Annotated in this window: 59 protein-coding genes and 1 pseudogene (1 of these 60 running past the window's edge); 44 read left to right on the top strand and 16 right to left on the bottom strand. The window is 35.0% G+C overall.

The window, feature by feature from the left end; genetic code table 11:
- A protein-coding gene (locus BAU27_RS09685) for a phosphotransferase (protein ID WP_071770765.1) crosses the window boundary here: on the top strand, positions 1-574 show its 3' portion. The gene continues 218 nt to the left of window position 1, outside the view; only the last 574 of its 792 coding nucleotides appear in the window; its start codon lies beyond the left edge, outside the window; the stop codon is at positions 572-574.
- Positions 575-710: 136 nt separating this feature from the next.
- Here BAU27_RS09685 and BAU27_RS09680 read toward each other — a convergent pair whose 3' ends face one another.
- Positions 711-2,243 carry a BA3702 family sensor histidine kinase gene (locus tag BAU27_RS09680; protein WP_071770764.1) on the bottom strand — a complete coding sequence of 511 codons (1,533 nt, stop codon included), beginning with the start codon at positions 2,241-2,243 and terminating at the stop codon, positions 711-713.
- A 235-nt stretch (positions 2,244-2,478) separates the two neighbouring features.
- Here BAU27_RS09680 and BAU27_RS09670 point away from each other — a divergent pair, with 235 nt between their 5' ends.
- On the top strand, positions 2,479-2,850 hold the full coding sequence (locus BAU27_RS09670; RefSeq protein WP_071747691.1) for a VOC family protein: 372 nt from the start codon (positions 2,479-2,481) through the stop codon (positions 2,848-2,850).
- A gap of 20 nt (positions 2,851-2,870) precedes the next feature.
- On the opposite strand, the gene BAU27_RS09665 is transcribed toward BAU27_RS09670, so the two are convergent.
- Positions 2,871-3,680 carry a YitT family protein gene (locus BAU27_RS09665; protein ID WP_071770763.1) on the bottom strand — a complete coding sequence of 270 codons (810 nt, stop codon included), beginning with the start codon at positions 3,678-3,680 and terminating at the stop codon, positions 2,871-2,873.
- A gap of 141 nt (positions 3,681-3,821) precedes the next feature.
- Between BAU27_RS09665 and BAU27_RS09660 the strand changes: the two genes are divergently transcribed.
- From BAU27_RS09660 to BAU27_RS09650, 3 genes are read left to right on the top strand one after another with little or no spacing between them, the layout of a single operon-like run.
- Positions 3,822-4,625, top strand: a complete 804-nt coding sequence (locus tag BAU27_RS09660; RefSeq protein WP_071770762.1) for a protein phosphatase 2C domain-containing protein — start codon at positions 3,822-3,824, stop codon at positions 4,623-4,625.
- 15 nt (positions 4,626-4,640) lie between these two features.
- Positions 4,641-5,093, top strand: coding sequence for a peptidoglycan recognition protein family protein (locus BAU27_RS09655; protein WP_071770761.1), 453 nt, complete (start codon positions 4,641-4,643; stop codon positions 5,091-5,093).
- Positions 5,094-5,110: 17 nt separating this feature from the next.
- Positions 5,111-5,362, top strand: a complete 252-nt coding sequence (locus BAU27_RS09650) for a DUF2164 domain-containing protein (RefSeq protein ID WP_002066602.1) — start codon at positions 5,111-5,113, stop codon at positions 5,360-5,362.
- A gap of 22 nt (positions 5,363-5,384) precedes the next feature.
- Here the strand turns inward: BAU27_RS09650 and BAU27_RS09645 are convergent, their stop codons facing one another.
- Positions 5,385-5,597, bottom strand: coding sequence for a CsbD family protein (locus BAU27_RS09645; RefSeq protein ID WP_071770760.1), 213 nt, complete (start codon positions 5,595-5,597; stop codon positions 5,385-5,387).
- A gap of 263 nt (positions 5,598-5,860) precedes the next feature.
- Positions 5,861-6,673, bottom strand: a complete 813-nt coding sequence (locus BAU27_RS09640) for a GNAT family N-acetyltransferase (RefSeq protein ID WP_071747686.1) — start codon at positions 6,671-6,673, stop codon at positions 5,861-5,863.
- Between the two features lie 152 nt (positions 6,674-6,825).
- Between BAU27_RS09640 and BAU27_RS09635 the strand changes: the two genes are divergently transcribed.
- The 6 genes from BAU27_RS09635 to BAU27_RS09610 all read left to right on the top strand — a co-directional run bounded on the left by BAU27_RS09635 (position 6,826) and on the right by BAU27_RS09610 (position 13,375).
- Entirely contained in the window at positions 6,826-7,029 is a 204-nt protein-coding gene (locus BAU27_RS09635; RefSeq protein ID WP_012261408.1) for a hypothetical protein, read from the top strand.
- Positions 7,030-7,487: 458 nt separating this feature from the next.
- Complete coding sequence (locus BAU27_RS09630) at positions 7,488-8,276, top strand: helix-turn-helix domain-containing protein (RefSeq protein WP_071747685.1); 789 nt, start codon at positions 7,488-7,490, stop codon at positions 8,274-8,276.
- Positions 8,277-8,445: 169 nt separating this feature from the next.
- Positions 8,446-10,059, top strand: coding sequence for a long-chain fatty acid--CoA ligase (locus BAU27_RS09625; protein WP_071770759.1), 1,614 nt, complete (start codon positions 8,446-8,448; stop codon positions 10,057-10,059).
- A 123-nt stretch (positions 10,060-10,182) separates the two neighbouring features.
- Positions 10,183-10,758 (top strand): biotin transporter BioY, encoded by a 576-nt coding sequence (locus tag BAU27_RS09620; RefSeq protein ID WP_071747683.1) that lies wholly within the window; start codon positions 10,183-10,185, stop codon positions 10,756-10,758.
- Positions 10,759-10,821: 63 nt separating this feature from the next.
- Positions 10,822-12,285 (top strand): acyl-CoA synthetase, encoded by a 1,464-nt coding sequence (locus BAU27_RS09615; protein WP_071770758.1) that lies wholly within the window; start codon positions 10,822-10,824, stop codon positions 12,283-12,285.
- The gene (locus BAU27_RS09610; RefSeq protein ID WP_071770757.1) at positions 12,278-13,375 is read left to right on the top strand and encodes an acetyl-CoA C-acyltransferase; all 1,098 of its coding nucleotides are present in this window, start codon (positions 12,278-12,280) and stop codon (positions 13,373-13,375) included. The genes BAU27_RS09615 and BAU27_RS09610 overlap by 8 nt, the downstream gene beginning before the upstream one ends.
- 8 nt (positions 13,376-13,383) lie before the next feature.
- On the opposite strand, the gene BAU27_RS09605 is transcribed toward BAU27_RS09610, so the two are convergent.
- Positions 13,384-13,965 carry a DUF6434 domain-containing protein gene (locus tag BAU27_RS09605; protein ID WP_071770756.1) on the bottom strand — a complete coding sequence of 194 codons (582 nt, stop codon included), beginning with the start codon at positions 13,963-13,965 and terminating at the stop codon, positions 13,384-13,386.
- 104 nt (positions 13,966-14,069) lie between these two features.
- On the opposite strand from BAU27_RS09605, the gene BAU27_RS09600 reads away from it, so the two are divergent.
- The gene (locus tag BAU27_RS09600; protein WP_071770755.1) at positions 14,070-14,513 is read left to right on the top strand and encodes an NUDIX hydrolase; all 444 of its coding nucleotides are present in this window, start codon (positions 14,070-14,072) and stop codon (positions 14,511-14,513) included.
- 234 nt (positions 14,514-14,747) lie between these two features.
- Here BAU27_RS09600 and BAU27_RS09595 read toward each other — a convergent pair whose 3' ends face one another.
- Positions 14,748-15,950 (bottom strand): alanyl-tRNA editing protein, encoded by a 1,203-nt coding sequence (locus BAU27_RS09595; protein WP_175546531.1) that lies wholly within the window; start codon positions 15,948-15,950, stop codon positions 14,748-14,750.
- A gap of 134 nt (positions 15,951-16,084) precedes the next feature.
- On the opposite strand from BAU27_RS09595, the gene BAU27_RS09590 reads away from it, so the two are divergent.
- Positions 16,085-16,492 (top strand): hypothetical protein, encoded by a 408-nt coding sequence (locus BAU27_RS09590; protein WP_071770753.1) that lies wholly within the window; start codon positions 16,085-16,087, stop codon positions 16,490-16,492.
- Between the two features lie 67 nt (positions 16,493-16,559).
- Positions 16,560-17,798, top strand: coding sequence for an MDR family MFS transporter (locus BAU27_RS09585; RefSeq protein WP_071770791.1), 1,239 nt, complete (start codon positions 16,560-16,562; stop codon positions 17,796-17,798).
- Positions 17,799-17,848: 50 nt separating this feature from the next.
- On the opposite strand, the gene BAU27_RS09580 is transcribed toward BAU27_RS09585, so the two are convergent.
- On the bottom strand, positions 17,849-18,229 hold the full coding sequence (locus BAU27_RS09580) for an Hsp20 family protein (protein WP_071770752.1): 381 nt from the start codon (positions 18,227-18,229) through the stop codon (positions 17,849-17,851).
- A gap of 124 nt (positions 18,230-18,353) precedes the next feature.
- Entirely contained in the window at positions 18,354-18,476 is a 123-nt protein-coding gene (locus BAU27_RS09575; RefSeq protein ID WP_000517651.1) for a small acid-soluble spore protein P, read from the bottom strand.
- A gap of 121 nt (positions 18,477-18,597) precedes the next feature.
- Here BAU27_RS09575 and BAU27_RS09570 point away from each other — a divergent pair, with 121 nt between their 5' ends.
- On the top strand, positions 18,598-18,861 hold the full coding sequence (locus tag BAU27_RS09570) for a hypothetical protein (protein ID WP_001146298.1): 264 nt from the start codon (positions 18,598-18,600) through the stop codon (positions 18,859-18,861).
- 46 nt (positions 18,862-18,907) lie between these two features.
- Positions 18,908-19,633: a polysaccharide deacetylase family sporulation protein PdaB gene (gene pdaB / locus BAU27_RS09565; RefSeq protein WP_139254632.1), complete on the top strand. Its 726-nt coding sequence runs from the start codon at positions 18,908-18,910 to the stop codon at positions 19,631-19,633.
- A gap of 39 nt (positions 19,634-19,672) precedes the next feature.
- Here pdaB and sspO read toward each other — a convergent pair whose 3' ends face one another.
- Entirely contained in the window at positions 19,673-19,822 is a 150-nt protein-coding gene (sspO, locus tag BAU27_RS09560; RefSeq protein WP_071770750.1) for an acid-soluble spore protein SspO, read from the bottom strand.
- A 289-nt stretch (positions 19,823-20,111) separates the two neighbouring features.
- Between sspO and acnA the strand changes: the two genes are divergently transcribed.
- The gene (gene acnA / locus BAU27_RS09555) at positions 20,112-22,835 is read left to right on the top strand and encodes an aconitate hydratase AcnA (RefSeq protein WP_071770749.1); all 2,724 of its coding nucleotides are present in this window, start codon (positions 20,112-20,114) and stop codon (positions 22,833-22,835) included.
- Between the two features lie 116 nt (positions 22,836-22,951).
- On the top strand, positions 22,952-24,610 hold the full coding sequence (locus BAU27_RS09550; protein WP_071770748.1) for an ABC transporter ATP-binding protein: 1,659 nt from the start codon (positions 22,952-22,954) through the stop codon (positions 24,608-24,610).
- A gap of 22 nt (positions 24,611-24,632) precedes the next feature.
- Here the strand turns inward: BAU27_RS09550 and BAU27_RS09545 are convergent, their stop codons facing one another.
- The gene (locus tag BAU27_RS09545) at positions 24,633-24,965 is read right to left on the bottom strand and encodes a YmzC family protein (protein WP_083595927.1); all 333 of its coding nucleotides are present in this window, start codon (positions 24,963-24,965) and stop codon (positions 24,633-24,635) included.
- Positions 24,966-24,976: 11 nt separating this feature from the next.
- Positions 24,977-25,192, bottom strand: coding sequence for a hypothetical protein (locus tag BAU27_RS09540; RefSeq protein WP_002121369.1), 216 nt, complete (start codon positions 25,190-25,192; stop codon positions 24,977-24,979).
- 479 nt (positions 25,193-25,671) lie between these two features.
- On the opposite strand from BAU27_RS09540, the gene BAU27_RS09530 reads away from it, so the two are divergent.
- Together BAU27_RS09530 and BAU27_RS09525 are read left to right on the top strand one after the other, a co-directional pair.
- Positions 25,672-26,247 (top strand): TlpA family protein disulfide reductase, encoded by a 576-nt coding sequence (locus BAU27_RS09530; RefSeq protein ID WP_071747669.1) that lies wholly within the window; start codon positions 25,672-25,674, stop codon positions 26,245-26,247.
- Between the two features lie 115 nt (positions 26,248-26,362).
- On the top strand, positions 26,363-27,310 hold the full coding sequence (locus BAU27_RS09525) for a 3'-5' exonuclease (protein ID WP_071770746.1): 948 nt from the start codon (positions 26,363-26,365) through the stop codon (positions 27,308-27,310).
- 251 nt (positions 27,311-27,561) lie between these two features.
- Here the strand turns inward: BAU27_RS09525 and BAU27_RS09520 are convergent, their stop codons facing one another.
- Positions 27,562-28,059, bottom strand: a complete 498-nt coding sequence (locus BAU27_RS09520) for a DAPG hydrolase family protein (RefSeq protein ID WP_071747667.1) — start codon at positions 28,057-28,059, stop codon at positions 27,562-27,564.
- A gap of 157 nt (positions 28,060-28,216) precedes the next feature.
- On the opposite strand from BAU27_RS09520, the pseudogene BAU27_RS32285 reads away from it, so the two are divergent.
- The 4 genes and pseudogenes from BAU27_RS32285 to tlp form a co-directional block, all read left to right on the top strand.
- Positions 28,217-28,350, top strand: a pseudogene (locus tag BAU27_RS32285) (TetR/AcrR family transcriptional regulator); the annotation flags it as partial.
- A 307-nt stretch (positions 28,351-28,657) separates the two neighbouring features.
- A complete protein-coding gene (locus tag BAU27_RS09510; protein WP_001254699.1) occupies positions 28,658-28,801 on the top strand; it encodes an FbpB family small basic protein in 144 nt (47 codons plus the stop codon).
- Positions 28,802-28,844: 43 nt separating this feature from the next.
- Positions 28,845-28,979: an acid-soluble spore protein SspN gene (gene sspN / locus BAU27_RS09505; protein ID WP_000527988.1), complete on the top strand. Its 135-nt coding sequence runs from the start codon at positions 28,845-28,847 to the stop codon at positions 28,977-28,979.
- A 96-nt stretch (positions 28,980-29,075) separates the two neighbouring features.
- On the top strand, positions 29,076-29,273 hold the full coding sequence (gene tlp / locus BAU27_RS09500) for a small acid-soluble spore protein Tlp (protein WP_001133508.1): 198 nt from the start codon (positions 29,076-29,078) through the stop codon (positions 29,271-29,273).
- A gap of 28 nt (positions 29,274-29,301) precedes the next feature.
- On the opposite strand, the gene BAU27_RS09495 is transcribed toward tlp, so the two are convergent.
- Positions 29,302-30,594, bottom strand: coding sequence for a glycoside hydrolase family 18 protein (locus tag BAU27_RS09495; RefSeq protein WP_071770744.1), 1,293 nt, complete (start codon positions 30,592-30,594; stop codon positions 29,302-29,304).
- A gap of 109 nt (positions 30,595-30,703) precedes the next feature.
- Between BAU27_RS09495 and BAU27_RS09490 the strand changes: the two genes are divergently transcribed.
- Positions 30,704-31,123 (top strand): acyl-CoA thioesterase, encoded by a 420-nt coding sequence (locus BAU27_RS09490; protein WP_071770743.1) that lies wholly within the window; start codon positions 30,704-30,706, stop codon positions 31,121-31,123.
- A 28-nt stretch (positions 31,124-31,151) separates the two neighbouring features.
- Here BAU27_RS09490 and BAU27_RS09485 read toward each other — a convergent pair whose 3' ends face one another.
- Complete coding sequence (locus BAU27_RS09485) at positions 31,152-31,442, bottom strand: HesB/YadR/YfhF family protein (RefSeq protein ID WP_001054451.1); 291 nt, start codon at positions 31,440-31,442, stop codon at positions 31,152-31,154.
- A 108-nt stretch (positions 31,443-31,550) separates the two neighbouring features.
- Positions 31,551-32,147 carry a glycerol-3-phosphate 1-O-acyltransferase PlsY gene (plsY, locus tag BAU27_RS09480; protein ID WP_071770742.1) on the bottom strand — a complete coding sequence of 199 codons (597 nt, stop codon included), beginning with the start codon at positions 32,145-32,147 and terminating at the stop codon, positions 31,551-31,553.
- A gap of 225 nt (positions 32,148-32,372) precedes the next feature.
- On the opposite strand from plsY, the gene BAU27_RS09475 reads away from it, so the two are divergent.
- From BAU27_RS09475 to BAU27_RS09440, 8 genes are all read left to right on the top strand, one after another.
- Positions 32,373-34,229 (top strand): anaerobic ribonucleoside triphosphate reductase, encoded by a 1,857-nt coding sequence (locus tag BAU27_RS09475; RefSeq protein ID WP_071770741.1) that lies wholly within the window; start codon positions 32,373-32,375, stop codon positions 34,227-34,229.
- Complete coding sequence (gene nrdG / locus BAU27_RS09470; RefSeq protein WP_071770740.1) at positions 34,226-34,678, top strand: anaerobic ribonucleoside-triphosphate reductase activating protein; 453 nt, start codon at positions 34,226-34,228, stop codon at positions 34,676-34,678. The genes BAU27_RS09475 and nrdG overlap by 4 nt, the downstream gene beginning before the upstream one ends.
- 18 nt (positions 34,679-34,696) lie before the next feature.
- The gene (locus BAU27_RS09465; RefSeq protein WP_071770739.1) at positions 34,697-35,374 is read left to right on the top strand and encodes a response regulator transcription factor; all 678 of its coding nucleotides are present in this window, start codon (positions 34,697-34,699) and stop codon (positions 35,372-35,374) included.
- 203 nt (positions 35,375-35,577) lie between these two features.
- Positions 35,578-36,819 (top strand): S1C family serine protease, encoded by a 1,242-nt coding sequence (locus BAU27_RS09460; protein WP_071770738.1) that lies wholly within the window; start codon positions 35,578-35,580, stop codon positions 36,817-36,819.
- A 113-nt stretch (positions 36,820-36,932) separates the two neighbouring features.
- Positions 36,933-37,346: a CoA-binding protein gene (locus tag BAU27_RS09455; protein WP_071770737.1), complete on the top strand. Its 414-nt coding sequence runs from the start codon at positions 36,933-36,935 to the stop codon at positions 37,344-37,346.
- 371 nt (positions 37,347-37,717) lie between these two features.
- The gene (gene parE / locus BAU27_RS09450) at positions 37,718-39,682 is read left to right on the top strand and encodes a DNA topoisomerase IV subunit B (RefSeq protein ID WP_001062211.1); all 1,965 of its coding nucleotides are present in this window, start codon (positions 37,718-37,720) and stop codon (positions 39,680-39,682) included.
- A 1-nt stretch (position 39,683) separates the two neighbouring features.
- Positions 39,684-42,107, top strand: coding sequence for a DNA topoisomerase IV subunit A (gene parC / locus BAU27_RS09445; protein ID WP_071770736.1), 2,424 nt, complete (start codon positions 39,684-39,686; stop codon positions 42,105-42,107).
- 273 nt (positions 42,108-42,380) lie between these two features.
- On the top strand, positions 42,381-43,412 hold the full coding sequence (locus BAU27_RS09440) for an oxidoreductase (protein WP_071770735.1): 1,032 nt from the start codon (positions 42,381-42,383) through the stop codon (positions 43,410-43,412).
- Between the two features lie 25 nt (positions 43,413-43,437).
- On the opposite strand, the gene BAU27_RS09435 is transcribed toward BAU27_RS09440, so the two are convergent.
- A complete protein-coding gene (locus BAU27_RS09435) occupies positions 43,438-44,031 on the bottom strand; it encodes a TetR/AcrR family transcriptional regulator (protein ID WP_071770734.1) in 594 nt (197 codons plus the stop codon).
- A 164-nt stretch (positions 44,032-44,195) separates the two neighbouring features.
- Here BAU27_RS09435 and BAU27_RS09430 point away from each other — a divergent pair, with 164 nt between their 5' ends.
- The 11 genes from BAU27_RS09430 (at position 44,196) to BAU27_RS09380 (ending at position 57,548) form a co-directional block, all read left to right on the top strand.
- Complete coding sequence (locus tag BAU27_RS09430; RefSeq protein WP_071770733.1) at positions 44,196-45,089, top strand: ABC transporter ATP-binding protein; 894 nt, start codon at positions 44,196-44,198, stop codon at positions 45,087-45,089.
- Positions 45,082-45,888 (top strand): ABC transporter permease subunit, encoded by an 807-nt coding sequence (locus BAU27_RS09425; protein WP_071747655.1) that lies wholly within the window; start codon positions 45,082-45,084, stop codon positions 45,886-45,888. The genes BAU27_RS09430 and BAU27_RS09425 overlap by 8 nt, the downstream gene beginning before the upstream one ends.
- A 49-nt stretch (positions 45,889-45,937) precedes the next feature.
- Entirely contained in the window at positions 45,938-46,309 is a 372-nt protein-coding gene (locus BAU27_RS09420) for a VOC family protein (RefSeq protein ID WP_071770732.1), read from the top strand.
- Positions 46,310-46,437: 128 nt separating this feature from the next.
- Positions 46,438-46,971, top strand: a complete 534-nt coding sequence (locus BAU27_RS09415; protein WP_071747653.1) for a sigma-70 family RNA polymerase sigma factor — start codon at positions 46,438-46,440, stop codon at positions 46,969-46,971.
- 12 nt (positions 46,972-46,983) lie between these two features.
- Positions 46,984-47,982: an acetate and sugar kinases/Hsc70/actin family protein gene (locus tag BAU27_RS09410; protein ID WP_071770731.1), complete on the top strand. Its 999-nt coding sequence runs from the start codon at positions 46,984-46,986 to the stop codon at positions 47,980-47,982.
- Positions 47,983-47,997: 15 nt separating this feature from the next.
- Complete coding sequence (locus BAU27_RS09405; RefSeq protein ID WP_071770730.1) at positions 47,998-49,035, top strand: LCP family protein; 1,038 nt, start codon at positions 47,998-48,000, stop codon at positions 49,033-49,035.
- Between the two features lie 202 nt (positions 49,036-49,237).
- On the top strand, positions 49,238-50,500 hold the full coding sequence (locus BAU27_RS09400) for a dicarboxylate/amino acid:cation symporter (RefSeq protein WP_071770729.1): 1,263 nt from the start codon (positions 49,238-49,240) through the stop codon (positions 50,498-50,500).
- A gap of 350 nt (positions 50,501-50,850) precedes the next feature.
- Complete coding sequence (locus tag BAU27_RS09395) at positions 50,851-52,563, top strand: peptide ABC transporter substrate-binding protein (RefSeq protein ID WP_071770728.1); 1,713 nt, start codon at positions 50,851-50,853, stop codon at positions 52,561-52,563.
- 283 nt (positions 52,564-52,846) lie between these two features.
- Positions 52,847-54,562 (top strand): peptide ABC transporter substrate-binding protein, encoded by a 1,716-nt coding sequence (locus BAU27_RS09390; RefSeq protein ID WP_002146346.1) that lies wholly within the window; start codon positions 52,847-52,849, stop codon positions 54,560-54,562.
- Positions 54,563-55,003: 441 nt separating this feature from the next.
- Positions 55,004-56,710 carry a peptide ABC transporter substrate-binding protein gene (locus BAU27_RS09385; protein ID WP_002146347.1) on the top strand — a complete coding sequence of 569 codons (1,707 nt, stop codon included), beginning with the start codon at positions 55,004-55,006 and terminating at the stop codon, positions 56,708-56,710.
- A gap of 118 nt (positions 56,711-56,828) precedes the next feature.
- Entirely contained in the window at positions 56,829-57,548 is a 720-nt protein-coding gene (locus BAU27_RS09380; RefSeq protein WP_071770727.1) for a class I SAM-dependent methyltransferase, read from the top strand.
- The last annotated feature ends 123 nt before the right edge of the window (positions 57,549-57,671 follow it).

The following is a 57,671-nucleotide window of genomic DNA, read 5'->3' as shown; positions in this document are numbered from 1 at the left end:
TAATTATCCTTTAAAAGAGTACATGTGGTCTAATGATGTTTTAAAAGAAATAGCGAAGATGCTCCGTCTTTATCATGATGCTGTGAGTGATTTCCCGTTATCAGATGATTGGAAACCGATGGATAATACTCCAAATAAAATAGAGGTTGTATGCCATAATGATTTTGCAATATACAACATTATTTTTAATAACGAAAAACCAGTAGGTATTATTGATTTTGATGTTGCTGGTCCTGGACCAAGACTTTGGGACATAGCCTATACTCTTTACACCTGTGTCCCATTAAGTAGAGTTTATTATAAAGAAACAGGTGAGGTAGTTTATTATAGTTCATTACAGCATGCGGATCGTATAAAGCAAAGGGTTAAATTATTTTTTGAATCTTACGGTGGGGGTATGGAAGAAGATTATCTGGAGATGGTATTGCTACGATTAGAGGGATTATGTAAATACATGAAAAGAAAAGCACTAGAAGGCGATATGAACTTCCAAAAGATGATAGATGAAGGGCATCTTGAACATTATGAAAATGATATTCAGTTTATTCGTAAACATGGAAAAGAGTGGATTTAATAAAATAAATCGTATACAAAAATAAAGCTCAGAGTCATATAGGGACTTTGAGCTTTTTAACGTATTAGTGTAGATGTTTTCCACAATAACCCAACTACTTATAACAGATGTCTTTTACTATATTAATGTAGCATAGTTAAGAGTTTGTTACAGGCTGGGCTGTAGCAATCGGTAATTGGATATCGACAGTTGTTCCTATGTTTAATTCACTGGAAATGAATAATTTACCGTGATGCTCTTGAATGATTTTATAGCACATCATTAAGCCGAGGCCAGTTCCTTTTTCTTTCAAGCTATAAAAAGGTTCGCCAAGACGAGCCATGCGCTCTTCAGGAATCCCACAACCTTCATCAATAATGCGTATTGAAACAAAATCATTTTCTAACGAAGCTGTTTGAATGAATATGTTACCACCATCAGGCATCGCCTCGATTGCGTTTTTTAATATGTTAATAAAAACTTGTTTTAATTGATTACTGTCACATTGAATGTCAGAAATATAATCGAAATGATCCATGATGATATGAACGCTATGCATAATTGCTGTTGGTAAAATAAAAGTTACAACTTCTTCAATTAATGCCTGTACGTTGCATGTATGAATAGATAACACTTGTGGTTTAGACATCGCCATAAATTGGCTTGTTATAGATTCCATTTGTGAAATTTCACTCAACATAACGTCCACATACCATTTATTTTCCTCATTTATTTCTGGATGCAATAATGTTAAAAATCCTTTTAATGAAGTGAGTGGGTTTCTAATTTCATGGGCAATTCCAGCTGTCAGTTGTCCTACTACTGCAAGCTTTTCGGATTTTCGTAATAACTTTTCAGTTTCTTTTAGTTCGGTAACGTCCCTTCCCATCACTATAAGACCTTTGCGTGAGCCATCAGGGTGGAAGAGTGGGACCTTTGAAATACTTAAAATTAGGTCGAAATCATCTCTATGTATAATAAATTCCTCTCCGTGAAGAATTTGTCCTTTTTGCCATGTTAGTTCATCAACTTCTTCACAATGCAAAAAAGCTTCCCGATACGCTTCGTTATATTGAATGAGTTCATTATCTCTTTTTCCATGATAAGGAACGTTATGGAAATTGAAACAAGAAAGTGCATAGTCATTCGCTTCAAGCCAGCGCCCTTCATGATCCTTAAAAATAACAAACGCAGGCATTGAATTCATTAATGTGCGTAATCGTTTCTCACTCTCTTGTAATGTTTTCTCAATTCTTTCTGATTTTTCAAGGGGTTTCATAATGGCGTATACACCTGTTAAACGGTTTTCAACAAAAATAGGAACTAATTTTGTTACGACATCTAGTGAATATCCGTCTTTATGATAAATAGAGACGATATACTCTTTTTGATTGTCAGCTGCAGTATTTTTTATGTATTGTAGTACTTGATCAAAAATATGTGCTTCTAAAATAGAAGTGATTATTTTTCGCTCTAATTCGCTAGAAGTATAACCCAATATTCTTTCAGCAGCGGGGTTAATATGTAAAATAACTCCTTCTAAATTCAATGAAATAATACTATCAGGATTATGTTCAAAAAGAGATGCATACATTTCTGCTAAAGAACGATTTTGTATATGGTTTCGCAAGCGTCCAGATACGTTCGGATGACGCTTTTTTTGAGTAGATGAATATTTTTTACGACTCATAATATTTCCTCCGTACAACTAGCATCTAAAAAGATTAATCTAGTACTAACTATAATATAGGTGCAATGTGTATTTCTATAAAAAATGGAAATTATATAATAAATTTTCTTTTTTATTTTTAGTGTAAGGTAAAAAAAGGTGATAATAAGAGAATCTTATATTGCTTTATTAATTTTTTCTAAGTTACATGAATGTATTTTCGTTATAACATTAGAATAGAAGAGGGGGAAGGAATATGAAAAATTATATTCAAGGAATTGATCATGTACAAGTAGCCGCGCCCGTAGGATGTGAAGAAGAAGCACGAGAATTTTATGGTAATAAAATTGGTATGGAGGAAATCCCCAAACCAGAGGAATTAAAGAAGCGTGGTGGGTGTTGGTTTAAGTGTGGAAATCAAGAGATTCATATCGGAGTTGAGCAAAACTTTAATCCAGCTAAAAAAGCGCATCCAGCTTTTTATGTTTTGAAAATTAATGAATTTAAACAAGAGTTAATAAAGCAAGGTGTTGAAATAATAGATGATAATGCACGACCAGATGTGATTAGATTTTACGTGTCAGATCCGTTTGGAAATCGAATTGAATTTATGGAAAATAAAAACTAGGTGGAGGTCCACCTAGTTTTTTACGCTTTTCTAAACAATCCTAATACTTCAACAGTCTCCGTAATATTAACGAATGCATGAGGATCAATTTCGGAAATCGTTAGTTTCATACTTGCTAACTCTTCACGAGAAACGACTGTCATAAGTACACGTTTTTTCTCGTTTGAATAAGCACCTTCACCATCCAGTAATGTAATTCCGCGTACTACAGTTGAAAGAAGCTTTTTTTTCATTTCTTCTGCTTGATTTGTTACAATCATAAGTGTAACTTTACGATGCTTCGTATGAACGGCATCAATTACTTTACCAGTTACATAAATTGAAAGTAAGCTTGTAAGGGCAACATCCCAAGTGAAGAAAAATCCTGCAATGACAACAACAACAGTATTTAATACAATAAGGAATCCACCAAGTTTAATATCTCGCTTACGAGATAACAACATACCGATAATATCAAATCCACCAGTTGAACCATGGCAGTTAAAGACAAGACCAATACCAGCTCCGGCGATGACACCGCCAAATACAGATGATAAAAGTGGGTCTGTTGCCACGACTTTTACAGGAATATAATATAGTGCAACAGATAATACAATTACAGAGACAACTGTGTTAAAAATTACTTTTTTTCCAAGACCTATGTATCCTAAAATAAGGATAGGTAAGTTCAATACAAAGTTAATAATACCTGTGTTCACAGGGGTTGCAATTCCTAAAATAATAGCAATTCCACCAATTCCACTACTCAAAATTTTATGGGGGATAAGGAAAAGATTAAAGGCAATTGCAATAATAATAGAACCAAAAATAACACCAAGAAATCTGACCATCTCTTTCCCGTCCTTCACTAAATAATCATATTATTTCAAGATTATATATGAAATTGAAAGTTTTGGGTAAAAACAGTTTATTTCGGGAAGTCGGAGTAGTCTAAAAAGTTTGATTTTTTAAAAGTGGAAGGGGATACAAAAATGGAGATAATGACGTATCAACAGAAAAGCCCTTTAAAACAAGAATGTGAGGATTCATTTTTTTGTAATGAGCATAACATGATGTACGGTGTATGTGATGGCGCAACACCGCTTGTCCCGTTTCGTGATGAAAAGGGACATAATGGAGCATACATCGCTTCGCATTTATTTGTAAGTCATTTTACTTCATTACGGGAGATTAATAGTTTAAAAGTTGAAGTGGCAAAAGCGAATGCGTTATTACAGAACAAGATGCTAGACTATAAGGTTGATACGAGAAAAAAAGATCATTTGTGGTGTACATGTGTTGCGGCAGTTCGAATAGTTGACGAAAAACTGGAATATGCACAGCTAGGTGATTGTATGATTGTCGCAATCCTTCAAAATGGAACGATGCAAGTATTAACGAAAGATACAGTTCAAGGAATTAGTAAACGTGCAAAAAAGAAGAGAGAAGAGGATCGAAAAAAAGGTTTACCAGTCCCGGAAGAACAAATTTTTCAGGATGTTCGGGAACAGTTGAAATACAATCGTTATCTTGCAAATATGCCAAATGGCTATTCAGTCGCAAATGGTATGAAGGAAGCGATGACCTATTTACAACATGGAGAATTACATGTAGCTGACGTAAGTGGGATCTTTATTTGTTCAGATGGATTGTTCCACCCAGAGTGGTCGTTAGAACAAACTGTAGCATATATAAGAAAGAATAGTATAAAAGAATATGTAGCAATCATTGAAGAGTTAGAAGGGGAAAATAGAATAAGACCAGATGATAAAACAGTTATTATGATTGATTTTTAAGGGGAGGAAGTTCAAATGGAAATTAAATGTGTAAATTTAACATTTCAAGATGAATTAGTTCCTTTAGAGAAAGTAAATAAACTGATTATCCACCATACGTCAGAAGATGGATGGGATGTGTATAAAACTCACGAATTTCATCAAAAGGTAAGAGGATGGAGCGGGATTGGTTACAATTATTTTATTGAAGAAGATGGAGCTGTGGTCGAAGGGCGAGGTTTACATATTGGAGCACATGCGAAAGATAATAATAGTGACACAATTGGAATATGTATGACGGGAAATTTTGATAAATATGATCCAACTACCCCGCAAATGAATTCATTATATTCTTTATGTAAAATGTTTATGAAGCAGTTTGCCATAGAGAAAGGAAATATACTCGGCCATAGGGAGTTAGAAGGGGTTACAAAAACTTGTCCAGGAAATCGCTTTTCTATGGTAGAGTTAAGAAAAGTATTATCTTAAATATAGAGGAGTAACGAATGATGATGAACATAAAAATACCAAATGATAAAAAAGAAGAGCTTGTAGCACAAATTCAGCAATTTTTCGTTGAAGAAGATTTAGATGAGATTGGACGTTTCCAAGCAGAACGTTTAATAGAAGAAATGATAAAGTTAGTAGGACCATTTGCATACAATCAAGCAATTGGAGATGCAAGAAAACTTGTAAGTGAGAAATTAACGAATATTGAAGAAGATTTATATGTGTTAGAGAAGAATGAGGGTAAATAAAAAAGAGCCAGATGGCTCTTTTTTATTTGTTTTCTTTATGTTCTTTATATTCATGTATTTTCTCTTTTATATTACCGACAGTATCTTTTGCATTACCTTTTACTTTATCCCATTTTCCTTCGGCTTGTAATTTTTTATTGTCAGTTACTTTCCCAACAACTTCTTTTACTTCGCCTTTTACCCTATCAATGGCACCTTCTACTTTTTCTTTTAAACCATAATCATGTTTAGTCATACATTTCTCCTCCTTGTAGTTTGATTAGAATTCTCTTTTCATATTGCAAGTTGAATGATGTATCTAGTAATAGCGTAACAAATCCAGTTTGAATATTCAAATGATTAATAGAATAGAAAAGTAATTGTCATAAAGTGAAACTTTAATCAGTGGGGGTTTTGTTCATCCCCCACTGATTATCAGCCCTCACCAATCGGGCTTTTACGGGCAGCCCGACGAATAGTGGGATAAAATGTATAAGGTTGTAATAGAAAGAATGTTAATTACATGTCTTTTGCAGTCCATATCGATTTCGTATAAGCGATTTTCATATGGGCACGTTCCATATTATTTTGACTGCCGCTACCAAAGCGAGCTTGTCCAACTATTAAATTGCAATTGGATTCAACAGCGGTCTCAATCCGTTTTTGAATTAATGCAGTATGACAACCTTTACGTTGAAATTCTGGTAAAGTAGCAGAAGCAGCTAGTGAGGCGACACCTTTATTTATGTAGAGTACCCCTATACTAGCTGGAGTGTTTTGAACTTCGGCTATGAAAAAATGCCACCCAGGCTGATTGTAAAGAATTTCATTATTTCGACGAACGCCATCTTTTGTAAATGAAGGCATGTTAAAGCCCTGAACATAAATGTCTGCAAAAGTATGAAACTCATTTTCTTTCAGTTTGCGTACTGAAATGTTAGAAGGGGGGAGCGAAAAATCTTGTCCCGGTATACTATATAAAGCGGTATGGAAGCTAGATTGGTAAAAGTCTTTTTGAGATAAGTATTGAAATAGTTCAGTTGTGCCTTGAGCCGGTGTAATTTCAAAACGGCAAGGGATTTGTAGTGATTGATAATAAGAGATGATTTCATCTATCTCGTCTGTATTTGTAAATGCAATGCCCTTTACTGTGTTAAAAGTAGGACCAGCGATTATTTTTGATGAAAAGGCAGTAGCACTCCCAAACTTTTTCAATTGTACTTGCATTGGATTTTCTGACATCGCTTGTAATGCCTTTAATCTAGAAGATAGCATATCTATTTCTGCGTTTTCAATTTCTTGTGCTGCATTGAATGTCATAATAGTACTCATAAGATTCCTCCGTCAATTAATATAGTTCATAGTACATATACGATTTTCGTTCTGAGATTCCTGTTGAAATGTAAGAGAATAAGAGGTTTTTTGGAAGGGAAATGGAAGTTAACTGTCGAAGGGAGTGGAAACAGATTAAAGGTGGTGCTCTCATGAAACAGAAAGACGTGCAGACATGCTCTCATTGCGGTTCTCAAAACATAGGAGAAGGTGAGTTTATCGGTTATGCACAAATACGGAAAAAGGAGACGATGTTCACATCTTCACCAGTAGATGCTTATATTTGTACAGATTGCGGGAATATCCTTTCATTAAAGGTGCGGAATTATGAAAAGTTTAAGCAGAAGCCGTTATGATTGTTGAGAAGTGGTAATATAAAATGTCGTATACGAAACATATTACATTAAGTTAATTTAATAAAAGTGAAATTTTACATATATATGAGTACGCCTTAAAAAAAGAGATAAAAACATATACTGTATGAGATGCTCATCATTCATTACATGACACAGAAAAATATATAGAAGAAAAAGTAGTCATCTTAGAATGGTTCATAACGAAAACTCCTTTAAATGAATAAAGGAGTTTTTTGGGTTTTTTTATAACAATAATTACCTTTAATTGTTATAATTGGTTATTGGGAGGGGTTGTTTTATTAACGCCATAATCATAGAAGAAAAACAGCTAAAACGTATACAAAACCGCCATATAACATAATCGCAACCGTAAGTTGACAAAGTGCAACCGCAGGAAGATAGAGATAGGGGCAATGTTTACATACAATTTAGTTAAGAAAACAAGGGGGGACACACATATGGGATTTGGTGAGAAACTTTTTAAATTAAGAAAGGAAAAAGGCCTTTCTCAAGAAGCATTAGCTGAGAAATTAAACACGACAAGGCAAGCGGTTAGTAAATGGGAAAACGGTCAAGGTTTTCCAGAAACTGAAAAGCTAATAATGATTGGAAATGTATTTGAAGTATCGCTTGATTACTTATTAAAAGAAACTGCTGAGCAAAGTAATGAAAAGGAACATGGTTATTATGTAAGTAAGGAAATGGCAGAAGGGTATATAGTATATGGGCAAAAAATTTCTAAATATATCGCATTAGGGTTTAGTTTGCTTATTTTATCTACAATACCGTATTTATTATTTAAAGAAGATCCAACAATGTCTACATTCCTTATCATTATTATTGCTGTCCTTGGAATTGGAGCGATTATGGTACCTGTAACGATAGAAGAGAGTCGATACAATGTATTGAAAAAGGAAGAACTACTATTTGATCCAAACTTTTTAAAAGAATTGACAAAAAGATATGCGACTATTAAAAAGAAATATGCTGTAGTAGTAATTGTTGGACTTTGTTTCATAGCAGCGGGTGCAATACCATTTTTGTTTGAGAAAAAGCATATCACTTCAGGAGAGTTAGTACAATATTATCCCTACTGTGTTGTTCTTATTGCTATAGGTTTCTATCTTTTCGTTCGCGTTTTAGGAGTGTTAGAAACGTATAAAATTTTAGTTGAAAATGAAGAGTACAGTAATCGTTTCATTTTCAAATTAAAAAAGAAAGTAAGGAAAAAGGTAGATAGTTTTTAAATAGGAGAGAACCATGTTTTGTATCGTATGTATTCAAAACATGGTTCTTATTTATTAGAATTATTTCCAAAGAAATAATTCAGAAAATACAGAAAAATGTCGTAATTATTTGTAGAAGTCTGTTATAATGAACGAAATGAAAACGCTTTAAAGGGAGGATGTAAACAATATGATGATGAATGTACCTCTAACAATTAGTTCTATGATGGAAAGGGCAGAAAAACTATTCCCAAAGAAAGAAATCATTTCACGGACACATGATACAGTTACGACATTAACGTATAAGCAGCTAGGGGAAAGGACAAGAAGACTTTCAAGTGCGTTAAAAAAGCTCGGAATTAAAGAAGGCGAGCGCATAGGAACGTTAGCGTGGAATCATCATCGACATGTGGAGGCATATTTTGCTATTCCAGGTATTGCTTCTGTTTTACACACAATTAATATTCGTTTATCTCCTCAACATATTTCATACATTATTCAACATGCAGAAGATCGTATTTTACTTATTGATGAAGATCTTGTACCACTCATTGAGAATATTCAGTCTGAATTATCGACTGTACAAGCATATATTATTATGACTGATAAAGAGGAACTCCCAAAAACTACACTTCAACCTGTATATCATTATGAGAAACTTTTAGAAGAAGGCGACCCGGATTTCCAGTTTGCTAAAGATATTGATGAAAACACACCTGCTGGTATGTGTTATACGTCAGCGACTACAGGGAATCCAAAAGGTGTTGTTTATACACATCGCAGTACAGTGTTGCACTGTATGGCACTCGGATTAGCGGATACGACGGCTTTATCGGAAAGTGATGCAGCAATGGCTATTGTGCCAATGTTTCATGTGAACGCTTGGGGACTTCCTTTTGCGGCTACTTGGTTTGGGGCAAAACAAGTTCTTCCGGGACCGATGTTTACGCCGAAAATTTTATTAGAAATGATTCAAACTGAAAAAGTAACGATAGCTGCAGGTGTGCCGACAATTTGGCTTGGTGTTTTACAAGAGTTAGAAAATAATAGTTTCGATTTATCTAGTATAACGAGATTACTATGCGGAGGCGCAGCTGCACCGAAAAGTGTTATTAAAGCGTTTGAGCAAAAATATAATGTTCCTTTCGTACATGCATATGGAATGACTGAAACAAGTCCACTCGTAACGCTTGCACGTCTAAAAAGCTATGAAACAGATTTGGCGTATGAAGAACAACTTGAGATAAGATCGAAACAAGGATATCTTGTCCCTGGTGTAGAGATGAAAGTAGTCGGTACAAATGGGGAAGTGAAGTGGGACGGTACGGAGATGGGAGAACTATGTTTACGAGCGCCATGGATCGCTGCAAGCTATTATAACGATGATCGTACTGTCGAAGGTTTTCGAAATGGGTGGTTATATACAGGAGATGTCGTTACGGTTGACGAGGAAGGGTGCGTAAAGATTGTTGATCGTACGAAGGATGTTATTAAAAGCGGGGGAGAATGGATTTCCTCAGTTGACCTTGAAAATGCTCTAATGGCACATGACGCTATATTTGAAGCGGCTGTCGTTGCAATCCCACACCCGCAGTGGCAAGAGCGTCCAGTTGCCTGTGTTGTACAAAAGAAAAATAGTACTGTTACAAAAGAAGAACTATATGAATTTTTAAAACCACAGTTTGCGAAGTGGTGGTTACCAGACGATATTGTATTTATGGAGGAAATTCCGAAAACATCTGTTGGGAAGTTTTTAAAACAGGCGCTTCGGAAAGAACTTGAGCATTTGCATAAAGAGAAATAATTGAACTTATATTTGTTAACTTAAAATAAAATAAAGTTGACAAAAGGTGAATAGAAAGATAATATAACCCCTATAATATGTTACCTGAAATGGATTTTAAGTTTACAAATAGGAGAAGCAAATATGAATACAAAAAACTTAGTTTTCGTCGCTTTATTTAGTTCTATTATGGGAGTGTTAGGGTTAATACCTCCGATTGCTCTTTCTATTACACCTGTTCCTATTACATTGCAATCGCTTGGAGTCATGCTTGCAGGTGGATTGCTAGGATCACGTCTAGGTGCACTAAGTCAGCTTATTTTCTTACTTATTGTAGGAGTTGGAGCACCACTACTTGCAGGTGGACGCGGGGGGCCTGGCGTATTTGTTGGGCCAAGTGCAGGATATTTACTTGGTTATATTGCAGGAGCATTTGTAATTGGTTATTTAATTGAACGTTTACGTGAAGTTTCTATTATAAAAGTATTATGCATTAATATAATTGGTGGTATTTTCGTAGTTTATGTATTTGGTATCATTGTACAAGCTTTCGTAATGGATATTTCCGTATGGGAAACGATGAAAGTGAGTGTTGTATTTTTACCAGGTGATTGCATAAAAGCGATTATAGCAGCAATTCTTGTGACAAGGTTACATCGTTCATTGAAACATATTATTACGCCCGCTTTGAAGAATAGAAAATATACAAATGCGGGATAAGAGAGAAGAAACACGCTAATTGCGTGTTTCTTTTTATTATTTTGTAAAGAAAGGACGTCTCATATGGGGATTACAAAAGAATATAAACAGCATGCCTCTTTACAACCGAATAAAATAGCGATAAAGGAAAATGATAGAGTATTAACATATAAAGAGTGGTTTAATTCAGTTTGTAAAGTAACAAACTGGTTGCGCGCAACAGAATCGAAGAATAAAACTATAGCAATTGTACTAGAAAATCGTATAGAATTTTTACAACTATTTGCTGGTGCTGCTATGGCTGGATGGATTTGTGTACCATTAGATATAAAATGGAAGCAGGGTGAGCTAAAGGAAAGGCTAGCCATCAGTAATCCAGATATGATTGTGACAGAACGGTACAAGTTAAATGATATATCGGATGAAGAAGGAAGAGTAATTGAAATTGATGAATGGAAAAGAATGATAGAGAATTATCCAACTACCAATCCACCTTTAGAAAATGTAGAAAATGCTCCTTTTTATATGGGATTTACATCAGGATCGACAGGGAAGGCGAAGGCATTTTTACGTGGACAACAATCGTGGGTTCATAGTTTTGAGTGTAATGTACATGACTTTCATATGAAAAAGAAAGATTCTATTTTAATAGCTGGGACGTTTGTTCATTCTTTGTTCTTATATGGAGCAATAAGTGCATTGTATTTAGGGCAAATCGTACATATTATGAGAAAATTCATTCCAAATCAAGTGTTGGCTAAGTTAGAAACTGAAAATATTTCGGTCATGTATACAGTACCGACGATGCTTGAGTCTTTATATAAAGAAAATAGAGTAATAGAAAATGAAATGAAAATTATTTCGTCAGGAGCGAAATGGGAAGCTGAAGCGAAAGAAAAGGTGAAGAATATGTTACCTTATGCAAAAAGATATGAGTTTTATGGTGCGTCTGAGCTAAGCTTTGTAACAGCATTGGTCGATGAAGAGAGTGAAAGAAAACCGAATTCAGTAGGGAAACCTTGTCATAATGTACAAGTTCGAATATGTAATGAAGCAGGAGAAGAAGTACAGACAGGCGAGATAGGAACTGTGTATGTGAAAAGTGATCAGTTTTTTATAGGATACATAATAGATGGTGTTTTAGCTCAAAAGTTGACTGCAGATGGCTGGATGACAGTGCAAGATGTAGGTTATCAAGATGAAGAAGGCTTTATATATATTGTTGGAAGAGAGAAGAATATGATTTTATTTGGAGGAATCAATATTTATCCAGAAGAAATAGAGAGTGTGCTACAGACACATCCAGCTGTTGATGAAATAGTTGTAGTTGGTGTAGAAGATAGTTATTGGGGTGAAAAGCTTGTCGCTATCGTAAAAGGAAGTGCTACAAAGCAACAATTGAAGAGTTTTTGCTTACAACGATTATCATCTTTTAAAATACCGAAAGAATGGCACTTTGTTGATGAAATACCTTATACAAATAGCGGGAAGATTGCTCGTATCGAAGCAAAAAGTATGATTGAAAACCGGGAAAAGATATATGAATAGGGCGGTTATTGTAGAAGCGAAAAGAACACCTATTGGTAAAAAAAACGGGATGTTGAAAGATTATGAAGTTCAGCAATTAGCAGCACCACTTCTTACGTTTCTAAGCAAAGGAATTGAGAGAGAAATAGATGATGTCATATTAGGAAATGTCGTTGGACCAGGAGGTAACGTTGCAAGATTATCTGCTTTAGAAACAGGGCTCGGTTATCATATACCTGGTGTAACGATTGATCGGCAATGTGGTGCAGGATTAGAAGCCATTCGTACTGCGTGTCATTATATCGGGGGCGGGGCAGGTAATTGTTATATCGCTGGGGGAGTAGAGAGTACAAGTACGTCACCTTTTCAAAATAGAGCACGGTTTTCGCCTGAAATAATTGGGGATCCAGATATGGGATTAGCCGCTGAGTATGTTGCAGAGCAGTATAATATAACGAAAGAAATACAAGATGAATATGCTTGTCTTAGCTATAAAAGAACGCTGCAAGCATTAGAAAAAGGATATATACAAGAAGAGATATTACCTCATTATTTTAATGGATTATTAGATGAATCTATAAAGCGAGAAATGAATTATGAAAGAATGATTAAGAGAACGAAACCTGTATTTTTACAAAATGGAACGGTAACAGCAGGAAATTCGTGTGGTGTAAATGACGGGGCATGTGCTGTTCTTGTAATGGAAGAGGGGCAAGCCCGGAAATTAGGATACAAGCCTGTTCTTCGTTTCGTTCGCAGTGCTGTAGTTGGAGTGGATCCAAACCTTCCAGGAACTGGTCCGATATTTGCAGTGAATAAATTATTAAATGAAATGAATTTAAAAGTAGAGGATATAGATTATTTTGAAATAAATGAAGCATTTGCTTCAAAAATTGTGGCATGTGCAAAGGAGTTACAAATTCCGTACGAAAAATTAAATGTAAATGGTGGTGCAATTGCGCTCGGGCATCCGTACGGTGCGTCTGGAGCTATGCTTGTAACGCGCTTGTTTTATCAGGCTAAAAGAGAGCATATGAAATATGGAGTTGCGACATTAGGAATTGGGGGCGGGATAGGGCTTGCTCTATTATTTGAAAAAATAGAAGACTAGCTCCTACACTAGTTTTCTATTTTTTGAGGAGTATAAACATTGCTACCAGGTTTTGCTTTTATTTCATTCCAAGCAGCGATAGCATCAGCTTTTGATTTTCCTTTGTTATTTGGATCTTCGAAAAAATCACGAGTAAAGCGATTGTATTCAAACTGCGCGCTGATAGTAGTTTTGTATGTAGGATCTTTTTTTCGTTCGTTTTCTTCATACCAAAACGTTATCGCGTCTTCATATGTTTTTCCGATATTCTCTTTGAAAAACTTTTGAAGTGCTACTGTAAAACGAAAGTTCCCCCCAATTTTTTCTTTGAAAAAAACACGGACGTCTTCGCTACAGCGGTGATTTTTAGTAATAATCGTTTGAAGGGAAAGGTCTTTATAAGAGAGAGAAGTTTTACTTGTCTTTTGACCAGAGCTGTTTTTTAATATTTTACCAGTAGTTAAATAATGGGAGATACGCTCGGTTATCTCGATCTTAGAGCCACTAGCTGGCAAATCATGTTCACGACAAAATGTTTGCAGTTCTGCTTTTAACCAATAATAGTTTTGGAAATCTTCAAGTGATATAGACTTTGTTAAAGGTGGACGCATGAATGTAACAACTTCTTTCTTCCATAATTTTCTTTAATTATAAAACGTACGTTCTTTTTGTGGAAGGATTAATTTGTAAATATAATGGGAAGAGGAGATTACATATGGAAAATGTAATGCAAGTTCGTGTTACCGGAATTTTAACTGAAGATGAAAAGGTGTTACTAGTAAAGCAAAAAGTTGCTAATCGGAATTGGTCTTTACCTGGAGGAAGGGTAGAGAACGGTGAAATGTTAGAAGCAGCGATGATTCGAGAAATGAGAGAAGAAACAGGGTTAGAAGTTAAAATTAAGAAGCTACTCTATGTTTGTGATAAACCAGATGCTAGCCCATCTTTATTGCATATTACGTTTCTGCTTGAAAGGATTACAGGGGAAATTACGTTACCATCAAATGAATTTGATCATAATCCAATTCAAGATGTGCAAATGGTACCGATCAAAGAATTGAGTAGATATGGTTTTTCTGAGAAGTTCATTAAACTTGCATCTGAAAAGTTCTTGAACGCAGGAAGTTACCAAGGATTAAAACAAAATATTGGTTTGTAAACATAAAAGGAGGCTATTATTTTGGAGCAGCCTCCTCTTACTCTATAAGTTGTGTTTATTGTCGTATTTCGTTGGACAATCGATATTTCTTATAGGATCGTTGATATATTTTGATTTATGATAGATATATTTGAAAAATCGTTAATATAATTTCATTTACTGTATTACTATGTACGAAGCAAAGCAGCAAAGAGGATATCATCGAGTTCAATGACATCCCACTCATAAAATGATCTACACCGCTGATTGTAAAGAAGAAACAAGTTGATTTAAAAACTTGTCCCCAGTCATAATCGCTTTCCCGCCGCCGCGAGCACTTTTTTTATTTCCGCCACCTTTTCCTTTAATTGTAGGAAGGGCATCTTTTAAAAGTGTATTCATATCGAGCGTTACTGTTTTTCCGCAAGCGAGAATACATTGTAATTTGTCCTCATTTTCAATAACGAAATACGTAATTGCATGCTCTTGTTGTTCTGTAATAATAGCAGACAGTTTTGCAATTTCTTGCATAGGGCGGTTTGTAAATACTTTAGAAATAAGTATTCCACCGTGTATTTTTTCTGGCTGTTGCAATAGTTCATTCGCTTCTGCAAATAATAGTTTTTCATTCATTGTTTGTAGTGCTTTTTCGTTTTCTTTTTGGGATGTAAGAAGTTGGGATACTTTTGCTGGAATATCAGCTTCACTACTGTTTAATTGTTTAGAAACATCTTTCATAATTTGTTGTTGTTGCCCCATTAATTTTAGTGTGCGCCAGCCAGCGATAAACGTTAAGCGTATAATACCTTTATTGCGCTCCCATCCTAGTACTTGAATAGGACCTACTTCACCAGTGTGTTTCGGATGCGTTCCGCCACAGCCGTTGTAATCATAGTTTTCGATAATAACAACGCGTATATTTTCTGTCATAGTCGGTTCTTTGCGAAGAGGTAATGTTTTCGCTTCTTCTAAGTTCATCCACTCTATACGGATCGGATGGTTTTCAAAAACAATTTTGTTGGCAATTTGCATAGCCTTTTCAACTGTTTCTGCATGCAGATTTTCTGTTTCTAAATCAATTGTTATAGTTTCTTTTCCAAGATGGAACCCGATTGTCGGTATGTTAAAGTGATCCCAAAAAGCAGCAGATAAAATGTGCTGAGCTGTATGTTGCTGCATATGATCAAAACGGCGCTCCCAATCTATTTTACCCTCTACTTCTTCTGTATGTAATTGTTCTACTATGAAATGACGAATTTCTCCATTTACTTCTTCAACGTTACTTACCGGAATACCATTTAAAGTTCCAGTGTCGTGTGGTTGTCCGCCGCCTGTTGGATAAAATGCAGTTTCACTTAAGACAACATATAAGTTTCCTTCTGTACAATAATCTTGCTTTATAACTTTAGTAGTAAAGTCTTTCTTATAAGCGTCGATGTAATATAATTTTTGCTCCAATTCTCTTTCCCCTTTCGTGTTAGCTAGTTTCATTGTAAAGCAATTGAAATTAGTTTCCTAATATTTCAGAAGAAAGAAACTATTTTTAGAATTTTCTTGCTATAATAAGAAGAAAATGCGGGGGTGGAATGAATATGTTATATGAAAACGGCGTAGATAAACTGCTTAGTTTAAGCAGAAATATTTCTGAATTATATCGAGAACTAAATGAAATGACCCGGATTTTAACGGATTGTAACCGAGAAAGTGTGAAATTTGATCGGTTATATGTAAAGGAGTTACTTTGGAAGAAAGAAGATGTACTAGAAAAATATGACCAACTACTTGTACAACTTTGTATTAATGAATGCTTTGATTTAAAAAGTGTCATTACAGGAGAATATAAGTATACATACGAAGAAGTAGAAAGCATAGTTTTACAATTTAATGAAACGTATAATGTCGCGATTTTAATTAAAGATGTTTGTAAGGAATTACAGTTTACATATGGAATTGATATGGATATAACGCGAACAGCTCGGGTACAAACACCTCAAGTATAAAAAGGGAAAAGAAAGCAGATCCTTTGCTTTCTTTTTTTATGTAAGAATAGGGAGAGTAGGTTTGAAGATGAAGGGGAAGTTACAAAATATTCATCCGTTAGGAATGACAATTATAATAGGGACTTTATTTGCGAGGTTCGCCACGTCAATGAGTATTCCATTTTTAGCAATTTATTTAACGACTGTTAAAGGGGTATCAGCTGGAATGACGGGTGCTATTATCGGAACGAGTGCACTTGTTGGAGTTTTTGCTAGCTTTATCGGAGGGAATTTATCGGATCGATTCGGCCGAAAGATGATTATAATATGTTCCATGATCGTTTGGGTGTTTGTATTTATAGGTTTTTCAGTTGCAGATCATGTTTTAAGTTTCTTTTTATTAAATGCTTTGAATGGATTATGTAGGTCCTTTTTTGAACCGACGTCAAGAGCATTATTATCAGATTTAACGAAACCAGAGTATCGGTTACTCGTCTATAACTTGCGATACGGTGCAATAAATGTTGGGGTTGCGATTGGACCAATTGTTGGATTACAGCTCGGAAGTGCAAAATCAACAATTCCTTTTTTAGTAGCCGCTGGAGTTTACATTTTATATACAGCTATATTGGCGTTCCAATTTAAGAAGTATCCACTGGAACGAAAGAAAATAAATAAAGAAAAGCCTGTTACAATGTTAAATGCAATTCGTATTTTGCGAAAGGATGTAGTATTTTTAGTTGCTTTAGTCGGGATTATTTTGAGTAATAGTGGTTTTTCGCATTTAACCACGACAGTATCTCAATATTTTGCAAATGCACATATATTTCAGGATGGAGTGAAGTTGTTTTCATATATGCTAGCTTTAAATGCAATTACAGTAGTAGTTATTCAATACCCTGTTATTCAAATGTGTAAAAAGTATACGCCATTAGCGTCTATTATGGTTGGAACGTTATTTGTGAGCGGGGGATTGTTTGGATTTGGACTAGTAGAATCCATGTTAGGGGCAGCTATTTGTACAATTATTTTTACATTTGGAGAAGTTTTAATGTTTTCAATGACAGATGTATTTATTGATGAGATCGCTGATTCCAATCTGAAAGGAACATACTTCGGAGCGATGGGCTTTTCAGGAATTGGAGTAGTAATTGGTCCTTGGTTTGGAGGAGTACTTCTCGATTATTACGGGTACCAAAATGGATTTGTAGTATTTTCAGAGCTAGCTATATTTTCAACTGTAGCATTTCCTGTACTTTTAGTTACAAAAAGCTTATTGAAAAAAAGATATGATAGAAATTCTAATATAGAAATGCATGCGAAATAAAATAAGCCCCAGCAAGTTACTGGGGCTTATTTTTGTATTTATGTTAACTCTCAATTTGAAAAAAGAATCTTCTTTTCATGCTTATCGGCAACTTCATTTTTGGAAATATGAATGGCTAAAAATCCATTCTCTAAGCAGGCTAGCATCTTCTTATAAATAATATTAGCGGGTAAAGGAATGGTCCGCTGTAAAGAAGTATTTTTATGAAGTATGCATATGTTTAGGCCTGTCTCCATCTTTTTAATGAGTACATTTTGTTCAGTCACATTTGGTACATCTGTTTCCAAAATGTATTCTTGTTCTGTTTCACAAAGGTCAATATGAATTTGATTTGGAAAACTAAAATTACTACAAGAATCAGAACAAAATTGATCCATCCATTCTTCGAAACCATCAACATGAAAAAGACAATCCTTCTTTTTCTTGCCCATGTAAGACACCCTCCGTAAAATCTCAATTCATACTATGTTATGCATGAATGAACCAGGGGTGAAGAATAAATGGAAAAATATAAACATTGTATGTGGCAAAGGTAGCTAGTGTGAATGTTTTGTTTTACATATCATGATGCGCATGATTTTTTTGGCGTGAATGGTTACGGTTTTTTACTTTATGAGATCCGCTTAATGGTTCCGGTTGTCCTTTTTTTTCTTTCGATTCACGATTGTTTTTTCCCATTGTATGTGACACCTCCTCTTTCTATTTAGAATGAGAGAAGTTTGCGAATTTATACGAGAATGTTTTTAGAAAAAAGGGTAAAGATAAATGGGACTAACTATTACAGAAAGGGGATCATATAATGCCATATCATAAAGATAAACAACAAGCTTTTCAAGCTGCACAGCAAGGAGTTACACAAGCAGAAAATATATTCAATAACATTGTGAAAAATGATCCAAACTACGGTCATGATTTAAAAGAATTACGCCAAGAGGTCCAGGAAGCGTATGAACAGATTCAAAATGCGCTAGAAGTAGCTTCGGAAACACAACGTCCACAACTTGAGCAATACGAAAATAATCTCCAAAATATTATGCGAAATGTAGATCAATTAGAAAAGTAAATGAGGTTGTTGTGAATTCAACAACCTCAAAACTTTTAGCGCTAATATGCAGAAACAAAAAATTATTCTATTAATTTTTTCCTTAATTTGTGCAGTACATATATTTCAAGTGGATAAAGTGGAAGCTAAAATGTTGTTAAGAAAAGAGTTAGAGCCAACAGGCTATGTAACGTGGGAAGTGCCAAATAATGAAAAGGTCATTGCAATCACATTTGATGATGGACCAGATCCAACTTATACACCACAAATATTGGATTTATTACGTCAATATAAAGCTGAAGCGACTTTTTTTATGATTGGATTTCGAGTTCAGCGTAATCCATATCTAGTAAAGAAAGTGCTAAAAGAGGGGCATGAAATTGGAAATCATACGATGAATCATTTGTATGCGAATAATTCATCAGATGAAAAATTAGAAAATGATATTTTAGATGGAAAGAAATACTTTAAAAAATGGGTGAAAGAACCTTTGTTGTTCCGTCCTCCAGGCGGATATATTAACGATGCTGTATTTAAAACAGCTAAAGAAGCTGGTTATCAAACTGTTCTATGGTCGTGGCATCAAGACCCTCGTGATTGGGCGAATCCAGGTACTGAGTCCATTGTAAATCATGTTGTGAAACATGCTAAAAGTGGAGATATTGTACTGTTGCACGATGGAGGAAGTGATCGTAGCCAAACAGTGGCGGCGTTATCGAAAATTTTACCTGAGCTTAAAAAGCAAGGATATCGATTTGTAACGGTTTCGGAGTTATTACGTTATAAGCATTAGAAAAAAACCAAAAGGCAGACATACCTTTTGGTTTTTTTGTTACTGATTCTTTTTACGTTTCTTATTATTTTGTCGCTCTGCTGGAGTTAACGCCTCATTTGCAAACTCTTCGTTATAACCAGCACCTTGCCCTTGTGCGGATGCAGCATTCATTCCTGAAATAGTATGATTTGCTTTTCGTTTACTCATTTTTCTCACCTCTATAATGTTTTTTATAGATAAAACATGAGTTGTTCATAACATATATGAACGTAAAGTAAAGCGCTGAAAGAGTACTTTACTTTATGGTAATAGTATTCATAAGGAGCATGAACACTATTCAAATTTAGAAATATAAAGAAAACTTATGATAATCCATAAGTTTCTTATTATTTACTTATTTAGAAAGTTGTAATAAGATATTATCGTAAGGTATTGAAAAGTTTGTCTACATTTTATATTCAGACAACTTAGTCACGTTTAACAGGGGGGAAACATAATGGTCAAACATAATCCATTTCAATCACGTGCAACTTTCGAAGTAGATGGAAAAACGTATCATTATTATCAATTGAAAGCGCTTGAAAACGCAGGGGTTGGCAACGTATCTCAATTACCATATTCCGTGAAAGTTTTACTTGAATCTGTACTTCGTCAAGTAGACGGACGTGTAATTACAGAAGAGCATGTTACAAATTTAGCGAAATGGGGAACGAAAGATGTTCAAGAAATCGATGTTCCGTTTAAACCATCTCGTGTAATTTTACAAGATTTCACTGGTGTTCCAGCTGTTGTAGATTTGGCTTCGCTTCGTAAAGCAATGGCAGATATGGGCGGGGATCCTGATAAAATTAATCCAGAAATTACTGTAGACCTTGTAATTGATCACTCTGTACAGGTTGATAGAGCGGGTACGGCAGACGCGCTTGCATTCAACATGGACTTAGAGTTTAAACGTAATGAAGAACGTTATAAATTTTTAAGCTGGGCACAAAAATCATTTGATAACTATCGTGCAGTTCCACCAGCAACAGGTATCGTACACCAAGTAAACCTTGAATATTTAGCACCAGTTGTTCACGCGGTGAAAAATGCTGAAGGCGACTTAGTTGCATACCCAGATTCATTAGTTGGAACAGACTCACATACAACGATGATTAACGGTATCGGTGTTCTTGGATGGGGCGTTGGTGGTATTGAAGCAGAAGCGGGAATGCTTGGACAGCCTTCATACTTCCCAGTACCTGAAGTAATCGGTGTGAAATTAACTGGCACACTTCCAAGTGGTACTACAGCAACTGATGTTGCATTAAAAGTAACACAAGTATTACGTCAAAAAGGTGTAGTTGGTAAATTCGTTGAGTTCTTCGGTAATGGACTAAAGAGCATGCCTCTAGCTGACCGTGCAACAATTTCAAATATGGCACCAGAATACGGCGCAACTTGTGGATTCTTCCCAATCGACGATATTTCATTAGAATACTTACGTTTAACAGGTAGAGATGAAGAGCAAATTCGCGTTGTTGAAGAATACTGTAAAGCAAACGGTTTATTCTATACAGCAGACAGTAAAGATCCAATTTACACTGATCTTGTTGAAATTGATTTAAATACAATCGAATCTAACCTTTCTGGACCGAAACGCCCACAAGATTTAATTCCACTTTCAGATATGAAAGATGCGTTCCACAAAGCTGTTGTAGCACCAGTTGGAACACAAGGACTTGGATTTAATGAGCAAGAATTCGATAAAGAAGTGAAGGTTACATTAGAAGATAAAGAAGTAACGATGAAAACAGGTGCAATTGCAATCGCTGCAATTACAAGCTGTACAAATACATCAAACCCATACGTATTAATTGGGGCAGGTCTAGTTGCGAAAAAAGCAATTGAAAAAGGACTTGTAGTACCTGAATACGTAAAAACATCATTAGCACCAGGATCTAAAGTTGTTACTGAATACTTAGATAAATCAGGTTTAACAACATATTTAGATCAATTAGGTTTCCAAACAGTTGGTTACGGCTGTACGACTTGTATCGGTAACTCTGGTCCATTAGCAGAGGAGCTAGAAGAAGCAATCGCAGCAAACGATTTATTAGTAACATCTGTTTTATCTGGTAACCGTAACTTCGAAGGTCGTATTCATCCGCTTGTAAAAGCGAACTACTTAGCATCACCACCACTTGTTGTGGCATATGCACTTGCAGGTACTGTTGATATTGACCTGAAAAATGATGAAATCGGTAAAGATACAAATGGCAATGCTGTTTACTTCAACGATATTTGGCCATCAGCTAAAGAAATTGAAGATGTAGTTCAAAGCGTTGTTACATCTGAACTGTTCAAGAAAGAATATGCACAAGTATTTAACAGCAATGAGCGTTGGAATGAAATCCAAACTTCAAATGAAGCTTTATATACTTGGGATAATGACTCAACTTATATTCAAAACCCACCATTCTTTGAAGGTTTATCTAAAGAGCCAGGTGAAGTTGAAACATTATCAGGTTTACGCATAGTTGGTAAATTTGGTGACTCTGTAACGACAGACCACATTTCACCAGCAGGTTCAATTGGTAAGCATACACCAGCGGGACGTTACTTATTAGAAAACGGCGTACAACCAGTTGACTTTAACTCTTACGGTTCTCGTCGTGGTAACCATGAAGTTATGATGCGTGGTACATTTGCAAACATCCGTATTAAAAACCAAATCGCACCAGGAACAGAAGGCGGATATACAACATATTGGCCAACTGGTGAAGTAACATCTATCTATGATGCTGCTATGAAATATAAAGAAGATGGAACAGGTCTTCTAGTTGTTGCTGGTAAAGATTACGGTATGGGAAGTTCTCGTGACTGGGCTGCGAAAGGTACAAATTTATTAGGCATTAAAGCAGTAATCGCAGAAAGCTTCGAGCGTATTCACCGCAGTAACTTAGTATTAATGGGCGTATTACCACTTCAATTTAAAGATGGCGACAGCGCTGAAACGTTAGGTCTTGTTGGTAACGAGTCATTTGAAATTCAAATTGACAAAACAGTTAGACCACGCGATCTTGTAAAAGTAGTTGCAACCGATGCAGATGGCAATGAAAAACAATTTGAAGTAGTAGCTCGTTTCGATAGTGAAGTTGAAATTGACTACTACCGTCACGGTGGTATCCTGCAAATGGTTCTTCGTGAGAAAATTGAAGAGTCTAAAGTGTCGAACTAAATAATTGAAATAAACGATAAGGAAGCTAACAATTGTTAGCTTCCTTATTTTATGGAAAGGGATGAAACCATTTGGTTTCATCCTTTTCTTTTTACTATAAAAATGGAGGGAACATCATGAAAGAATATAAAAGAATATTGTTACCGTTACAGAAAGAAAAATTATTAGTAATAGCAGCTGTATGCAGTGGACTTTTTGCAGCTATTTTAAATTTATCTCGGCCACTATTTATGGGGCTAATTGTAGATAATCTTATTCAACGAGAGCTGAAGGGAGCATATCTTTACATTACTTTGTTTACAGTTAGCCGCTTGTTAATGTGGGTGAACAATCTTTCATTTGATTATGTAAGCTCAAAAGCGAGTCAGCGAATATTAAGAGAGAAGCGTATAGATGTATTGCGTCATTTTTTCCTATTACCGTTTGAAGAGAGTGAGAAAGTCAAACAAGGAGAGTTAGAAACGTTAGTCGTGTCTGATATTCCAAACTGGGTCAGATTATATGGCTCTATATTAATAGAATATATACACGCTATTGCGCAATTTATAGGTGCGTTCATAGCACTACAACATATAGATACAAAGTTCATATTGTGGGTAACTCCATTTTTATTTTTAAGTGCAACGGTTCCGATGTTGATGGGGAAAAAGGTAAGAAATATTGCAAGCATTGCTCAAAAAAATCAATCAAGTGTTGTAGAGATGGTGTCACAGTTTGTAAAAGGTATACAAGATTTACGGAGTTTACAAAAAGAAAAATGGGCAATTCACTTATTTAAAGGAGTAACAGCACAATCTTATAAAACGGAAGTAAAGAAGATGATGATGCAACATTGCATTGGAATAGTTGGAACGGTGATTGAAACGGTCACGTATATAGTTGTTCTTATTATAGGAGCACAAAAAATAATAAAAGGGGATATGGAAGTTGGATCGCTCGTTGCAGTATTAGCTACAATTGAGATGCTTTTTTTCCCTGTTCGTTATGCGAGTGATTTATTGATGATGACGCAAGTCGCAATCGCTTCGGCAAATCGAGTTTTTTGTTTTTTAGATATACAGGCTGAATACAGAAATGTAGAAAGAGCGATGGGAATCAGATTAACAAATGTTTCATTTCAAGAGAACGGTGAAGAGAGATGTAGAATTAAAAATATTCATTTGCAAATTAATCCTGGCGAACTCGTTATCATTGTGGGGGAAAGTGGTGCAGGTAAAACGACGCTTTTAAAATTAATCGCGGGCTTATATAAACCATCTAATGGTAGTATTGCTTATTATGGTAATAAAGCTTGTATGACTACTATATGGCAGGAACCTCGTTTTTTTCGAACGACAGTAAAAGAGAATATGTATTTCGGAGAAGAGTGCCTAGAAAAACAATTAGAAAAAAATATTGAACTTGTAAATGCGAAGCCGATTATTTGGAGGTTATCTGAAGGTATTCAGACTGTACTACATAAAAGCGGAGAAGAGTTTTCGGGAGGAGAGAGAAAGCGTCTGGCGTTATTGCGAGCGATTGTATCAAATCCGAATCTCATTATTTTAGATGAACCAACTGCGGGATTAGATCCGAACAATCAAGAAGTGGTTTGGAATATACTGAAAGGGCTAGGAGGGAATGTAACGAGAATTGTGACGACACATGATGTTGAGAGGGCGATGATAGCGGATCGAGTTGTCGTCATGAATAATGGGAGTATTGTGGAATGTGGGGATCCTAGAGAATTATTAACTTGTAAGTCATTGTTTAAAGAGATGCTAATAAAAAGATAAGAGCTATATAGCGCTCTTATCTTTATTCACTCTTATTAAGTTGATACGTATAAGACTCAGTATCGTTAGTGCTAAACTCTTTGACTAGAGTAAGTTGATTTGTATCCGGATTATATTTGAAAATTTTGACCGTATGTTCGCTACTTAGTGATGGATTATATTCTTGAATAGCAAATGTATTTTCAGCAATCTGTGTCATATTACTGGTTGAAACGTTTTCTATGGCATCATGATTTGTAGAAATTTCAACGACTCTTTCACCGTTGAAAAATAAAAGAACGATTACTAAAACAACTAAACATATTCGTATATAGCGAAGTTCTTTACTAATAGGATGTTCTCCCAAAACAATCATCCTTTCTATAACTATTGTATAGTAGTGGTGGTAGTCATCGTGAAGAAACTAAGAATACCGAGACCGGCTAAAAGGATAAATGAGATTAAAGCGATATAGAGACAAATACGTCCAACTTGCTTTTTTTCAGGATCTTTACTGAAGAGCGAGATGATCCAAGTGATAATCCCGATTGGGGAAAATATAAAACTAAGAATATATAATAGTATTTTTTCAAATAGATTCATAAAAATCCCCCTTTTTGAAAGTTCTACATGTGCAGTTTTTTACGTATTAGTGCTGCTGTTATGTAGGAAAGTACAGAATAAACAGCACTATAACTAATCCAAACGTCTAAGTTTTGTAAAGTTAGGTGTATATCAAATCCCGAGACGATAATGAAAAAATAAGTGGAACAGTAAAAGAAATAATAATAGCAGCCCATTTGAATTTGTATAGCAAGCCGCTAAAACAAATACATAGTAATGGTAAAGTGAAGAAAGCAAAAGTAAAAGGGTTGATAAGTAATTGTAAAATACATATCACCTCGCGGGTTTGGTATTTATTTCTAATTATATGATAAAAAGGTAAATATTTCATCTAGACTATAAATGTTCTAACTATTTTGAATGTGAATATTTCCAAGCTTGTCCGTATAAGCTAAAATAAGGTATATAGTATTTTGTGATTATGTTATAAGAAGATAAACACGTTAGGGTGATATAAGATGTGGCGGAAGCTTACGATTATTGTAGTGTTACTTTGTTTAGCGGGATATGCAGCTTATGATCAGTTTGGTAAAAAGGATCAAGTAGTACAAGAAAAGCCAGCAAAAAGTGAAGCTGCTATGAAAGAGATGATCGCAAGGAACGGTATTGAAATAGGAAAGAGTGCACCAGACTTTGAATTGACAAAATTAGATGGAACGAAGGTAAAGTTATCGGATTTAAAAGGGAAGAAAGTTATTTTAAACTTTTGGGCAACGTGGTGTGGACCTTGTCAGCAAGAAATGCCTGATATGGAGGCTTTCTATAAAGAACATAAAGAAAATGTAGAAATTTTAGCAATAAATTATACGCCTTCAGAAAAAGGAGGGGGAGAAGAAAAAGTAAGAAATTTCGCTAAAGAAAAAGGGATTACTTTTCCTATTTTAATGGACAAGAACATTGATGTGACAACAGCGTATAAAGTAATTACGATCCCAACTTCGTATTTTATAGATACGAAAGGTGTTATTCAGGATAAGTTTATTGGACCGATGACGCAAAAAGAGATGGAAAAACGGATTGCTAAATTAAAATAACGGCGAAAAGGTAGAGATGGAATATAATCGTTTCTGCCTTTTCTTTTTCAAGTAGTGAAAGCTTCGTGATATGATAAAAGAAATATAAATGTTTAGAGATAAAGGAGTGTCTGGAGTGGGGAATGTATCCTTACCGTTAGATTATGTTGTAATTGATTTTGAAACAACAGGATTTAACCCTTATAATGATAAAATTATTCAAGTTGCAGCAGTGAAATATCGTAATCATGAACTAGTAGATCAGTTTGTTTCCTATGTGAATCCGGAGCGTCCAATTCCGGAACGAATAACGAGTTTAACAGGTATTACAAATTATCGCGTTTCGGATGCACCGACGATTGAAGAAGTGTTACCTTTATTTTTAGCATTTTTACATACAAATGTTATTGTGGCACATAATGCCTCTTTTGACATGCGTTTTTTAAAGAGTAATGTAAATATGCTTGGACTACCTGAGCCGAAAAATAAAGTTATCGATACTGTATTTTTGGCGAAAAAATATATGAAACACGCTCCTAACCATAAACTTGAAACGTTAAAACGAATGCTTGGAATTCGCTTAAGTTCTCATAATGCATTTGATGACTGTATTACGTGTGCGGCAGTTTATCAAAGGTGTGCATCAGTTGAAGAAGAAGGAAAAAGAAAAGCGAAGAAAGAAGTGCTTGATGAAACAATAGTATTTGAAGCGGTAAAAGAAATGCTTGTACGAAATAACCGTGATATTGAATGGATTCGTTGTATGAGTGTAGGAAGCTATTTAGATATAAAAGCTTTTTATCCGGTTATGAGAGTAAAAGTAAAAGGGCGAAAGAAATACATATTAACAGAAATATTAGAAGATGATGTGAAAGAAATATGTACGAGTTTAAAATGTGAACCTGCGTTAAAAAGTGAAGTTGGTAATACGAGAATTATGCTTAATAACTTAGAGGATGTCTCGAAATTAGAAAGTTATATTTTAGAACAGTATGATTTCGTATTACGAGCGCTGCGTGATTATAAAGAAAGTGAAGTGAATGCAGAAGAAAAATTAAAAGAGTATTTAAAAGTTTTGGTATAAAAAATTCCGTGTGCTATTTTGAAGTGAACCCGAATCGTGGTATAGGAAAAAACACCTCCTGAATTCGCATACAAAGTATGTAAATGTAACGGAGTTGTTTTTCATTTGAAGAGCAGAGTACATTACTGAGAAGAAGTAATGTGATTGATTTGATATTGAAAGGCCCCCACCATTTTAGTCCTATCTAAAATGGTGGGGGCCAATTTGGTTTCTAGTTAGTCGCTTATTAAATGTAAAGCTGTTTAGTTATCTTACAAATTTTCTTTGAAAAGTTCTGGTAAAAAATTACTGAATTCACTCATTTCTTCTACATTGTGTTTATATAAACCACTTAGATTAATAAATGGTGGTAATCCTTTCGGAAAAATGAATGTAGAAGTCATTACTGTACCGTTCTCGGATTTTTCGTATTGATGTATTACTTGTGAAATTACATCGTCATTATCATCTAAACACGAACCCATTAAAACATGGCTGTAATGGGTATTTATAGGACAATCTTTAGGGTCTTCCCATCTGATTCTTAGCGGGAATTCTAGTCCATCCCCAGCAGATTCGATTGAAGCTGATATGGCTCCTACATGCCCATGCACTTTAGGGTCAACTAGCCACTTAAAATCAACATGTTCTTCTGGGTGCCATAGTTTATATCGTTCAGAGTTATCAATATTATCCCACCACCAGTCAATCATTTCTGGTGTTACGTCATTCAATTCATGTTCAACTACTATTGATACTTGGTTTTTCATTTTTGTACCTCCTATTTTTTAAAAAACACAGTGTTTGTTATTTATATTTATTATTATAGTTTGTGTATTTCATACGTTCAATAAACAGAAATAGCCGATCTGTTGTATTCTGAACACTTTATAAAAATATGTCTAAAAAAATTTAGGAGGGGGAAAATTGGCAAAAGCATACACTGATTTACGTATAGCTCGTACTAAGGAAGCAATACGTGATGCACGAATTAAATTAATACATCATTGTATACGGTTAAGGATATTACAACTAAAGCCAATATTAATCGAGGGACATTTGCTTGGAATTCAAAATATTTTCCGAATTAAGATATGGATGAAATGGTAACGTATCGATCAAATTTATCGATTTAACAACCTGTAGGAAATAATATCCTTTTGGAAATATACCAAAAGTACTAAGGGAATTGGAGCAGATGGTTTAGGTGTTTTGATCTGTGTCCCGATTTCGGGGGCATTTTAATTTATTATACACGGAGTTTTTTTAGGAGTACTAAAACATAAAATTTTCTTACAAATCTGATTAAAGAGTTTTTCATTTGCTCATACTATGTAGTAAGAAAGCGAAGGAGAAAGGGTGAGCAGCATGAGAAGAAGTCGCCGTAAATCGTTTGAAGAACTTGTAAATGAAAATAAACAACAATTATTAAGCGATCGCGATGCAATCGATCGAATTGAAGAACGTATTGAAAAACGTTATGAAATGAAACTTTTTAAGCAAGCTGAATAATTCTTAACGCTAGTACGATACTAGTGTTAAGGAGGCGATAGTAATGGGTAATCCGAAAAAGAATTCAAAAGACTTTGCACCAAATCAAATTGGAACACAATCGAAAAAAGCTGGTGGCAATAAAGGGAAGCAAATGCAAGACCAAACTGGTAAACAACCGATTGTTGATAACGGTTAAAGTAAAGGAGAATATTGCATTCTCCTTTTTTTGTATAAATTTGAAGGAACATAGGTAATTTAAGATGGTATGTATAAAGAATTAGGAGGGAAGTACATGCCGAATCCAGATAATCGAAATGACAACGCTGAAAAATTACAAGAAATGGTACAAAATACGATTGATAATTTTAATGAAGCAAAAGAAACAGCGGAACTTTCTAATGAAAAAGATCGTGCTGCCATTGAAGCGAAAAATCAAAGACGTTTAGAAAGTATTGATTCATTAAAAAGTGAAATAAAAGATGAATCTTAACAGAATGTACAAAAAAGGCTGACGGAAGTCAGCCCTTTTTTGTAATCGTAAAGTTTTCAACGAGTAAACGCCAATTTTGTGGGAATGGCAAGCCAATCTTCCAGTAACTAATACCGCCAATGCCTTGTTCTTTCATTAAATTGAATTTACTTTGAATAGACCTCGAATCTTCAAACCAAACTTCATGTTGTACGCCGTTTTCGTCAAAGTAATTAAAATGTGGAGCTTGAGCCGTGAAATCATAGCGGATAGGAACATTGTATTTACGAGCTAGTGCAACAGCTGCGACAGAGCTAATCGCTTTTGCAGGTGGATTTCCTTGTTTGAACGGAAGTTTCCAATCGAAACCGTATAAATTCTGCCCCATCATAATTTTTTGTGGTGGCATTTGAGATTTTGCATATTGAAGTACTTCTTTTACTGGACCAATAGGAGAAATAGCCATCGGTGGCCCGCCTTGCCAACCCCAGTCGTATGTCATAATGACGACAAAATCAACAATTTGCCCTTGTGCTTTATAATCGTGAGCTTCAAAAAACTTTCCTTTTTGATTGGAACTTGTTTTTGGTACAAGCGTTGTACTTAATGTGTACCCGCTAGGTAAGCGTGTTTTCACATTTCGTAAAAAACGATTATAGGCTTCGCGATCTTCAGGTGCCACATTCTCGAAATCGAAATGAATGTCTCGCATGCCATATTTTTCAGCTGTTTGCAAAATGTTAGTAATAAACTTGTTTTGAATTGTTGCATCGCGTAAAATAACCGAGGTTAGGTCGGCGCTGAAATTCCCATTTTCGATATTGGTAATAACGAGCATAGGGATGGTTTTACCTTGCGTTGCAATATTAGCGATTTTCGCTGTTTCCGTTGGTTCTTTTAAAGTGCCGTCTCTTTTTGCTTCAAAGCTGAAGTAGGCTAAATATGTTAAAAATGGATTAATAGCACGTGTAGCATTTACTAAACTTTCTTTTATCGGTATTGTTGAAGGCTGTAAATAAGCGATGGATTCTACTGCTCGTTTTGTACCTTTTGGTATATATAATTGTTGTCCGACATGGAGAATAGATTTTAATGAAAGATTATTAACTTTAGCTAAGCTAGCGAGAGGAACGTTATACGTTTGAGAAATTCGATATAAGCTGTCACCAGGCTGTACATAATAATTATTTCCTTTTGTATTAACGATAAGTGCCTGACCAACAACAAGTGTTTCAGCTGGATTTAGTCCATTGTCTTTTACAATTTCCTCAGGTGTAGATCCGTACTTTGATGCTAAACCATAAACACTATCACCGCTACGAACAGTTACAATTTGGATCATGTGTTTGCCCCTTTCGGTAAAAGATTCACTGTTTTTATTTTATTTTTGATTCCACTGTATTATGATTAAATGTATGCAAGGTAGCAGAAGTGAAAGAAGGCGAATAGAAATGTTTGTAGCAGAATATGAAGTTGAAATCCGCTATGCGGAAACAGACCAGATGGGTGTTGTTTACCATTCAAACTATTTAGTGTGGCTGGAACTTGGGCGCACTAAACTTATACAAGAATTAGGATTTTCATATATTGAAATGGAGAAAGAGGGAATTATTTCTCCTGTATTAGACTTGCAAATTTCATATCGCAAAGCGATGCGTTACGGAGAAAAAGCAATTGTGAAAACGTGGATTGATACTGTGAGCCCGCTTCGTGTTGTATATGGTTATGAAATATATAACGGTGATGATGAGCTTTGCATTACTGCAAGTACAACGAATATTTGTGCAAAAAAAGAAGGGTTCCGCCCTGTATCATTTAAAAAATTATATCCTGAGTGGTATGCGAAATATGAGGAAATTAAAAAGAAATAAAAAAAGCGTGGCAGAAGCCACGCTTTTTTTATTTTTCATAATTAAATTGAGGGAAATCATCACCGTCGTTAAGGGTAACAGATAAATTATGTCCATCGAAGAACCACTCATCATCGCCTTCAATAAAGAAGTTAATACCTTCTTCTTGAGTTTGAACAGCAGGATGTGCAGGGTCATCTTTACGAATACCTAAAGAAAGTCCTTTTTGCACAGTACTGCAACCGCCGTATTGTACGAAAAGGCGTAGTGTTTCACCCGATTGTAAGTTTAATTCGTTTTTATACCATTGTGCTGCTTCTTTTGTTACGGAAAGATTCATGTATAGTTCCTCCAGATTATGTTACTTTTTCTTTAGTATAAAAAATAACGCAAAAAGACGCTATTAATATGCTTCACGTTTTCTTTTTGCGTTATGTGGGTTACGATCTTATTTTTGCTTTTTTGAAAAGTTTGCTTTCGGTTCAGTTTTATTTATAATTCGTCCGATATTTGCACGGTGTTTATAAATAACCATACCTGCTAATAAACACATCGCAATAATGAAGATTTTATCCCCGCTAACAATGGATGCAATAACAGCAACGACAGCTGTTACCATAGAAGAAAGTGATACGTATCTTGTTGTAAATAAAAGGCTGAAAAAGACAACAGCTAATAGTGCAAAAACAACTGGTGAGTAGCATAATAGCACGCCAGCAGAAGTTGCAACTGCTTTACCACCGCGGAATTTCGCGAAAATTGGATATACATGTCCAAGAACAGCAGCTAAGCCGAACCATAGTGGGTGAACATCTAATCCGAAAATAATCGGTAGACTTGTTGCTAATGTACCTTTTAAAATATCAGCAATTGTAACGATGAAACCTGCTTTTTTCCCTAATGTGCGGAATGTATTTGTTCCGCCTAAATTACCGCTTCCGTGCTCACGAATGTCGATTCCATAGCCGATTTTTCCAACGACTAATGCAAATGGAATCGAGCCAAGTAAGTAGGCAACGATAAATAAAAGATATGTAGTAACCATAAGTTCAGTCTCCTTTATTCAAATGTGTTGATAAAGGGTAAAAAGAGTTTTTCCCGTTTATTGTACCATACATTTGTAAAGAGCACATTTCTTTTTTGTAAATGAAAAATTCATTATTTCGTGAAAAAAAATTCACAGGAATGTTACATTTCTTACAGAAACAATAAGACTATATGTTGTAACATTTTAATCAAGAGACACCAACATATTGATGGAGGGTTATGGATGTTACAACAAAATACACGTGGAGAAGAATTAATGAAAGTGTTTGGGACAATTGTCCACGGTAATGAACAAGATTTAATGCAGGAAAATGCAAATGTAGATGGCCGATCTCCAATGGGAGTGATGGGAACGTTCGCATCTGAGAGTGCAAAGTACTATGCTGTAGCAAATTTACTATCAGATCAAGTGAAAAAAGCGATAAATCAAAATATATTATATCCACATGATTTGGATTTTTATGCAACAGGAACGACGACTTGTTCGCAAATTCCTTTAGCACAAATGCTTGCTACCGGTTTTCATACTGGACATGGACATATGAGACAACCGCAAGACATTAAAAGTGCGTTGGCGCTTTCTTCAATTATTTTTCAAGCGAATCAAAACATGCAGCATGGTGGTCAATCGTTTGCACTCTTTGATATTGATTTAGCTCCATATGTGAGAAAAACCGTACTGAGACATAAAAAACGACTACAGTCATATCCGCTTACGAAAGAACAAATAGAAGAATTTGCATGGAAAGAAACAGAAAATGATACGTATCAGGCATGTGAAGCGTTCATTCATAATTCAAATAGTATGCATAGTAGGGGCGGTGGACAAGTACCGTTTATTTCTATTAATTATGGAACAGACACATCAAAAGAGGGACGGTTATTAGTTAGACAGCTTTTAAAAGCGACACAAGCTGGTCTTGGTAAAGGGGAAACACCAATTTTTCCTATTCAAATTTTTAAAATGAAAAAAGGTGTGAACTTTGAAGAATCTGATCCGAACTATGATTTATTTGAATTAGCGTTAGAGACAACGGCTGAACGATTATTCCCTAACTTTTCATTTTTAGATGCGCCATTTAATGCAGTGCATTATGATGGACGACCGGAAAGTGAAGTATGTTACATGGGGTGCCGTACTCGTGTGATGTCTAACATACATGGAGAAGAAACAGCGATTGGAAGAGGGAATTTATCATTTACGTCTATTAACTTAGTGAAATTAGCGTTAATTAGTGGTTCAAAAGAAGCGTTTTTTGAAGCATTAAATTATTACTTAGATTTAGGAATTAAGCAATTATTAGAGAGATTTGAGTATCAATGTACGAAGCGAGCGAGAGATTTTCGATTTCTATATTCACAAGGTGTATGGCGTGGTGGGGAAAAGTTACAGCCTGAAGATTCTGTAGCATCCATTTTAAAACAAGGGACGTTAAGTCTTGGTTTCATCGGTCTTGCGGAGTGTTTAGTAGCTTTAACAGGAAAGCATCATGGAGAAGATGAAGAAGCATGGAAACTTGGGTATGAAATTATTTCCTTTATGAGAGATAGAATGGATAAAGCGACAGAAGAACATGAATTGAATTTCTCAGTAATTGCAACTCCTGCAGAAGGGTTATCAGGGAAGTTTGTGAAAAAAGATAGGGAAGAATTTGGTGTGATTAGCGGTATAACGAACCATAATTATTATACGAATTCATTCCATATCCCAGTTTATTATAACATTCAAGCGATAAATAAAATACGTTTAGAAGGACCTTTTCATGCTCTATGTAATGGAGGGCACATTACGTATATTGAACTAGACGGAGCAGCGATGCATAATCAAAAGGCGTTAAAACAAATTGTACAAGCAATGGCAGAGCATGGCGTTGGATACGGTTCAATTAATCATCCGGTTGACCGTTGTAAGTGCTGCAGTTATCACGGAGTTATAGGTAATGAATGCCCAAGCTGCGGAAATGAAGACGAGGCTAATATAGAAAGAATCCGCCGTATAACAGGTTATCTTGTAGGCGATATGTCGAAGTGGAATAGTGCGAAACGTAGTGAAGAGATGGATCGGGTGAAGCATAAATGAAAGTGATGAATATCATTCATGATAGTGTAGTAGATGGGGAAGGGTTGCGGACAGTCGTGTTTTTTGCGGGCTGTCCGCATCGTTGTATTGGTTGTCATAATCCGAAATCGTGGAATGTTTGCAACGGAACTGAAATGACAGTAGAAGAAATTGTGAAAGAGATTGAAAGTAACCCATTAACTGATGTAACATTTTCAGGTGGAGATCCATTCTTTCAAGCTGCTGAAGTGAAAAAAGTAGCGAAAGCTGTGAAGGATTTGAAAAAAAATCTATGGATTTATACAGGTTATACGTTAGAAGAGATACAGAGTGACCAAAATAATGATATGATAGAATTGTTACATTATGGGGATGTTTTGGTCGATGGAAGATTTGAATTTGATAAAAAAGATTTAACACTTCCATTTCGCGGAAGCTCCAATCAACGTATTATTCGATTGAAAGAGTAAAAAGGCGGGATAGGTTATATGAATAAAACAGTATTGCTTGTTGAAGACGAAAGAAGATTACGTGAAATTGTTAGTGATTATTTTCGTAATGAAGGCTTTGAAGTAATCGAAGCGGAAGACGGAAAAAAAGCGCTAGAATTATTTGCTGAACATACAATTGATTTAATTATGTTAGATATTATGTTACCAGAAATAGATGGTTGGTCTGTTTGTAGACGAATTAGAAAAGAGTCAGCAGTGCCAATTATTATGCTGACAGCACGTTCTGATGAGGATGATACATTACTAGGATTTGAACTAGGTGCAGATGAGTATGTAACCAAACCTTTTAGTCCAAAAGTGTTAGTAGCTCGAGCAAAGACATTATTGAAACGTGCGGATGGTGCGGTAGGCGTAACTGAAGAAAATGCTATGTCTTTAGCTGGAATAGAAGTGAATCGACTATCTAGAACAGTTTTAGTAGATGGAGAAGAAATTATATTGACACATAAGGAGTTTGAGCTTCTTGTTTATTTAATGGAGAACAAAGGAATTGTGTTGTCGCGTCAACATTTATTAGATCAGTTATGGGGATATGATTACTACGGTGATGACCGAACGGTTGATACACATATTAAAAAACTGCGAAATAAGCTAGGAGATAGAGCGAAGCATATCGGTACTGTCATTCGAGTGGGTTATAAATTTGAAGAATAACCTTTAAGTTACTATGCACTTTAGCTTCGGGATATAGCAAATTTATACTCTCCTTTGTAGGTGGAATGTACAAAAAATACTTTTCTTGTCTACAATGATAGATAGGAGTATTTTTTTAATTGGATTTCACGATGAGTTCACAAGAAGGACACAAAAAGTGACTATACTGAAAGTACGAGTTCACCAGAGAGGGGAAATAAAACATGGGATATTACGACGGACCGAATTTAAATGAAGAGCATAGTAAAACGAGAGAAATGAAAAAATCAGGTAGTAAAAAAGGATACTTTTTTACAGGTTTAGTTGGAGCTGTAGTCGGGGCTGTTACAATTAGTTTTGCAGCACCTTACATGCCATGGATGCAAAATAATGGCGCGGCAGTTTCATCATTCAATTCTAATCAACAAGTGGAAGGTACGCTAGCTCCTGTTGTTAATAAAGCGAAGGGCGAAACTGATTTGCCAGGTATGGTTGAAGGGGCAAAGGATGTTGTAGTTGGTGTAATTAATATGCAGAAGACTATTGATCCGTTTGCGATGCAACCGGCAGAACAAGAGCAAACAGCTGGTACAGGATCAGGTGTTATTTATAAAAAATCAGGAAATAAAGCATATATTGTAACAAATAACCACGTTGTAGATGGTGCAAATAAACTTGCTGTTAAATTGAGCGACGGAAAGCAAGTTGATGCAAAATTAGTTGGTAAGGACCCTTGGTTAGACTTAGCAGTTGTAGAGATTGATGGATCTGCTGTTAATAAAGTTGCAACTTTAGGTGACTCTAGTAAACTTCGTGCTGGAGAAAAAGCAATTGCAATCGGTAACCCACTTGGATTTGACGGTAGTGTAACGGAAGGCATTATCAGTAGTAAAGAACGTGAAATCCCAGTAGATATTGATGGGGACAAACGTCCAGACTGGCAAGCACAAGTTATTCAAACAGATGCAGCGATTAACCCTGGTAATAGTGGCGGTGCATTATTTAACCAAAACGGTGAATTAATTGGAATTAACTCAAGTAAAATTGCGCAGCAAGAAGTTGAGGGGATTGGTTTTGCAATTCCAATTAATGTCGCAAAACCAGTTATTGAATCGCTTGAAAAAGACGGAGTGGTGAAACGACCAGCTCTTGGTGTAGGTGTAGTTTCATTAGAAGATGTGCAAGCTTATGCATTAAACCAATTAAAAGTACCAAAAGAAGTAACAAATGGCGTTGTATTAGGTAAAATTTATCCAGTATCACCAGCAGAAAAAGCTGGTTTAGAGCAATATGATATTGTAGTAGCATTAGATGATCAAAAAGTAGAAAATGCACTTCAATTCCGTAAGTATTTATATGAAAAGAAAAAAGTAGGCGAAAAAGTAGAAGTTACATTCTATCGCAACGGTCAAAAAATGACGAAATCAGCTACGTTAGCAGATAATTCAGCTACTAAGAATCAGTAAGGTGAAACATTAATTAGTAAGGTTATCCGCAAATAATGGATAAAAGAAAGTCTCTTTCATGTTGAAAGAGACTTTCTTTATCGGATATACTAAGGGAATAGGAGGGATTAATTATGATAATTGAAAACCCAACCCGTACGGAAATTGGTGAAGTATTGAAGAAAAGCAAAACGATTGCAGTTGTTGGATTATCAGATAAGCCAGAACGTACATCGTATATGGTTTCAAAAGCAATGCAAGATGCGGGGTACCGCATTATACCGGTAAATCCAACAGTTGATGAAGTACTTGGAGAAAAGGCAGTTCCTTCACTAAAGGATATTAAAGAACATGTTGATATCGTAAACGTATTCCGCCGTTCAGAATTTTTAATGGATGTTGCGAAAGAGTTTGTAGAGATTGATGCAGATGTTTTTTGGGCACAATTAGGAGTACAAGATGAAGATACATATAAACTTTTACAAGAAAAAGGCTATACTGTAATAATGGATCGTTGTATTAAAGTAGAGCATGCGATGACAAAGTAGTTTATGTTTTGTTAACGGAAATGTTAATTTCGCCCCTTATATATGATGGGGTAGATGAACGAGGTGTTCATCATGAGATTTTTTAAAGGCTGTTTTTGGGGATTGTTACTTGTTATCCCGTTTTGGATATTGATCATTTGGATCATGATAAAGGTTTGGAATGTGTAATCTTGGAATACATATCCATTTCTCGTTGACAAACGATTATTTTTCTGAAATAGTAGCCTAGAGGAATCCTTGTGAAAAAACAAGGATTTTTCTATTGAAAATGGTATATAAAATAGATAAGATAACTTGCCAAAACTATAGTCGAGGCGTTATTCTATAATAGAAACATATGTTCTGATTTGATTAGGAAAGGGGCAAGGAGTTTGGCGAAGCATCAGTTCCAATATAATGAAGATGCAATTCAAGTGCTAGAAGGACTTGAAGCCGTTCGAAAACGCCCGGGTATGTATATCGGGAGTACGGATAGCCGTGGATTGCATCATTTAGTATATGAAATAGTAGATAACTCCGTTGACGAAGCGTTAGCGGGATTTGGCGACGAAATTTCTGTCGTAATACATAAAGATAATAGTATTAGTGTTATTGATAAAGGGCGAGGAATGCCTACGGGAATGCATAAACTTGGGAAACCAACACCTGAAGTTATTTTAACTGTACTTCATGCTGGTGGTAAGTTTGGTCAAGGTGGCTATAAAACAAGTGGTGGTTTACACGGTGTTGGGGCATCAGTTGTAAATGCCTTGTCAGAATGGTTAGTAGTAACGATTAAACGTGACGGAAGCATTTATGAACAACGCTTTGAAAATGGTGGTATTCCTGCAACGACGTTAGAGAAAATTGGGAAAACGAAAGAGTCTGGTACGACAATGCACTTCAAACCAGATACAACGATTTTCAGTACAACAAATTACAATTATGAAACGTTATGTGAGAGATTACGTGAATCTGCATTCTTATTAAAAGGAATGAAAATCTCGATAAAAGATGAACGTAATGATTTAGAAGATGTATTTCATTATGAAACAGGAATTGAAGCTTTCGTTTCATACTTAAACGAAGAGAAAGATTCGATTCATCCAGTTGTATACTTCACTGGTGAACAAAACGGAATTGAAGCAGAGTTAGCATTCCAGTTTAATGATGGCTATTCAGAAAATATTCTTTCGTTTGTAAATAACGTACGTACAAAAGACGGGGGAACACACGAAGCTGGATTTAAAACAGCAATGACACGTGTGTTCAATGAGTATGCTCGTAAAGTTTCACTATTAAAAGAAAAAGACAAAAATTTAGAGGGTACAGATATTCGTGAAGGTGTAGCGGCTATCGTTTCTGTACGTGTGCCAGAAGAAGTACTTCAGTTTGAAGGGCAAACGAAAGGGAAACTAGGTACAAGTGAAGCTCGTTCTTCAATTGATGCAATTGTATCTGAGCATTTAGCTTACTTTTTAGAAGAAAACCCGGATGTTGCTACACTTCTTGTGAGAAAGGCAGTTAAAGCAGCGCAGGCACGTGAGGCTGCTCGTAAAGCGAGAGAAGAAGCGCGTACTGGTAAGAAGAAGAAAAAATCAGAAGGTACTTTAAGCGGAAAGTTAACCCCTGCGCAATCGCGTAATCCGCAGAAAAATGAATTATATTTAGTAGAGGGTGACTCTGCCGGTGGTTCTGCGAAACAAGGGCGAGATCGCCGTTTTCAAGCTGTATTGCCATTACGTGGTAAAGTAATTAACACGGAAAAAGCAAAGCTTGCTGATATTTTTAAGAATGAAGAGATTAATACGATTATATACGCAATTGGCGGTGGCGTAGGGAATGAGTTCGCTGTTGAAGATATTAACTACGATAAAGTTGTTATTATGACCGATGCGGATACGGATGGAGCACATATTCAAGTGTTACTACTGACGTTCTTCTACCGCTATATGAAACCACTTATTGAAGCTGGTAAAGTATTTATCGCACTTCCACCTTTATATAAAGTAAGTAAGGGAAAAGGGAAAAGTGAAGTAATCGAATATGCATGGTCTGATGAAGAATTAGATGGTGTAACAAAAAAGGTCGGTAAAGGCTATATGTTACAGCGCTATAAAGGACTTGGTGAAATGAATGCCGACCAATTATGGGAGACAACGATGAATCCTGAAACACGTACGTTAATTCGTGTGAAAATTGACGATGCATCAAGAGCTGAGCGTCGAGTTACGACATTGATGGGTGATAAAGTAGAACCTCGCCGTAAATGGATCGAACGAAATGTACAATTTGGTATGCAAGAAGAGGGAAATATTTTAGAAAATGAAATGATTATGGAGACGGAGGTGGAATAACATGCAAGCAGAGAAGTTTCATGACCTCCCGCTTGAAGACGTGTTAGGTGATCGCTTTGCACGTTATAGTAAATATATTATTCAAGATCGCGCGCTTCCAGATGCGCGTGACGGTTTAAAACCGGTACAAAGACGTATTTTATATTCTATGTATGTAGAAGGAAATGTACATGATAAAGCGTTTCGTAAATCAGCTAAAACAGTAGGTAATGTTATTGGTAACTACCATCCACACGGTGATTCCTCTGTATATGAGGCGATGGTACGTTTAAGTCAAACTTGGAAAGTACGTAATGTTTTAGTTGAAATGCATGGTAATAATGGTAGTGTTGATGGCGATCCAGCAGCGGCAATGCGTTATACAGAAGCACGTTTATCACCAATCGCATCTGAGTTATTACGTGATCTTGATAAAGAAACAGTAGAATTTGTGTCAAACTTCGATGATACGAGTGAAGAACCAGTTGTATTACCGGCAATGTTCCCAAACTTATTAGTGAACGGATCGACAGGGATTTCAGCTGGTTATGCAACAGAAATTCCTCCGCATCACCTTGGAGAAGTAATTGATGCGACGATGATGCGTATTGATAAGCCGGATAGTACTGTTGATGATTTATTAACAGTTATTAAAGGACCAGATTTCCCAACAGGTGGTATTATTCAAGGGATTGATGGTATTAAAAAAGCGTACGAAACAGGGAAAGGTAAAATTATTATTCGCGGAAAAGCAGAAGTTGAAACGATTCGTGGTGGGAAGCAACAAATCGTTATTACAGAAATTCCGTATGAAGTAAATAAAGCGAACCTTGTTAAGAAAATGGATGAATTACGTCTAGACAAAAAGCTAGATGGAATTGCTGAAGTGCGTGATGAGACAGATCGTACAGGTCTTCGCATCGTTGTAGAATTAAAAAAAGAAGTAAATGCTGAAGGTATTTTAAATTATTTATATAAAAATACAGATTTGCAAATTCCATACAACTTTAATATGGTAGCGATAAATAATCGTCGTCCGACACTTATGACATTAACTAAGATTTTGGATGCATATATTGGGCATCAGAAAGAAGTTGTTACAAGACGCTCACAATATGAATTAAGAAAAGCAGAAAATCGTCAGCATATTGTAGAAGGTTTAAAGAAAGCATTATCGATTTTAGATGAAGTGATTGAAACGATCCGTGCTTCTAAAGATAAGCGTAATGCGAAAGATAATTTAAGTGCGAAATTTGGATTTACAGAAGCACAGTCAGAAGCAATCGTATCGTTGCAACTATATCGTTTAACGAATACAGATATTACGGCGCTAGAACAAGAAGCAAATGAGCTTAATAAGAAAATTATAGAGTTACAGTCGATTTTACAAAGTGAAAAAAGACTACTTCAAGTTATTAAAACAGATTTGAAGAGAGTAAAGAAAACATATAGTGATGATCGCCGTGCTATTATTGAAGAACAAATTGAGGAAATTAAAATTGATGTGGAAGTTATGATTCCGCAAGAAGATGTCATCGTTACTGTAACGAAAGAAGGATATGTGAAACGAACAGGCTGGCGTTCACATAATGCATCGAACGGGAAAGACTTCGGTATGAAAGAGGGTGACATCTTACTTGAGCGTTTCGATACAAACACGACAGAAACCGTTCTTTTATTTACGAACAAAGGAAATTATATTTATCTTCCTGTATATGAAATGCCAGAAATTCGTTGGAAAGATTTAGGTCAACACGTTGCGAATCTCGTTTCACTCGAGCGGGATGAAATGATTATCTGGGCGACCGTCGTACCCAATTTTGAAGAAGAAAAACGATTTATCGTATTTGTTACACGAAACGGTATGATTAAGAAAACCGAATTAAACCAATATAAAGTACAGCGCTATTCAAGAGCGTTCGTCGCTGTAAACTTGAAAAAAGAAGATGAAGTTGTTGATATATTTGCGACAGATGGAACGAGTGATATTGTTCTTGCAACTCATGGTGCATATGCACTTATTTTCCATGAAGATGAAGTAAGTCCAGTTGGTGTAAGGGCCGCTGGTGTAAAAGCAATTAATTTAAAAGAAGATGATTATGTCGCTTCTGGTAAACCGTTAAATGGTGAGAAAGATCAACTTATTCTCGTGACGCAGCGAGGTGCTGTAAAACGTCTAAAAGCATCAGAGATTGAGAAATCAACGAGGGCGAAGCGAGGTCTTGTTATTTTCAAAGAGTTAAAGCGTAATCCGTACCGCATTGTCGGTATTGAAATTGTGCGAGACGATGAACTAATTTACATGAAGACAGAGAAACACATTGTAGAAGAAATTGATCCGAAAGCGTATCGAAATAAAGACCGGTATAGTAACGGTAGTTTAGTATTAGATGTTAATGATACTGGTGAAGTTGTAGAAACGTGGACGAAGAAAAGACCGGAATAAAGGAAGCATCTTGCTATGAATAGTAGCAAGATGCTTTTTTATAAGCAAATCATTATGTATATAAAAATAATCTTGTTATAATAGTGGAATGAAATCGTTCTCATAAAGTGAAACTTTAATCAGTGGGGGTTTTCTTCATCGCCCATTGAATATTAGCCTTCACGAATCGGGCTTTTACGAGCAATTGATCCCTCACCTAACTTCTGTGCTTTCGCTGAATTTTGAGGTAGGGGTCTTACTGCCCGCAAGTAGCGGGATAAATGGAGGGGCAACATGAAAAAAATAGGTGTAGGGATTGTAGGATTTGGATTTTCTAGTACAACATTTCACATCCCGTTATTACAAACGATAGAAGAATATGATATTCGTGCTATCTTATCATCAAAAGAAGAAGTAGTGAAACAAGCATTACCAAATGCTGAAGTTATTGGCACAATTGAGGAATTAGTAAATCGTGCTGATATTGACTTAGTAGTTATTACTTCACCGAATACAACTCATTTTCCATATGTAAAAGAAGCGATTGTACATGGTAAGCATGTTGTTGTGGAAAAACCATTCGTTGTTTCAATTGAAGAAGGAGAAGAACTTATTTCATTAGCGAAGCAACATAATGTCGTTTTAAGTGTGTATCACAATCGCCGTTTTGATAATGATTTCTTAACGATAAAGAAATTGTTAGAAGAAAAAAGAATAGGGAATGTATACGCATATGAAGCGCATTTCGATCGTTTCCGCCCACATGTACGTGATCGCTGGAGAGAAAAGAATTTACCGGGATCGGGAATTTTATATGACTTAGGCTCACATTTAATTGATCAAGCATTATCATTATTTGGGAAACCAGATGCGATACATGCTGATGTAATAAAGCAACGACCAGGTGCAGAAATTGATGACTACTTCCATGTTGTACTTCACTACGGAGTAAAGCGTGTCATTTTACATAGTAGCAGTTACGTAAAGCAAGCAGGTCCACATTTTACACTGCATGGAGATAAAGGTTCTATCGTGAAGTATGGTATGGATTCACAGGAAGAACAATTAAAAAATGGAATGAAGCCAGGCGATAACGGTTATGGAGCAGACTCTGAAGAGAATTTTGCTACTATAGAAACAGAAGAAGAATTAGTACGTATGCCGACAGAAGTCGGCTGTTATGAAATGTATTATAAAGGTGTAAGAGATAGTATTGTAAATGGTGAGAAACTACCTGTAACAGCAGAAGAAGGTTTAGATGTTATTAAAGTGATTCAATTAGCTATTGAAAGTAGTGAAACGGGTAGAGTCATTTCGGTAAAGTAAAAAAGACACGAATTTCGTGTCTTTTTTATTTTTGTGGAACAGAAAGACCGTAAAAAAACATAGTGACTATATCTTGTATATGTTTTTCTCGATCTCCTTCAAGAAGTTGTGCCCCGAAATCATCGCCTAACTTAGTGAACATTTGAATGTAAAGTAACATCATTTCTTTTGAAAGGTGTGGATTAATTTCATTTTTTTGCTGTGCTTGTTCTAATATTTCTAAATACCAAGGCAGGATTTTTTCGTTTTGATAACTATAAATAAATTCTCTGAGCGCTTCGTCTCTTTGCATCATTTGTAGAAACATATCAGGCTGAAATAACCCGCCAGTATTCATTTTTCTTACAATCATTTTTTGCATCATATCATGAAAAGGTAAATTTTCTTCTGCAAGATCTTTATAATATTGAAATTCAGATATTATAAATTCTTGTATAAGCTCCCTAAATAACGCATCTTTACTTCCAAAATGATTATAAATTGTAACTTGAGAAACGTTTGCTTTTTTTGCAATATGTTCTATTTTCACTTCATTAAATCCACGTTCTGAAAATAATTTAAAGGCCGCATCTTTAATGGCACGTTTTTTCTTTTCTTTCACTTTTTCAAAGCCGTTCAAAGCAATCACCTCATTTAAAATATACAAGAAAAAATAATTGAAAACAATATTTTTGAAATATGGACATATAAATATTTCAAAAAGTTGTTGCGAATATGAAAGATGAGGAGTACAATAATTTTGAAATATCACACATTAAATATTTCAAAAAATGAGGTGGGCTTATGATTTTAGTTCAAAATGTCACAAAACAGTTTTCAAATGGGAAAGGCTTGTTTGATATTACATTTGAAGTGAAAGAAGGGGAAGTTTTTGGCTACTTAGGACCAAATGGTGCTGGGAAATCAACAACAATTCGTAATTTAATGGGATTTATAAAACCGACAGCTGGTAAAGCGACAATTTTCGGATTAGATTGTTGGGAAGATGCTGCGAAAATTCAAAGAGAAGTTGGCTATTTACCAGGAGAAATTTCTTTTATTGAAGGAATGAATGGATTAGAGTTTTTAAATTTGATGCAAGGAATGCGTGGGCTGAAGGAAACGAAGAGACGTGATGACTTGATAGAGCGTCTGCAATTCGATGTGAAAACACCAATTCGAAAAATGTCTAAAGGAATGAAACAAAAAGTAGGGATTGTTGCTGCATTTATGCATGATCCAGAAGTACTAATTTTAGATGAACCGACATCAGGACTCGATCCACTTATGCAACAAGTGTTTATAGATTTAATATTAGAGGAAAAACAAAGAGGGAAAACGATTCTTATGTCATCGCATATTTTCACTGAAATTGAGAGAACTTGTGACAGAGTAGCTATTATTAAAGATGGACGTCTTGTAACGGTAGAAGATATTCATGATTTACAAGGAATGCGAAGACAAGTAATAGATGTAACAGTATCATCTCAAGAAGAAATAGAGTCTCTTAAACAATGTGATTTGCAATTTGAAGGAGTGAAAGGTAGAGAGGCGTCAATTATTGTGCAAGGAAATTATCAAAATGTTTTACAAATACTTTCAAACTACAATGTAACTGCACTACAAACGAGAGCGACGGATTTAGAACATTTATTTATGCATTATTACGATAAGAAAGAAGGGGTAAAGCATGAATAAGCAACTATTTTTAGCTAGTTTGAAAGAAACGCAAAAAAGTATTTTGAGTTATGCTACTGGTGCAGCTCTTTATTTATGGTTATTAATTTGGATATTCCCATCGATGGTTTCAGCGAAAGGGTTAAATGAATTAATAAGTGCCATGCCTGATAGTGTGAAAAAAATTGTTGGCATGGAAAGTCCAATTCAAAATGTAATGGATTTTTTAGCTGGTGAATATTATAGCCTATTGTTTATTATCATTTTAACAATTTTTTGTGTCACGGTTGCAACGCATTTAATTGCTCGTCATGTAGATAAAGGCGCAATGGCATACTTGCTAGCAACACCTGTATCTAGAGTGAAAATTGCAATCACGCAAGCTACTGTTCTCATATTGGGGTTACTAATCATTGTAATTGTCACTTATGTAGCGGGTATATTAGGTGCAGAATGGTTTTTAAAAGATAATAACTTAAATAAAGAATTATTTTTGAAGATAAACGTAGTTGGAGGGCTAATATTTTTAGTCGTTAGTGCTTATTCATTTTTCTTTTCTTGTATATGTAATGATGAAAGAAAAGCACTAAGTTATTCAGCAAGTTTAACTATCTTATTTTTCGTATTAGATATGGTAGGTAAATTAAGCGATAAGTTAGAGTGGATGAAAAATCTATCATTATTTACGCTGTTTCGTCCGAAAGAAATTGCTGAAGGAACATATAATATATGGCCGGTAAGTATAGGCTTAACTGTTGGAGCGCTTTGTATCTTCATATTAGCAATTGTAGTGTTTAGGAAGAGGGATTTACCGTTATAGAGTAGAAAGTCCACTATATGAGTGGGCTTTTTTGATGAGGAGGAAACTAGTGGATCATTTATTCCGGGTTCAGCTAAATGTACATGATATTGAAAAGTCATTATTGTTTTATGAAGAAATATTTGGTTTAAAGTTGTATAAAAGAAGTATGAATGCAGCACGATTTAATCACGATCAGTTTTCTCTATTATTAGCTAATGATTCAACATTGAATGCAAATCACTATTTTTACAATCGAAAAGAAATGAAGGGGAATGGCTTTGAGCTAATTATTGTTGTCGACCGAATTGAAGACGTATATGAACGTTGTAAAGAGAAGCGATGCACAATACAAGAAGAGATTCAAACTTATCCATGGGAGATGAGGGGATTTAAGGTTCTGGATCCAGATGGATATTTCCTTAGGATTACATCTGAGTAAAGGTAAACATGAAGAATGTTTACCTTTTTTTTATGGAAATATTCGAAAAAATGAACCTTTTTCTAGGCTCAACCGTCTAATACATGTAAAGTTAAATTTGAAGTGAGGATGAAACAGGAGGAGCAATTGTGAAAGTAATCCCTTTATATAAAATGATTGTAAAAGAAGAAACAGATGTTTCCTTAGCGAAAAAAGGTGATCATGAAGCGTTTATGGTCCTTATACATACAGAAAAATTGAAGATGTATCGTATTGCAAAGGCTATGTTACGTGATGAAACAAATATAGAGGATGCGATACAGACGACAATTTTAAAAGCCTACGAAAATATAAAAAAATTAAAAAAAGAAGAGTTTTTTCAAACTTGGTTAATTCGAATTCTAATGAACGAGTGTAACAATATTATCAGGTCGTATAAAAAGGTAATTGTGACAGAAGAGAATGATTACAATATGGGTGCATGTGATCAGTATGAAGATATAGATTTGTGTAATGCGATTCAATCGTTACATGAAGAATTAAGAGCTGTTACGGTGCTTTATTACTATGAGGATATGAATCAAGATAGTATTGCGAAGCTTTTAGAAATACCAAAAGGAACAGTGAAATCGAGATTGTCACGTGCGAGAGAACAACTGCAAAAACGATTAAAGATGGAATAGGGGGTGTATAGGATGGATAATGAAAAATTATTTGATGAGAAATTAAAAAAGAGAATAAAAGAAGAGAATGTTATAGTACCGCCAGAGTTAAATGAAAAGATTAATAGTACACTACATAATCTACCGGTAAAAAAGAAAGGTTACAGAGTTTATATGATGGTTATGAGTGCTGCTGTTCTAGCACTTTCAATTGTGTCTATGTCGGAGTTTTCTGATCAAATTTTTGCTCAAAACGGCGGAGTATTTGAATATGTAAAGAAAAAGGCGTTTTCAGATTATGAAAATGAAGAAGAAATAAAATTGAACGTAAATTATCCAGATAAAGAAAAGATTCATCAAAAGATGCTAGATTCCATTGATCATTTTAAAAATATTTCAGGACAATTTGAGGAATATTCTAGCTCATCAAGAATTGCTACAACATATAAGTATGCGATTGATACGGAGAAACAAAGAGGTACTTCTTCGAAAGAAGATAAACTAACGAAAAAACGAACAATTATATATAATGAGGGCACGAAAAAAGAATTTGATGATGAGAATTACACATATAAAGAGACGAAATGGAGCCCTAAAGAAAGAAACAATGAACTATTAAAATTAAATCCTACGGAAAGGTTATTGAGAAAATCAGGCGAGAAAAAAAGATATGATGATGAATATGTAGGATTCACGAAGTATAGTATTCAATCAGAATTTGCTGATCTATTAATTCGATATAAAGATTGGAATTATAAAGAAACGAAGTATCTTGGACTTGATTGCTACAAAATAGAAGGAACAATAAATATAGAAATGCCTGTAAGTACATCTGAAGATTTAAGAGGGAAATTTGAAATGGTTGTAGAGAAAAATACAGGGATTATGCTAAAGTTCCTTAGTTTCCATGAAGGTATGATTCAATATTCGATCACGACTGAATGGATACAAATAAACAAAGGATTGAAAGAGACTGCATTTCAAAAGGATAGCGCTAATTATGAAAAAATGAAAAACATTTTATCTGAATAAAAAGGGGGTAACTATATGGAGAATAACTCTTCTTCAAGAGAAAAGAAAAATAAACGAAAATATAAAAAGACAACGATAATAAGTGTATTGTTAGGAGTATTGCTATTTGGCGGAGTTGGGTACGGTGCTTATGTATATATGAAAACTTCTAATCTCGTACAAAAATCTAATTTGAACTTATCGCGTGGTGAAAAATCAAATTTACGTGAGAAAGCTGTAAAGCCAATTACACACAACGTATCAATGTTAATTATGGGAATTGATGAAAATCAAGAACGGCAAAAGGGCTATAATGGTGCATTTCATACGGATGCATTATTGTTAGCTACGTTTAATAAAGAAGATAAGACAGTGAAATTAATCAGTATACCAAGAGATACTTATACATATGTTCCAATCGAAAAGAAAAAAGATAAAATAACACACGCATATGGAAGTGGTTTCGTTAAAAACGGAAAAGATGGAGGGCCACAAGCTTCCGTTGAGGCAGTAGAGAAGTTACTGCAAGTACCGGTAGATTATTTTGTGAAATTTAATTTTGGGTCATTTATTAAAATTGTTGATGGGCTCGATGGTGTTGAGGTAGATGTCCCGGTTGAATTTACTGAACAAAATAGTAAAGATGAACCTGATACGATACACTTGAAAAAAGGGGTTCAGAAATTAACGGGGGAAGAAGCACTTGCTTTGGCGAGAACTCGTCATATTGATAGCGATGCAATGAGAGGACAGCGCCAACAACTTGTTATTGAGGCGATTTTAAGTAAATTAAAAAATGTAGGGTCTATTACAAAAGTTGAGAAAATGGTTGAGGCCGTCGAGGGTGATTTTAAAACAAATTTAGCACTGGATGATATTTTATCTTTTTATAAATATGGTTTAGATTGCTCAGTTGAGAAGATTCAGCTAAATGGTGATGATTTATATTTACCAAATGGCCCAAATGGGCAACGGGTATATTATTATAATCCTAATAAAAAAGACTTACAAAATTTGAGTAATACACTCAGAACACATCTTGGATTAAGTGAGAAACAAATTGAGGAAAATTAAAGCAGATCTTATATCTGTTTTTTTTGTTTAATAGTATATCTTTTATGTTTAATTGTTATATACTATTTGAAAATTATACATAATAGTGTAACATAATAACGGGGGTTCAAGTTAAATAGCAAGGGGGCTATCACATAAAATAAATGATTGTCATCGGTAGAAATAGTATGGGAGAAATGAAAAAAACAGGAGAGTATTGAAAATGAAAATTGTAAAGAATTTAACATTCCAAGTTATTGTGGCAATTATTTGTGGTATTGCAGTAGGAGCGATTTGGCCTAGTGTTGGACAAGAAATGAAGCCAATTGGTGAGACGTTCATTAATATGATAAAAATGGTCATTGCACCAATTATCTTTTTAACAATTGTGCTTGGTATTGCAAGTATGGGAAGTATGAAAAAGGTAGGACGCGTTGGTGGGAAAGCGTTATTATATTTTGAGATTGTTACAACTTTTGCTCTTGTCATTGGTATTATCGTAGCGAATATCGTACGTCCTGGAGATGGATTAGATCCTTCAAAGTTAAAGGGCGGAGATGTTTCACAATATGTACAAAGCGGGCAAGAAATGCAATGGATGGACTTCTTTTTACATATCGTGCCTTCTAATATGTTTGAGGCATTTGCAAAAGGTGATATATTACAAGTGTTATTCTTCTCCGTTTTATTTGGTGCAGGGTTAACGATGTTAGGGAAAAATGGACAACCTGTTATCGACTTTTTTGAAAGATTATCGAAAGTATTTTTTAACATTTTATCAATTGTAATGAAATTAGCACCGGTTGGAGCATTCGGTGGAATGGCGTTTACAATTGGTAAATATGGTTTAAGTACACTTATTCCACTTGGTAAATTAATGATTTGTGTATATGCGACAATGGCATTATTTGTTTTTGTTGTTTTAAATTTTATTTGTAAACTGTATAAATTTAGTTTGTGGAAATATTTAGTGCATATTAAAGAAGAATTACTTATTGTTCTGGGGACATCATCATCAGAATCAGTACTGCCGCGAATGATGACAAAGATGGAAGACTTCGGGTGTTCGAAGCCGGTAGTAGGTTTAGTCATTCCGACAGGCTATTCTTTTAACTTAGATGGAACAACGATTTATTTATCAATGGCTACTATATTTTTAGCTCAAGTCTTTCACGTCGATCTTTCACTAGGTCAACAATTAACTATAATAGCTATTTTGTTAGTTACATCTAAAGGGGCAGCAGCAGTAACGGGCGGGGGATTTATTGTACTAGCATCTACTTTATCTGCGATGAATGTTATTCCGTTAGAAGGGCTAGCACTTTTACTAGGTGTAGATCGTTTCATGTCAGAAGCACGTGCTATCGTCAATTTAATTGGCAACGGTATTGCGACTGTAGTTGTTGCAAAAAGTGAATATGAATTTGATGATGAGAAGTATATGAAAGTAGTAGAGGAAATGAAAAGAGAGAAAATGGCCGGATAAAAAGTCAGCTTTGCTGACTTTTTTTTATTTTTGTAGGAAAAGAGTTTCTAAAAATATACATTCTTTATTAACAATAATTCACAGATATTTAATGTGTAAATATAATAAAGACTATTAAAATGGCACATTTATATGAATGAGCAATAGAATTTGAACATTATATGGAATTTTTATGAATATTACTGTAAGAAAATAATTTTTTAAAAATTTTTAATAATAATACTTTACAAATTTTAAAAAATTAGTAGAATAAGAAGTAGTAAGAATCGTCTGATAAATATATAAAGAAAAACAGAATTATCAGAAAATTCTTAAATAGATATCGTTTAGAATTAGGGAGGGTACAAAAAATGAAAAAGAAAAAAATGAAAAAACTAACGGCAGTTGTAGTACCGGTTTTAGCAATGAGCATGGCACTAACAGCATGTTCTACATCAGGTGGGGATAAGAAGACAAGCACAAATTCTAGCTCTAGTGGAGATAGTAAATCAGAAGGAAAATTAGCAGCGAAACAAGTACTAAATCGTACAGAAACGAATGAGATTCCAACAATGGATACTTCTAAAAATACAGATACATTAGGTTCTCAAATTTTAGGAAACACAATGGAAGGTCTATATCGATTAGATAAAGATAACAAACCAACCCCAGCTGCGGCAGAGTCAAGCACGAAGAGTGAGGATGGTAAAAAATATACATTTAAATTACGTAAAGATGCAAAATGGTCAAATGGTGATCCTGTAACAGCGAAAGACTTCGTATTTGGATGGCAACGTTTATTAGATCCAAAAACAGCTGCTGAGTATGCATTTATCGCATTCCCAATTAAAAATGCAGAAGCGGTGAATAAAGGTGAAAAACCTGTAACGGAACTAGGAGTAAAGGCAGTAGATGATACTACTCTTGAAGTTGAATTAGAACAAGCAGTACCATACTTCTTAAACTTAGTAGCATTCCCATCGTACTATCCATTAAATGAGAAGTTCGTGAAGGAAAAAGGAGATAAATACGGTTTAGAGTCTGATACAACAGTTTATAACGGACCATTCGTTCTTACTGATTGGAAACATGAACAAGGCTGGAAACTAAAGAAAAATGATCAATATTGGGATAAAAAGACTGTAAAATTAGATGAAATTAATTACAGTGTAGTAAAAGAAGTAGCTACAAAGGTAAACCTATATGATACAGGTGCAATTGATTCTGCACTTTTATCAGGAGAATTTGTTGATAAGTATAGAAATAATAAAGATGAGTTTGGGACTTATTCACAAGTAAGTACTTACTTTATTCGTATGAACCAAAAACGTGGTGGACAAGATACACCATTAAAGAGTCAAAAATTACGTGAAGCAATTGCCTACTCTATTGATAAGAAAAATTTAGCAAATGTTATTTTAAATGATGGATCTAAACCAGCAGACTTCTTAGTGCCGAAAGGATTAGCAACTGGACCAGATGGTAAGGACTTCCAAGAAACGTTTAAAAACGGTATCAAACCAGATGCGAAAAAAGCAGCTGCTGCATGGGAAGAAGCGAAAAAAGAACTTGGAAAAGATCAAGTTACAATTGAGCTATTAAACTATGATACTGGTAATGCGAAAAAAGTTGGAGAATATGTTAAAGATCAAATCGAGAAGAATTTAAAAGGTGTAACAGTTAATATTAAACTTCAGCCGTTCAAGCAAAAACTGAAATTAGAAACAGAGCAAGATTATGATATTTCATATGGCGGTTGGAATCCAGATTATGCGGATCCAATGACATTCTTAGATATGTTTGAGTCTAAGCATTCTCATAACCAAATGAGCTTCTCTGATCAGAAGTATGATGAAATGATTAAAAAAGCTGGTGGAGAATTAATGGGCGATGCGAAGAAACGTTGGGAAGAGCTAGGACAAGCTGAGAAATTACTTCTTGAGAAAGATGTAGCAATTGTGCCTTTATACCAACGTGGTGATGCATACGTTCAAAAATCGAATGTAAAAGACGTTGTTCACCATAACATCAGTCCAGAGTATAGCTTCAAATGGACTTATATTACTGAAAAAGATGGAAAGTAATAGAATTTAAAAAAGCATTCCAAAAGTAGCTAATCTACTTTTGGAATGCTTTTTTTAGTGTAATTAAATAGAGAAGAATAAGGGGTATAGTATGTAAATACAGTAGATGAGGGATAAATCATACTAAATTACGAAGAAAAAATCTGAATATTTAAAATAAAACTATTTACAAACACGGAAAATAGAGTAGAATAATATTAGTTATAATTTTCTGAAAAATAAATCCTTAGCAAGGGGTCTCTCAAGGGTTGGTATTGTACATATAATTGGGGAGGGTATAAAAATGAAGAGAAAAAAGATGAAAAAGTTAACAGCAGTTGTAGTACCAGTTTTAGCGATGAGCGTTGCATTGACAGCGTGCTCTGGGTCAGGTGGAGAGAAGAAAACGACTACTACATCTAATAGTGGGGAAGAAAAAAAATCTGATATTAAATATGCAGCGAAGCAAGTATTGAATCGTACGGAAAATCAAGAAATTCCGACGATGGACACTTCTAAATCTACTGATACGTTAGGGGCACAAATTTTAGGGAACACGATGGAAGGGTTATATCGTCTTGATAAAGATAATAAGCCTATTCCAGCTGCTGCAGAATCAAGTACGAAAAGCGAAGATGGTAAAAAATATACGTTTAAACTGCGTAAAGATGCGAAATGGTCCAATGGAGACCCTGTAACAGCGAAAGATTTCGTATATGGATGGCAGCGCTTACTTGATAAAAATACAGCTGCAGAATATGCGTTTATTGCCTACTATATTAAAAATGCAGAGGCAATTAATAAAGGTGAAAAACCTGCAACGGAATTAGGTGCAAAAGCGGTAGATGATTATACACTTGAAGTAGAATTAGAAAAACCAGTACCATATTTCTTAAACTTATTAGCATTCCCGTCATACTATCCATTAAATGAAAAGTTTGTAAAAGAAAAAGGAGATAAGTTTGGTTTAGAAGCAGATACAACGGTGTATAACGGACCATTCGTTATGTCTTCATGGAAACATGAACAAGGATGGCAGCTGAAGAAAAATGATAAATATTGGGATAATAAGACTGTGAAATTAGAAGAAATTAATTACAGCGTTGTAAAAGAAGTGGCTACAAAAGTAAATTTATATGATACAGGATCAATTGATTTCACACTACTATCAGGAGAGTTTGTAGATAAATATAAATCGAATAAAGATGAGTACGGTGAGTATGCAGAATCAAGTACATTCTTCTTACGTTTAAATCAAAAGCGTAACGGACAGGATACACCGTTAAAGAGCAAAAAACTGCGTGAAGCAATTGCTTTATCAGTTGATAAAAAGGGCTTAGCAAACGTTATTTTAAATAATGGATCAAAAGCAACAGATCAATTGGTTCCAAAAGGGCTTGCGACAGGACCTGACGGTAAAGATTACCAAGATACGTTTAAAAATGGTCTGAAACAAGATACGAAAAAAGCAGCAGCTGCATGGGAAGAAGCGAAAAAGGAACTTGGAAAAGATCAAGTTACAATTGAATTACTAAGCTATGATGATGGAACTGCGAAAAAGATTGCTGATTATGTTAAAGATCAAATTGAGAAAAATTTAAAAGGTGTAACGATTAATACGAAAATTCAGCCGTTCAAACAAAAATTAAAATTAGAGTCAGCGCAAGATTATGAAATCTCTTATGCAGGCTGGAGCCCAGATTATGCGGATCCAATGACATTTATTGATATGTTTGAATCGAAGAGCCCATATAACCAAATGAGTTATTCGAATCCGAAATACGATGAAATGGTGCAAAAAGCAGGTAATGAATTATTATCTGATCCGAAGAAGCGTTGGGAAGCGTTAGGAAAAGCAGAAAAATTATTCCTTGAAGAAGATGCAGGATTAGTTCCTTTATATCAAACAGGAAGATCATATGTAATGAAACCGAATGTAAAAGGCGTCGTTAAACATAACATCAGTCCAGAATATAGCTTTAAGTGGGCGTATGTAACTGAGGATGGCGGGAAAAAATAATATAGAGGCATTTTAAAAGTGGCTAAGCTGCTTTTGAAATGCTTTTTTGTATGAATAGGAGAACAAGGCACATGGAAATTTTGAGAAATGTTGAGGTTGCTTTTAAAATTCTACTGTAGGAAATTAGAAAAGAGTTCAACAATTGGATAGATAAATGATAGCAGAGAGTTCATATTGATGAGAAAAATATAGAACTTAGTAATAGAGAAGAATAAGAGGAGGTATGTTTACATATAGTAGATGGGGGATAATTCATATAGTAGTAATAGTAAAATAACAAGTTACTATCATAAAAAAATAAACTTTTAGAATATTCTTAAAAATACTTTACAAAACTGAAAAAAATAGTAGAATATTAATTAATAAGAATTTTCTGATAAATAAAGTTGATAGAAATCTCTAAAAGTTAGTAGCGTACATATAATTGGGGAGGGTACAAGAATGAAGAAAAAGATGAAAAAGTTCACGGCGGTTGTAGCGCCAGTATTAGCGATGAGTATGGCGTTAACAGCATGTTCTGGGTCTTCCGGTGGGGAAAAGAAAACGACTACGACGTCTAATAATGGTGGGGAAGAGAAGAAATCCGATATTAAATATGCGGCAAAGCAAGTGTTAAATCGTACAGAAACGAATGAAATTCCGACGATGGATACTTCAAAAAATACAGATACACTTGGCTCGCAAATTTTGGGGAATACAATGGAAGGTTTATATCGCCTTGATAAAGATAATAAGCCAATCCCAGCTGTAGCAGAATCTAGTACAAAAAGCGAGGATGGTAAAAAATATACATTCAAATTACGTAAAGATGCAAAATGGTCAAACGGTGATCCTGTAACGGCGAAAGATTTCGTATTTGCATGGCAACGTCTAGTAGATCCACAAACAGCTGCTGAGTATGCATTTATTGCTTACTATCTTAAAAATGCAGAAGCAATTAATCAAGGGAAAGCAGAAGTTTCTACGTTAGGCGTAAAAGCAGTTGATGATTATACGCTTGAAGTTGAATTAGACAGACCGGTACCATATTTCTTGAACTTAATGGCATTTGCATCATACTATCCGTTAAATGAAAAGTTTGTAAAAGAAAAAGGGAAGAAATACGGTTTAGAGTCCGATACAACAGTTTATAACGGTCCATTTGTGCTTACTGATTGGAAACATGAGCAAGGTTGGAAGTTGAAGAAAAATGATCAGTATTGGGATAAAAAGACAGTGAAATTAGAAGAAATTAATTATAGTGTAGTAAAAGAAGCAGCTACTAGGGTGAATTTATATGATACAGGTGCAATTGATTTTGCACTTTTATCTGGAGAATTCGTTGATAAGTATAGAAATAAAAAAGATGAGTTTGGAGCATATTCGGAAACAAGTACGTTTTACTTACGTCTAAATCAAAAACGTGGTGGGCAAGATACACCGTTAAAGAGCAAAAAATTACGTGAAGCAATTGCATTATCGGTTGATAAGAAGGGTTTAACTAATGTAATTTTAAATGATGGTTCAAAACCAGTTGATTACTTAGTAGCAAAAGGTTTAGCAAGTGGACCAGACGGTAAAGATTTCGCAGAAACATTCAAGAATGGTTTAAAACAAGATTCCAAAAAGGCAGCAGCAGCTTGGGAAGAAGCGAAAAAAGAACTTGGAAAAGATCAAGTTACAATTGAATTATTAAATTATGATACTGGTAATGCGAAAAAAGTTGGGGAGTACGTAAAAGATCAAATTGAAAAGAATTTAAAAGGTGTAACAGTAAATATTAAACTTCAACCATTTAAGCAAAAACTAAAATTAGAATCAGATCAAGATTATGATTTCTCATATGGTGGCTGGAATCCAGATTATGCGGATCCGATGACGTACCTTGATATGTTTGAAACAAAAAATTCTCAGAACCAAATGAGCTACTCAAATTCAAAATATGATGAAATTATTGATAAAAGTAAGACGGAATGGATGGCTGATGCAAAAAAACGTTGGGCAGAGTTAGGGAAGGCAGAGAAATTGTTACTTGAAGAAGATGTAGCGCTTGTACCTTTATATCAAAGTGCTAAAGCATATGTTATGCAACCAAATGTAAAGGGAATTGTGAAACATAATATTAGTCCGGAATATAGTTTCAAATGGGCGTATGTAGAAGAGAAATAATAAAAGAAAAAAGCATTTTCAAGTTGCGGTATTATAGCACTTGAAAATGCTTTTTTTTCTGTGCACTATTTTTTTATGGATGAATATATGTATTATAGAAAACTCAAAGGAGAATCTCATGAAAAGAAACACATACATCGATTTTCTAGCTTATTACGGAATAGGGAGTGCTCATCCTGGTGGTTTTACGTTAACAAAACAATTATTATCTCAATTGCCACTTAGACATGGAGCTAGTGTCCTTGAGATAGGTTGCGGCACGGGGAAAACAGCGGCGTATATGACAAAAGAATTGGGTTATAAAGTGACAGCGGTTGAAAAGAATGAAATTATGATTCAAAAAGCGAAAGATAGATGGTTGTTTGATGGTTTAAATATACAATTGATTCAAGGAGATGTAGAAGGATTACCGTGTTTAAATGATTCATTTGAGCTTGTACTTGGAGAATCTATACTCGCTTTTACAAATAAAGAAAAGGTTATTTCGGAATGTTATCGTGTATTACAGAAGGATGGAAAGCTTGTTGTCATTGAAATGATTACCGAAAAACATATTGAGAAGAAAGAGGAAGAAAAGATTGGACAGTTATATGGTATGAAAGAATTATTAACTGAGAATGAGTGGATTCATTTATTTAAAGCAGCAAATTTCAAAAAAATTACAATTGCTGGTGGCGGAACTATTGCACAAACAGTTGCAGGGCATATGGAGGAGCCAGAGTGGAATGTATCATCATTTATTCCAGAAGAACTGTATGAGGCGTGGGTACAGCATGAACAAGTACTACTTATGTATCAACATATTTTAGGGCATCGTATTTTTATATGTGAAAAATAGAAAAGAGAGTTGGCTAAAGATAGTCAACTCTTTACTATGTTAGATGAAAAATAATGCAGCTAAAGTAATTCCAAAAATGAAACCAAATCCGAGTTCAACGCCCCAGCCGCCACCCCAGCCGCC

Origin of the sequence: Bacillus sp. NH11B (assembly GCF_001884205.1) — a bacterium.
Lineage (GTDB): Bacteria > Bacillota > Bacilli > Bacillales > Bacillaceae_G > Bacillus_A > Bacillus_A proteolyticus.
The sequence above is the reverse complement of the archived record's forward strand: the minus strand, read 5'-3'. Positions and strand labels throughout refer to the sequence as shown.

Excerpts from the sequence above, each read along its gene's own strand:
- BAU27_RS09680 (WP_071770764.1), bottom strand. The coding sequence starts at position 2,243 with ATGAGTCGTAAAAAATATTCATCTACTCAAAAAAAGCGTCATCCGAAC.
- BAU27_RS09670 (WP_071747691.1), top strand. The coding sequence starts at position 2,479 with ATGAAAAATTATATTCAAGGAATTGATCATGTACAAGTAGCCGCGCCC.
- BAU27_RS09665 (WP_071770763.1), bottom strand. The coding sequence starts at position 3,680 with ATGGTCAGATTTCTTGGTGTTATTTTTGGTTCTATTATTATTGCAATT.
- BAU27_RS09660 (WP_071770762.1), top strand. The coding sequence starts at position 3,822 with ATGGAGATAATGACGTATCAACAGAAAAGCCCTTTAAAACAAGAATGT.
- BAU27_RS09655 (WP_071770761.1), top strand. The coding sequence starts at position 4,641 with ATGGAAATTAAATGTGTAAATTTAACATTTCAAGATGAATTAGTTCCT.
- BAU27_RS09650 (WP_002066602.1), top strand. The coding sequence starts at position 5,111 with ATGATGATGAACATAAAAATACCAAATGATAAAAAAGAAGAGCTTGTA.
- BAU27_RS09645 (WP_071770760.1), bottom strand. The coding sequence starts at position 5,597 with ATGACTAAACATGATTATGGTTTAAAAGAAAAAGTAGAAGGTGCCATT.
- BAU27_RS09640 (WP_071747686.1), bottom strand. The coding sequence starts at position 6,673 with ATGAGTACTATTATGACATTCAATGCAGCACAAGAAATTGAAAACGCA.
- BAU27_RS09635 (WP_012261408.1), top strand. The coding sequence starts at position 6,826 with ATGAAACAGAAAGACGTGCAGACATGCTCTCATTGCGGTTCTCAAAAC.
- BAU27_RS09630 (WP_071747685.1), top strand. The coding sequence starts at position 7,488 with ATGGGATTTGGTGAGAAACTTTTTAAATTAAGAAAGGAAAAAGGCCTT.
- BAU27_RS09625 (WP_071770759.1), top strand. The coding sequence starts at position 8,446 with ATGATGATGAATGTACCTCTAACAATTAGTTCTATGATGGAAAGGGCA.
- BAU27_RS09620 (WP_071747683.1), top strand. The coding sequence starts at position 10,183 with ATGAATACAAAAAACTTAGTTTTCGTCGCTTTATTTAGTTCTATTATG.
- BAU27_RS09615 (WP_071770758.1), top strand. The coding sequence starts at position 10,822 with ATGGGGATTACAAAAGAATATAAACAGCATGCCTCTTTACAACCGAAT.
- BAU27_RS09610 (WP_071770757.1), top strand. The coding sequence starts at position 12,278 with ATGAATAGGGCGGTTATTGTAGAAGCGAAAAGAACACCTATTGGTAAA.
- BAU27_RS09605 (WP_071770756.1), bottom strand. The coding sequence starts at position 13,965 with ATGCGTCCACCTTTAACAAAGTCTATATCACTTGAAGATTTCCAAAAC.
- BAU27_RS09600 (WP_071770755.1), top strand. The coding sequence starts at position 14,070 with ATGGAAAATGTAATGCAAGTTCGTGTTACCGGAATTTTAACTGAAGAT.
- BAU27_RS09590 (WP_071770753.1), top strand. The coding sequence starts at position 16,085 with ATGTTATATGAAAACGGCGTAGATAAACTGCTTAGTTTAAGCAGAAAT.
- BAU27_RS09585 (WP_071770791.1), top strand. The coding sequence starts at position 16,560 with ATGAAGGGGAAGTTACAAAATATTCATCCGTTAGGAATGACAATTATA.
- BAU27_RS09580 (WP_071770752.1), bottom strand. The coding sequence starts at position 18,229 with ATGGGCAAGAAAAAGAAGGATTGTCTTTTTCATGTTGATGGTTTCGAA.
- BAU27_RS09575 (WP_000517651.1), bottom strand. The coding sequence starts at position 18,476 with ATGGGAAAAAACAATCGTGAATCGAAAGAAAAAAAAGGACAACCGGAA.
- BAU27_RS09570 (WP_001146298.1), top strand. The coding sequence starts at position 18,598 with ATGCCATATCATAAAGATAAACAACAAGCTTTTCAAGCTGCACAGCAA.
- pdaB (WP_139254632.1), top strand. The coding sequence starts at position 18,908 with ATGCAGAAACAAAAAATTATTCTATTAATTTTTTCCTTAATTTGTGCA.
- sspO (WP_071770750.1), bottom strand. The coding sequence starts at position 19,822 with ATGAGTAAACGAAAAGCAAATCATACTATTTCAGGAATGAATGCTGCA.
- acnA (WP_071770749.1), top strand. The coding sequence starts at position 20,112 with ATGGTCAAACATAATCCATTTCAATCACGTGCAACTTTCGAAGTAGAT.
- BAU27_RS09550 (WP_071770748.1), top strand. The coding sequence starts at position 22,952 with ATGAAAGAATATAAAAGAATATTGTTACCGTTACAGAAAGAAAAATTA.
- BAU27_RS09545 (WP_083595927.1), bottom strand. The coding sequence starts at position 24,965 with ATGATTGTTTTGGGAGAACATCCTATTAGTAAAGAACTTCGCTATATA.
- BAU27_RS09540 (WP_002121369.1), bottom strand. The coding sequence starts at position 25,192 with ATGAATCTATTTGAAAAAATACTATTATATATTCTTAGTTTTATATTT.
- BAU27_RS09530 (WP_071747669.1), top strand. The coding sequence starts at position 25,672 with ATGTGGCGGAAGCTTACGATTATTGTAGTGTTACTTTGTTTAGCGGGA.
- BAU27_RS09520 (WP_071747667.1), bottom strand. The coding sequence starts at position 28,059 with ATGAAAAACCAAGTATCAATAGTAGTTGAACATGAATTGAATGACGTA.
- BAU27_RS09510 (WP_001254699.1), top strand. The coding sequence starts at position 28,658 with ATGAGAAGAAGTCGCCGTAAATCGTTTGAAGAACTTGTAAATGAAAAT.
- sspN (WP_000527988.1), top strand. The coding sequence starts at position 28,845 with ATGGGTAATCCGAAAAAGAATTCAAAAGACTTTGCACCAAATCAAATT.
- tlp (WP_001133508.1), top strand. The coding sequence starts at position 29,076 with ATGCCGAATCCAGATAATCGAAATGACAACGCTGAAAAATTACAAGAA.
- BAU27_RS09495 (WP_071770744.1), bottom strand. The coding sequence starts at position 30,594 with ATGATCCAAATTGTAACTGTTCGTAGCGGTGATAGTGTTTATGGTTTA.
- BAU27_RS09490 (WP_071770743.1), top strand. The coding sequence starts at position 30,704 with ATGTTTGTAGCAGAATATGAAGTTGAAATCCGCTATGCGGAAACAGAC.
- BAU27_RS09485 (WP_001054451.1), bottom strand. The coding sequence starts at position 31,442 with ATGAATCTTTCCGTAACAAAAGAAGCAGCACAATGGTATAAAAACGAA.
- plsY (WP_071770742.1), bottom strand. The coding sequence starts at position 32,147 with ATGGTTACTACATATCTTTTATTTATCGTTGCCTACTTACTTGGCTCG.
- BAU27_RS09475 (WP_071770741.1), top strand. The coding sequence starts at position 32,373 with ATGTTACAACAAAATACACGTGGAGAAGAATTAATGAAAGTGTTTGGG.
- nrdG (WP_071770740.1), top strand. The coding sequence starts at position 34,226 with ATGAAAGTGATGAATATCATTCATGATAGTGTAGTAGATGGGGAAGGG.
- BAU27_RS09465 (WP_071770739.1), top strand. The coding sequence starts at position 34,697 with ATGAATAAAACAGTATTGCTTGTTGAAGACGAAAGAAGATTACGTGAA.
- BAU27_RS09460 (WP_071770738.1), top strand. The coding sequence starts at position 35,578 with ATGGGATATTACGACGGACCGAATTTAAATGAAGAGCATAGTAAAACG.
- BAU27_RS09455 (WP_071770737.1), top strand. The coding sequence starts at position 36,933 with ATGATAATTGAAAACCCAACCCGTACGGAAATTGGTGAAGTATTGAAG.
- parC (WP_071770736.1), top strand. The coding sequence starts at position 39,684 with ATGCAAGCAGAGAAGTTTCATGACCTCCCGCTTGAAGACGTGTTAGGT.
- BAU27_RS09440 (WP_071770735.1), top strand. The coding sequence starts at position 42,381 with ATGAAAAAAATAGGTGTAGGGATTGTAGGATTTGGATTTTCTAGTACA.
- BAU27_RS09430 (WP_071770733.1), top strand. The coding sequence starts at position 44,196 with ATGATTTTAGTTCAAAATGTCACAAAACAGTTTTCAAATGGGAAAGGC.
- BAU27_RS09425 (WP_071747655.1), top strand. The coding sequence starts at position 45,082 with ATGAATAAGCAACTATTTTTAGCTAGTTTGAAAGAAACGCAAAAAAGT.
- BAU27_RS09410 (WP_071770731.1), top strand. The coding sequence starts at position 46,984 with ATGGATAATGAAAAATTATTTGATGAGAAATTAAAAAAGAGAATAAAA.
- BAU27_RS09405 (WP_071770730.1), top strand. The coding sequence starts at position 47,998 with ATGGAGAATAACTCTTCTTCAAGAGAAAAGAAAAATAAACGAAAATAT.
- BAU27_RS09400 (WP_071770729.1), top strand. The coding sequence starts at position 49,238 with ATGAAAATTGTAAAGAATTTAACATTCCAAGTTATTGTGGCAATTATT.
- BAU27_RS09395 (WP_071770728.1), top strand. The coding sequence starts at position 50,851 with ATGAAAAAGAAAAAAATGAAAAAACTAACGGCAGTTGTAGTACCGGTT.
- BAU27_RS09390 (WP_002146346.1), top strand. The coding sequence starts at position 52,847 with ATGAAGAGAAAAAAGATGAAAAAGTTAACAGCAGTTGTAGTACCAGTT.
- BAU27_RS09385 (WP_002146347.1), top strand. The coding sequence starts at position 55,004 with ATGAAGAAAAAGATGAAAAAGTTCACGGCGGTTGTAGCGCCAGTATTA.
- BAU27_RS09380 (WP_071770727.1), top strand. The coding sequence starts at position 56,829 with ATGAAAAGAAACACATACATCGATTTTCTAGCTTATTACGGAATAGGG.